This is a genomic window from Acidobacteriota bacterium, assembly GCA_016712445.1.
Lineage (GTDB): Bacteria > Pseudomonadota > Alphaproteobacteria > Caulobacterales > Hyphomonadaceae > Hyphomonas.
On record JADJRB010000002.1, the window covers coordinates 1 to 55,571 of the forward strand.

Consider the following 55,571-nt stretch of genomic DNA (forward strand, 5'->3'; position numbering starts at 1 on the left):
CGTGCCGGTAGGTGACAGGACTAGCTGGAGCCCTGTCGCATGCCCGAATTTCTGCGCCTACTGAACTAGCCGGGCCATGTCCCGGAGCAGCTGTTGCCACCGTCTTGTCGGCCTCAATCATAACGGCGACCCCGCGATGGTCGTCTGCGCGACCATTACGACAGCGAATCATCTGCCTGTCTCGCTGCTGCTCCTGTCCACAGGTGCTGCTCATGGTTGATCCGGACGAGCGCGAAACCGCCGCCCTGAGCGCCGGGCTGAAGGCCATGGCCGAGATCATGGCGGAGATCGGCTGGGAACACCGGCTGTGTGACGTCACCGGTCTCCAGGCCAGGAACATGGCTCAGGTCGCCGTCGGGGCCTTCCTGCAGTCTATGCGGGATAGCGCCCCGGAGGTGCCGTTCTGATGACCGGACCTCTGACTTCAATCACCGCGAAAGCCGCCGGCTTCGCCGACGAGGTCAACGCGCGCATCGATGCCGTGCTCACCGCGGAGAACGGCGCCCGCGAACCACGCCAGTACCTGGGCGGGAGCCGCCTTGGCGAAGGCTGCTCGCGGCTACTGCAGTATGAGTTCCTGCAGGTTCCTCGCGACCCGGCGGCGGCGAGTTCACCGGCAAGACCCTGCGCATCTTTGCGGCGGGCCACTGCTTTGAGGACCTGGCCGTCGACTGGATCACCAAGGCGGGATTTGATCTGCGCACCCGCAACGCGTCCGGCGACCAGTTCGGTTTCCGGTGGCTGGCGGGCGTGTCCGTGGACACATAGACGGCGTCATCGTCGCTGCGCCCGATGGGCTGGCAGTCCCGGCCTTGTGGGAATGCAATCCGCCAACGCCAAGAACTGGCGCGATATCGTCAAGCGCGGCGTCACGGTCTGAAGCCGGTTTATGCGGCCCAGATCGCGCTCTACCAAGCCTATCTGGGCCTGACCGAGCATCCGGCGGTCTTCACGGCCGTGAACAAGGACACCTGCGAGCTCTGGCACGAGCTGGTGCCGTTCAACGGCGCTCTGGCGCAGGTGGCCAGCGACAAGGCCGTTCGCATTCTTCAGGCCTGCGACGCCGGCGAATGGCTGCCGCGCGTCTCCGCCGATCCCGAACATTTCGAATGCGCCTGGTGCGCCTGGAGGCAGAGGTGCTGGGCATGACTGCGGCTGACAGCCAGGGCGCGGCCGATCGCGTAAAACCCAATCCCGAGATGATCGCGGCCTTCACCCAGATGGTGTTCGGCTATTGCGACCACCTCGTCCCGGTTCGCGCGCTCGCGGAAAAAGGCGGCGGCGATCAGATGCCGCACACGCCCTTCATGGAGTGTGACGCGGCGCTGGCGGACAAGCTGGTTATCCAGGCGGGATGGGCTACCGACAACGGCATGGCGCTGTTCGTGGTGCCCGGCACCGTTGCGGCATCTGGTGACCCGGGCCGAACACATCGTGCAGACCCAGGTCGTGCTGGTCGATCTCGACCACGGCGACATTGCCGCCAAGCAGGAACACCTGGCCCGTCATCTGGGTGACCCCAGTCTGGTGGTCGCGTCGGGCGGAGTCACTCCTGAAGGCCAGCGAAAGCTGCACCTCTATTGGCGGCTGAGTGAACCGGCCGAGGGCGATGATATCGCCACGGTCTGCCGAGCCCGTCACATGATCGCCAGCAAGGTCGGTGGCGACCCGTCGTTCCGGTCGCCGCATCAGCCCATCCGCGTGGCAGGCTCTGTTCACGGTAAATCCGGCACGGCGCGACTGGTCGAAATCCTCAGCCAGCACGACCGCGACCACGACCTCAGCGATCTGGTCGAAGCGGTTCTGGCCATGCCCCTGCTCGAGGGCGAGGCGAGTTCAGAGTTTGACTACAACGACGCTGGCACCGGCACTGGAACCGTGACCGAGCTGTTCGGCCGCGCAGTGCGCGAAGGGGGTGTCGACGGCACAACCCGATTTGATGCCTTGTCGCGGATCATTGGCTACTGGATCAGGCGCTGCCGCGAGGGCCACGTCACCACCACCCAGGCCTGGCAGGAGATCGTCGACTACAACAACGCCCGCATCGACCCGCCGTGGAGCGGACCCGGCTCACGTCGGAAGCCGAAAAGATCTGGAAGCTCGACAGCGCCCGCTACGGCGAGGACTACCTCGACGACACTGGCAATCGCGGTCCGACAGGCGGCGGCGGTGACAGCGGCGACGATGCGGCCCCGGTCCAACTGACTGAGGATGCCCTCGCTGAGGTCTTTACCGGCCAGCACGCGCAGGACTGGCGATACGTCGCGGCCTGGGGCCAGTGGCTGACCTGGACCGGCACGGTCTGGGTGCGCGAAGACACGCTGAAGGCCTACGATCTGTCCCGCAAGGTCTGCCGGTCGGCCGCGCGCAAGGCGTCCAGCGCCAAGCTGAAGGCCAAGCTGTCGTCGGCCTCGACGATTGCGGCGGTCGAGCGCATCGCGCGGGCCGATCGGCGGCATGCGGAGACGACCGAGGTCTGGGACCGCGATCCCTGGGCGCTGAACACGCCCGCAGGCGTGGTGGATCTGCACACAGCCATTGGCGGGTCGCACGATCGGCCCTCCTACATGACCAAGATCACCAGCGCTTCGCCGCAGGGCGACTGTCCGGTCTGGCGTGAGTTCCTGGTCACCGTCACCGGCGGCGATACCGAGCTCCAGCTCTATCTGCAGCGCATGGCCGGCTACTGCCTGACCGGCGTGACCAGCGAACACGCGCTGTTCTTCCTCTATGGCACCGGCGCCAACGGCAAATCGGTCTTCGCCAACACCCTGACCGCGATGATGGGCGACTACGCCACGGTCGCGGCGATGGACATGTTCATGGCCAGCCATGGAGATCGCCACCCGACCGATATGGCCAGCCTGCGCGGCGCGCGCGTCGTGACCGCCATCGAGACCGAACAGGGCAGCCGCTGGGCCGAGAGCAAGCTGAAAGCCCTGACCGGCGGCGACAAGATCACCGCCCGGTTCATGCGCCAGGACTTCTTCGAGTTCATCCCCAGTTCAAGCTGCTGGTAGTCGGCAACCACAAGCCGTCGATCCGCAATGTCGACGAGGCCATGCGCCGTCGTCTGCACATGATCCCGTTCACAGTCACCATCCCGGCCGCCAAGCGTGACAAGCGCCTGCCTGACCGATTGCTGGCCGAGCGCGATGGCATCCTGCGCTGGGCGCTCGAGGGCTGTCTGGAGTGGCAGCGCATCGGGCTGCAGCCGCCGGCGTCGGTGCTGGCTGCGACCGAGGAGTATTTCGACGCCGAGGATGCGGTCGGCCGGTGGCTCGATGAGCGCTGCAACCTCGGCCCGAACTGCAAGGCGACGTCGGGTGCGCTCTACGCCAGTTGGAAGAGCTGGGCCGATGCCAATGGCGAATATGCCGGCTCCAACAAGCGCTTCTCCGAAACCCTCACCGCTCGCGGATTTACGCGCGCCAACACCAACTCGGCCAGGGGTTTCCGGGGCCTGGAGTTGCGCGATGCCCCAGCCAATTCAACCGCCATGGAGTTCTGAACAATGTCGACCAATTCGCCATCGGTGACGGTTGTGACGGGTCTCCCCCTTATAGGCGTTACACGCGCGTACACGCGCGCCTCTAAGGCCGATAATGGAGATGCCGTCACAACCGTCACGACCCGTCACCCCGACCTGACGGTCCTCGCCCTCGACCTCGGCACCACGACCGGCTGGGCCCTGCGGTCGATGGGCATGATCACCAGCGGCTGCCTGTCCCTCAAGTCCTCCCGGTTCGACGGCGGCGGCATGCGCTATCTGCGCTTCAGGCGTTGGCTTGAGCAGCTGCAGAGCGATGCCGGCCCCATAGGCGCGGTCTATTTCGAGGAGGTCCGCCGCCATGTCGGCACCGACGCCGCGCACGTCTATGGCGGCCTGCTGGGCCAGCTGACCGCCTGGTGCGAGGAACACGGCGTCGCCTATCAGGGCGTACCCGTCGGCACCATCAAGGCCTCCGCCACCGGCCGCGGCAATGCCGACAAGGCCGCGATGATCGCCGCGGTACAGTCGCGCGGTTTCTCGCCGGCCGACGACAACGAAGCCGATGCCATCGCCATCCTGCTCTGGGCCATCGAGACCGGCGGAGGTGTGCGATGAACTGGTGTCCGCGCGGCTATGGCGGCGAGCGCCGCGACCCAGAACAGGTCAAACGCGACGGCTGGCGCGAGATGGGCGTTCTGGCCGTCTGCGCCTCCGACCATCGACTGAACTGGGTCGAGAAAGAGTTCATCCGCCAGATCGGTGAGAAGCTCTATGGCGGCTCTCCCAAGGTCGAGGGCTGAGCCCATGGCCAAGGGACGCAAACGAAAATCCGGCAAACGCCACCCCTGCGGAAAACTGGTCAGGCCCTTCACCGGCGAGACCCCAAGCTGACGTCCTCGCCACGGTGGTGGAAGCCCGGCGTCGGCAATATGGGGTCACAGCCAGGCAGGCCCGTGATGAGCGGCTGGGATCTGCGCTGGGACGGCTGGCCTTCTGCGGCCTTGATCACCGCCGACCAGTATTCGGCCGGCCAGGTCTATGCCACCACCATGGGCCGCTATGGGGCGATCATGGGGCTGCCCACCGATCAACCACGCTCGATGATGGCCCTGCTGATCAACGAGGGCATCTTTGCCAGTGGTGACGTTGTCCACGCTCCTGACCTGATCGAGAAGGTGCGCAGGCAGGCGGCCAGCGTGCAGCTGATGCTGCGGTACTGTGGTTGCGCGCCCGGCTGCGACGGGGGTCGTGCGGCCATCGATCTCGTTCACCGGGTTGTCATTGCCGACGAGGACGCCTCGGGCTGGCCGGCTGCGGACATCGGCAATCTGGTTCAGGGTCTTGAAGCCCTGCGGAAGCTGTTCCACATCAGAACCGATGGTTCGTGATCAGTTTAACTCGCTAGGCAAGGCTCGTAACAAACTGATATTATTGCGCTTTCTGTGTTTTCAACATTGACGACACTAGGCGAACACTCTAAACCTTCCGAAATAGAGACTTGAGAACTGCGCCCGGAGCCAATGGCTTTCGGGCGTTGTTCGTTTCGGGCCCTACTTTAGGAGCTCATCGAGAAGCTCATCCACCTTCCGGATCAATGCTTCTTTTTGGGGCATTAGTCCGCCTTGAGCAGCCCACCCATTCACTAAGGCCGAGGCAGCCTCTCGATCTGCAATTTCATTGATACGGGCACTCAGTCGTCCAATTTGATCCATGATCTTGTCGAAGTCGTCTGGCATCACGGCAATCCCTTTGAGTTGCTATGGTCGAGAGACTACGCGGTAGACGGGCAGTCGCCAAACGGTTGCTCCGCCTAAGAGCTGAACCTCTCTGTCGCGATTGCTCCTCCGCAGGGATCGTTCGGGAAGCCACAGTGCCCGACCACATCGTGCCGCTTACCCAGGGCGGCAGCGACGACGACAGCAACATCCGCTGCCTCTGCGCCGACTGCCACCAGGCACGCACGGCTGAGCAGTTCGGTCATCGCAGGATCGTTCCGACCGGCTCGGACGGCTGGCCCATCGGCTGAGCCCCCGGGGGGTGGGTCGAAACTCGGGGCCCTGCGGGGTGGAAACCGCGCATGGTCCAAACTTTTCACGACCGCGAGTTAGCGACCGGGGGTCAAATGACACAATGGCCAGCCGATCAGGTCGAGCGCAGGAGCGTCTCGGCGCTCGTTCCCTATGCCCGAAACGCCCGCACCCACAGCGACGAACAGGTGGCCCAGATCGCCGCCTCGATCCGCGAATGGGGCTGGACGGTGCCGGTTCTGATCGACGAGGACGGCGGCCTTATCGCCGGCCACGGACGGGTGTTGGCGGCCCGCAAACTTGGCCTGGCCGAGATCCCGGTGATGGTCGCGACCGGCTGGAGCGAGGCGCAAAAGCGCGCCTATGTGCTGGCCGACAACAAGCTGGCGCTGAACGCCGGCTGGGACGTCGACCTGCTCCGCGTCGAGCTTGCCGATCTGCAGGCCTTCGACTTCGACCTTGGCCTGACCGGCTTTTCCGACGAGGAGCTGGCCGGACTTCTGGCGCAAAGCAGCGAGGGTCTGACCGACCCGGACACGGTGCCTGATGTGCCGCTGGTTCCGGTCTCGGTACCGGGCGACGTGTGGGTGATGGGCGACCATCGCCTCTGCTGCGGCGACAGCACCGTTCAGACCGACGTCGACAAACTGATGCAGGGCGAGCGCGGGGACCTTCTGTTCACCGACCCGCCCTGGAATGTGAACTACGGCGCTGTCAAAGCCGGCAACGCACAGGGCTACAAGCCCCGCAAGATTCTCAACGACCATATGGATGAGGCCGACTGGGCCCAGTTCGTGGCCGGTTTCTGCGCCTCGTTCTACGCCGTCACCAAGCCCGGTGCGCTGGCCTATGTGGTGATGAGCGCCCAGGAGTGGCCCTCGATCGACAAGGGTCTGCGCGAGGCCAAGTTCCACTGGTCCTCGACCATCATCTGGGTGAAGGACGCGCTCGTCCTCTCCCGCAAAGACTATCACACCCAATACGAGCCCCTCTGGTACGGCTGGAACGAGGACGGCCCGCGCATCATGCAGGTGCCGGATCGCAAGCAGTCGGACATCTGGAACATCGCCCGGCCACGGGTCTCCGATCTTCACCCCACCACCAAGCCGACACTCCTGATCGAGCGCGCCTTGCTGAACTCCTCGGCCCGCGGCGCCCTGGTGGTTGATCTCTTCGGCGGCTCTGGCTCGACCCTGATCGCCTGCGAGCAGCAGGGCCGGCGCTGCCGGTTGATGGAGCTCGATCCCAAATACGCCGACGTCATCGTCCAGCGCTGGCAGGACTTCACCGGCAAAGCCGCCACGCTTGAGGGCGATGGGCGCGGGTTTGCCGAGATTGCCGCTGGACGAGGCCAGGACATGACCGATGAAACCCGGGACCAAACCCAAGCCGACCCATCTGAAATTGATCGAGGGCAACCGCGGCAAGCGGCCGCTTAATCGCAAAGAGGCAAAGACCATTCCGGCTCTGCCAGATCCGCCGCCGCACCTGACCGCCGATGCGCTGGAGGAATGGCACCGGGTGGCCAGCTGGCTGCACAAGATCGGGCTTCTCTCGGAGGTCGATCGCGCTGCGCTCGCCGCTTACGCCCAGGCCTATGGCCGCTGGGTCCAGGCCGAGCGGGCGATCGCGAGGATGGCCGAGAAGGACCAGCTGACCGGAGGCCTGATGATCAAGACCTCCAACGGCAACGCCATCCAGAACCCGCTCGTGGGCACAGCCAACAAGGCCGCCTCCGACATGATGCGCTACGCCGCCGAGTTCGGGATGACGCCCAGTGCCAGAACCCGCATCGAAACCAAGGCGTGCGAGCAAAACGCCGACCCCGCCGACCGCTTCTTCGGCTGACCGCACCAGCGCCTATGCCAGGGCCGTGGTCGCTGGCGAGATCATCGCTGGACCCCATGTCCGCAACGCCTGCCGCCGACACCTGGACGACCTGAAACGATCCGACGGCATCTGGTTTGATCCAGACGCCGCGGCCCATGCCTTCGGCTTCTTCGAGGAGGTGCTCAAACTCTCCGAGGGCCAGTTCGAGGGCCAGCCGTTCCATCTGGAACCCAGCCAGGCCTTCATCATCGGCTCGCTGTTCGGCTGGAAACGCGCCGACGGACGACGCCGGTTTCGCCGGGCCTACATCGAGCAGGGCAAAGGCAACGGCAAATCCCCGGTCGCCGGCGGCATCGGCCTTTTCGGCATGACGGCCGCGGGCGAAGCCGGGGCCCAGATCTATGCTGCTGCCGCCAAGCGCGAACAGGCGGGCATCCTCTTTTCCGACGCGGTGAAGATGGTGCGTCAGTCTCCGGCGCTCGCCAAACGGCTGGAGTTCTCCGGCGGTCCCGGGCGCGAGTTCAACATCGCCCACCATGGGTCGGGCTCGTTCTTCCGGCCGGTGTCGCGCGATACCGGCAAGACCGGCTCGGGCCCTCGGCCTTACTTCGTTCTGGCCGACGAGATCCACGAGCTGCCCGACCGCTCGATCATCGAGATGCTGGAGCGCGGCTTCAAGTTCCGGCGCGAGCCGCTGCTGTTCATGATCACCAACTCCGGCTCGGACCGGAACTCGGTCGCCTGGGAGGAACACGAACACGCGGTAAAGGTGGCCGCCGGCAATATCGACGCCCTGACCGACCCCACCTATCTGGGCGAGGTCCTGGACGACACTACCTTTTCCTACGTCTGCGCCCTCGACGACGGCGATGATCCGCTGAACGACCCAGGCTGCTGGATAAAGGCCAACCCACTGCTGGGCGTGACCATCACGGCCGAATACCTCTCCGAGGTGGTCGCCCAGGCCCGGTCTATTCCGGGCCAGCTGAACGGCATCCTGCGGCTTCACTTCTGCGTCTGGACCGACGCCGAGACCGCCTGGATGACGCGGGCGACGCTGGAGCCGCTGCTCTGCGAGATCACGCCCACGCCGGGCGCAAAAGTCTGGCTGGGGCTCGACCTTAGCCAGAACCGCGACATCACCGCGCTCGCCGCCGTTCAAAGGACCGGCGAGCGCGACGGCAAACCCTGTTTTGACGCCTGGATCGAAGCCTGGACGCCCGGCGACACACTGGCGGCCAGGGCACTGCGCGACAAGCAGCCCTATCCGGTCTGGGTGCGGGACGGTTTCCTGCACGCCCCGCAGGGCGAGAACATCAACTTCAGGCACGTTGCCCAGGCACTGGCCGAATACGACCGCGACTATGACGTCCAGATGGTCGCCTACGACCGCTACGCCTTTCGCCGGTTCGAAGAAGACATCGCCGAGGTCGGGCTCAATCTTGAGTTCGTCGAGCACCCCCAGGGCGGCACCAAGCGTGGCAAGCCGACCGAGGCCATGAAACTGGCCGCCAAGAGCGCCGACCGCGAGCCGCAGGGCCTGTGGATGCCAGGCTCGGTGCGCCAGCTCGAAGAGATGATGCTCGAGGGCCGTATCCGGCTGCAGAAGAGCCCGGTTCTGATCTCGGCGATCATGTCGGCGGTCATCGAGACCGACCGCTGGGACAATTATTGGCTCTCCAAACAGAGGGCCACCAACAAGATCGACGCAGCCGTGGCGCTTTGCATGGCGATTGGAGCAGCCATGGCCAGCGACACGGGCGCGACGATCGACGACTGGCTCAAGAGCCTGGCCGCGTGAACCTTCTTCAAAAGGCCGTCAGTTATCTGGCGCGCTCCATCGGCCTTACCGACCCGCGTCTTTACCGGGCGCTGGGCAGCGTCCCCACTTCCAGCGGCGAGACGGTCAATACCGCCTCGGTGCTGGGGCTGGCGGCGGCCTGGGCCTGCGTCAATCTGCTGGCCGGTACGATCGCGTCACTGCCGCTGATGGTCTACCGCACCCGCGGCGGCGCTCGCACGGTGGCGAGTGATCATCCGCTCTACCGTATCCTTCACGACAGCCCCAATGCCGACCAGACGGCGCTGGATTTCTGGGAGTTCGTCTGCGCCTCGCTGGAGCTGCACGGCAATGCCTATGCCGAGGTGGTGCGGGCCCGTAATGGCCGGATCATCGCTCTGGGCGTGCCGATCACGCCAGAACTGGTCACCGTCCGCCGCCTCGATACCGGCGCTCTGGAATATGAGTGGGTCGATCAGGGCCGGCGCATCATCGCCGGCCAGGACCGGGTGCTGCACATCCGCGGCTTTGGCGGCAATCCGCTGGGCGGGCTCTCCACCTTGAGCGCCGGTCGCCAGAGTTTTGGTCTGGCCCAGGCCATCGAGCGGGCCTCGGGCGACACCTTCCGCAACGGGGTGCGTCCATCGGGGCTTTTGAAGACCGCCGACACCCTGACCATCGACCAGAGGAAACAGGCCGAGGAGCTGCTGCAGGAGAAGTTCGCAGGCGCGATCAACGCCGGGAGGCCCATGCTGCTCGATCGCGGCATGGACTGGGTCCAGCTCTCGATCAGCCCCGAAGACGCCCAGATGCTGCAAAGCCGGGCCTTCTCGGTGGAGGAAGTCTGCCGCTTCTTCGGCGTGCCGCCATTCATGGTCGGCCATACCGAAAAGACCACCAGCTGGGGCACCGGGCTCGAACAACAGACCCTGGGCTTCCAGAAATTCACCCTGCGCCGACGGCTAAAACGCATCGAACAGGCGCTGGAAAAGCAGCTCCTGTCGGTCGCTGACCGGCTGGCCGGCATCACCATCGAGTTCAATCTCGAAGGCCTGCTGCGCGCTGATAGCGCCGCCCGGGCCAGCTTCTACCAGCTGATGCTGACCAACGGCGTCATGACCATCAACGAGGTGCGCAGCCTCGAGAACCTGCCCCCCGTCGAGGGCGGCGATGAGCCCCGCATGCAGATGCAGAACGTGCCGATCACGCAGGCCGGCCAGCAGCAGCAAGCCACACCTTCAGGAGGTCCCCAATGAGCGAGCTGGACTTCATTCTGGACGCCAAGGCCCTGGCCGATGACGGCGAGATCGAAGGTCTGGCCGCCGGCTATGGCAATCTCGACTTCGGCGGCGACGTGATCCTGCCCGGGGCCATCGCCGCATCGATTGCCGGCCGAAAGTCGGTGCCGATGCTGATGTACCACGACCAGAAACGCCCCGCCGGCGTCTGGACCGGGTTCGAGGAGACCAGCGATGGCCTGCTCGTGAAGGGCCGGTTCTCCATGTCGACCCGCACCGGCCGCGAGGCCCACGGCCTGGTCAAGGACGGCGCCATTGGCGGCCTTTCGATCGGCTACCGCGCCATTCGCGAGCGGCTGGTGGGCAAGGCCCGCCACCTTATCGAGGTCGCCCTGCACGAGGTCAGCCTCGTCACCATTCCAATGAATGAGAAGGCGCTGATCACCTCGGTCAAATCCATCATCGAGGCCGGCCAGCTGCCGAGCCTCTCCCAGTTTGAGGACTTCCTGCGCGAGGCAGGGTTCTCGAAGTCTCAGGCCGCCGCGATCGCCGGCAAAGGCCTGAGCTCTCTGCTCCGGGGCGAGCCCGGCAGTCCCTCCAACGACTTCCTTTCGGCGCTCGCCAGATCCGTCCGCGCCTGACCCCCAACATCCGGAGACATCCATGACAGATACCAAAACCGCCGAGCAGCTTGCCGGCGAAGTGAAGGCTGCGTTCGACGCCAAGCACGACCAGGTCAAAGCCCTCGCTGAAGAAGCGCTGGGCAAGGCCCAGAAGGGCGAGGACCTCTCGGCCGCCACCAAGCAACTGGCCGATGAGGCCCTTGTCGGCATGAACGAGGCCAAGGCCCGGCTCGACGAGCTGGAGCAGAAGATCGCCCGCAAGGGCGCCGATGATGAGACCCGCCCCCGCTCGATCGGCGAGCAGGTTCTGGCCGCCGACGAGATGAAGGCCTTCCTGGCGTCCCGGGCTTCACGCGGCCGGGCCAGTGTCGAGGTCAAGGCGATCATCACCTCCCTGACCACGGACGCGATGGGCTCTGCCGGCGATCTGATCGTGCCGGACCGTCTGCCCGGCATTCTGGCCCCCGGCCAGCGCCGCCTGACGGTGCGCGACCTGCTCACCCCGGGCCGGACCTCCAGCACCTCGGTGCAGTATGTGAAGGAGACCGGGTTCACCAACGCCGCAGCTACCGTTTCAGAAACGACCGGCGCGCTGAAGCCTCAGTCGGACATCAAGTTCGACATCGCCACCTCCAGCGTCACCACCATCGCCCACTGGGTCCTGGCCACCCGCCAGATTCTCGATGATGCGCCGATGCTGCAGTCCTATATCGACGGACGTCTGCGTTACGGCCTGGCCCTGGTCGAGGAAAACCAGCTGCTCAACGGCGGCGGCACCGGCACGGACCTCAACGGCATCTACACCCAGGCCTCGGCCTTCACCGCGCCTATCACCATCCCAGCGCCCGTGACCCGCATCGATGTCCTGCGCCTGGCCGTCCTCAAATCGGCTCTGGCGGAACTTCCGACCACGGGCGCGGTCCTGCACCCGGCCGACTGGGCGAGCATCGAGCTCCTGAAGGAGACGACCGGCGCCTATCTGATCGGCAATCCGCAGGGCGCGCTTGCGCCCACCCTGTGGAGCCTGCCGATCGTCGCCACCCAGGCGATCTCCCAGGGCAACTTCCTGACCGGCGCTTTCCGGCTCGGGGCCCAGATCTTTGATCGCTGGGATGCCCGCGTCGAGGTCTCCACCGAGGACGACCAGAACTTCCGCAAGAACCTCGTGACGATCCTGGCCGAAGAGCGTCTGGCGCTCGCGGTGTATCGCCCCGAGGCCTTCGTGAAGGGCGCCTTCGCTGCTGCCGCCACCGCGGCGACCGCTCCGTAATCCTGCAAGGAGAGCACCATGCTGATGAAGGCGATTGGTACGCTTCATGTGAGCGCGGTCGGGCCGGACAATATCCAGCCCGGCCAGACCTTCGAGATCAACGACGGCGATGGCGCCATCCTGCACGAACGCGGCCTGGCCGTGCCTGTGGATGGTGGAATTGGAGAAGATGGGCCGGCTGATGCCGAGCCCGCGCCAACCCCAAAGGCCCGCGCCAAATGATCACCACGCTCACCGCTCCGGCCTGCCGCGCGGTGAGCCTGGAGGAAGCCCGCCAGCAGCTGCGCCTCGACGGCGACGACGAGGATCTGCTGCTGACCGCCAAGCTCGATGCGGCCCAGGCCGAACTGGAGCTGCTGACCGGCCTTCGCCTCTGCCCCCAGACCTTGAGCCTTGAGCTTGAGGCCTGGGAGGAGGAGATCGCGGTCCCGGTCCGGCCCTGTGCCGTGACCCAGATCCAGTATGTGGGGCCGTCGGGAGCGGTCGTGACCTTGGCGGCCGGCGACTACGTCGTGCGCCGTCGGCACGGCCTGACCCGTATCCGCCCGGCGACGGGCAAGGTCTGGCCGACGCTCGGCAGTGACGGGCTGATCACCATCACGCTTGCGGCGGGTTTCGCCGAGACTGACCCGGACTTCCTGATCGCTCGGGCCGCCATCCTCGTGAAAGCAGCCTCCGAGTTCCAGAACCGGGAGGGCGGCGCATGTCTGGCGTTCAACACCCTGGCAAGCCAGCTGGCCGCCCGATGGATCTAGCCTCAATGCTCGACACCCGCGTGCGGATCGAGCGCAAGACCGTCACCCTCGATCCGGCCTACGGCACTCAAGAAGCCTCCTGGTCTCTGTTCGCCAATGTCTGGGGCGAGGTGCGCGATGTGCTGCCAAGCCGTGCCGAACGGCTGGCCGAGACCATCACGATCGCCAATCGGCCGGCCCGGGTCCGGGTCCGCTACCTACCGGGGCTGTCCGCCGACATGCGGCTGATCATCGGTGGACGGATCATGCAGATCATCTCGGGGCCGGCGATGCTCGGCCGACGCGAGGCGATGGAACTGATCGTGGAAGACCACTCCACCGAAGGAGACGCGCCATGACCATCAGACTGTCAGGCGGTCCTGAGCTCTTGGCCCTGCTGGACCAGCTGCCCAAAAACCTTGAGCGCAACATCATCCGCGGCGGTCTTCGCGCCGGGGCCAAGGTCATTCAGCAGCAGGCCCGGGCCAATGTGCCAGTGGAATCCGGCCAGCTTCGCCGGGCCATCGGCATTGGCACGCGGACCGAGGGCGCGCGCCTGAGTTCCTACGTCAAACTGCGCGGTCCAGGCTCCTACATCGGCCCCTTCATCGAATACGGCGTCTCGCCCCACCTGATCAAAGTGGCCGAGGAGGCCCGTCCGATCCGCAACACCCGGCGCGGTCCTCGGCGTTTGAGCATGGGCACGATCAACAAGATGGTCGCCCGTGGCAGCCTGGTGATCGGCGGCAATTTCGTCGGGCCCATGGTCCATCACCCGGGCCATGCCCCCAAACCCTTCCTGCGCCCGGCGCTCGATCAGAAGGCGCAAGAAGCGGTCGCGGCCATGGGCGCCTATATCGCCCAGCGCTTCCAGATCGGCGATCTGCGCGCGCCGACGCTCAGCGTGGACACCGAGGAATGAACGGGGTCGTCGCGGTCCGCTCCCTGCTGACCGGGAACGCCTCACTCACCGCCCTGGTGCCCGAGAGCCGCATCACTGCCGGCGTCCTGCCGCAAGGCTCGAACCTTCCCGCCATCGCCCTGATGAGTATCAGCGGCATCGACCGCAATATCCTCAAACCCGGCAGCCGCCGGCAGGTGACCGAGCGGGTCCAGATCAGCGTTCTGGCCGCCACCTATCCGGCCGCCAAGGCGCTGATGAGGGCAGCTCGCGCCGCCACAGCAGACCAGATGCCCACGGTCACGGGCATCGAGAACGTGGTCGTCCACACCGACGCCGCCGGCCCTGATTTCACCGATCCTGAGACCGGCATCTTCATCCAGACCCAGGACCTGCGCGTCTCGTTCCTCGAGACCGTCTGAACAACCCCCGACCCTAGAAGGATACTCCCATGACGGTTCGCACCTCCGCGGGCACGACGCTGAAAGTGTCGGCTGCCACGCCCGCTACCTTTGACTCCACCGGCTACAACGCCTTGACGATGACGCTCATTGGCGAGGTCACTGATCTGGGCGAGTTTGGCCGGGAATATGCCCTGGTGACTTTCAATCCCGTCGGTAGCCGCGGCGTGGTCAAGAAGAAGGGCAGCTTCAACCAGGGGACCATGACCATCGGTCTGGGCCTCGATACCGACGATGCCGGCCAGATCCTGCTCAAGGCCGCATCGCTGGCGGACGCTGACTACAGCTTCCTCGTCACCACCCAGAACGGCGACAAGTACTATTTCCAGGCCCAGGTGATGAGCTTCAAGGTCAACATCGGCTCGGTCGATCAGATCACGACTGCCAGCGTCACCCTGGAACTGACCACCAATTCCGCCGGTATCGGCGTGGTCGAGGTCCTCGCCCCCTGATGAGCGCTGATCACCGCAGGATTTGCGGTGATTGGCTGCTTGATTCCCCGCATCCCCCCATTCGAAGGACACCAGATGTTCGACATCACCCAACTCTCCGCCAATGAGACCTCCACGGTCGAACTGGTCGGCGGCGACGACGAGCCCCTCTATGACGACAAGGGTGCTCGCCTCTCGATCACGGTCTATGGCCCCGGCACCAAGGTCTATCAGCGCGCCCAGGCCCGTCAGCAGAACCTGATCATGGACAAGCTGAAGAAGCGCGGGCGCATGGACCAGTCGGCCGAGGAAAAGGCTCTGGAACAGGCCGAGTTCCTTGCCGCCTGCACGGTCAGCTTCAACGGCTTTGCCTATCCGCCCGCCAAGGGGATGGAGGGCGCAGCCTATTTCCGCAAAGCCTATGAGGACCCGACCATCGGCTTCATCGCTGCCCAGGTCGGGGCCCATATCGGCGACTGGGCAAATTTTACGAAGAGCTCGGCCGCGAGCTGATCCTCTACGTCCGCCAGCTTGCCTGGCTGGGCGCAGCGCCAACCACCAAGGCGCACAAACACCTCAAATCAGGACCGGACCCTGCGCCCCAGACCCGTCTCCAGCGGCTTGCCGCCGACGGGCTGGAGCCAGACATGCCGCCCGTCTCCTGCCCATGGGTGGTCGACTATCTGATGGAGGTCGGGCCAACCGAGGCCGGCGCCATGGGGCCTGTTCCGGTGTCCTGGCGCGAGATCGACCACTGGCAACAATGCCTCGGCATCGCGCTCGACCCGTGGGTCACACGCCTGCTGCGGCGTCTGTCGCTGGAGTTTGTCGCTGAGAGCCACAGAGCCCGGGAGGCGGATTGTCCCGCGCCCTGGAACAGTCCGTCTACCGACTTTGATCGTGAAGCCCTGTCGCGAAAGGTCGCCCAGACCTTCCGCGCCATTGCCATGTCCACATCGAACTGAAGGGAGCCCAGACCATGAAAGCGGGCACCCTTGAGATCGAGATGATCACCAACATCGCCCGGCTCCAGAAGGAGATGGGCGACATGCGCCGCGCGGTAGGCGGGGCCATGGGCGATATCGAGGCCTCGGCGGGCCGCGCCGACCGTGCCCTCAACGGTGTCGGCACGGGCGGTATGACCCGCATGGGCGGCTCGGCCCGGCTCGCGGGCCACCAGGTCCAGAACCTCGTCTACCAGCTCAACGACATGGTGGTCGGGCTCTTCTCTGGCCAAAAGCCGATGACAGTCTTCATGCAGCAGGGCTCGCAGATCGGCCAGATCGCCATGCAGGCCGGCCTTGGCATCGGCGGCATGGCGCGGGCTTTGGTGGGCCTTGCTGCAACGGCGGCCATGGTGGTCCTCACCAACCCCTATCTACTGGCCGCCGCCGCTGCCGCCGCCCTGGCCTTCGGCGCCTTCAAGATGTTCCAGTCGAGCGTCAAACAAACAGGCGAGCTTGACCGCTATGCCGCCAGCCTTGGCCTGACCGCCAAGGAGATGAAGGAACTGGGCCCTGTCGGCATCACCGTGGGCGATGTGTTCAAGGGCCTGTGGAAGACCATCAGCGATGGCCTGAACCTCGGCCCGGTGTTCACCTCGATCAAGGAGTGGGCGGTCGCCGCCTTCGGCAAGGTGCTGGAGGTCGGCAAGATCGCTCTGGCGGTCATCTATGCCTCTTGGGTCGGCGGCTTTAACGCCATCCGCGTGGTCTGGAACGGTCTGCCGGGCGTGATCGGCGAAGCGGCGATCGGTGCGGCCAATCTGCTGATCGCGGCGGTCGAGACCATGGCCAACCGCGCCATCGCCTCCATCAACGCCCTGGTCGCTGGAACCAACGCCGTCCTTGAAGTGGTCGGCCTGCCGCTGCTGTCCCAGATGGACCAGGTCGTGCTGCCCCGCCTTGAGAACCGGTTTGCCGGCAGCACGGGCCGGATGGCCGATGCGGTCCGGGGCGAGTTCACCACAGCCTTTGCCGATGCCGAGGGGATGCTGGACGCCTTCTCTGAACGCTGGCGTCAGAACACCCTCGATGCCGCCCGCACGCGCATCGCCGCACGCGCCGCCGAGATCCGCGGCGACCGGCCAGATCGCGCCGGCAGCCGGGGGCGTGACAGCGCATCCGACGAGGCCGAGCGCGCCCTGCAGGCAGCCCGTGACTATGCGGCGGCCCTCGTCATGGAGACCGCCAAGATCGGTCGCACCGCCATCGAGATCAAACGTCTGGAGGTCGCCATGGCGGCCCTGCGCGCGCCGACCGATGAGAGCCGGATTGCGATCATTCAGGCGGGGCAAGCTTGGGAGGCCGCGACCCGCGCCCAGAACGCCGTCGAGTTCGTGCGCAATACCGTCACCCCTCTGGAACTTCAGATCTTGCTTCTGGGCCAGTCGGCCAAGTCTCAGGCTTTGGCGACGCTTGAAGCTGAGCGCGAGCAGATCGTGCTCGAGCGCGGAGTGGAGGCCTGGAACCGCTATCACGCCGCCCGCGCGGCCCTGATCGAGCACGACTTTGGTCTGGCCCAGCAGCAGCAATATCTTGAAAGCCTGCAGGAGATGGCCAGCCTCACCCAGCAGGCTGCCCAAGGCATGTCCGACGCCTTCGGAACCGTCGGTGCGGCGATCGGTGGAGTGGCGGCCGAGTTTGCCCGCTACGCCGCGCAGCAGACCGCTGCGGCCCAGCGCGTCGCAGACGCGCAAGCCGAATACGGCAAGACCTCGTTCCAATATGCCGCTGCCCGAAACGCCATGACGGCCTCGGAGATCAACCACTATGGCAACCTCGCCGGGGCGGCGAAGGGGTTCTTCAAGGAGGGCTCCAAGGGCTACAAAGCGCTCGAAGCGGCCGAGAAGGCCTTCCGCGCCTTTGAGCTGGCCATCGCCATCAAGAATGCCGCGGTCCGCATTGGCCTCATCGGCGGTGTGACCGCCGCCAAGGTCGGCAGCGATACCGCCCAGGCCGCCTCCGACACCGCCCGCGCCGGGATCGAACAGGGCAACAGCCTGATCACGACGGGCATCAAGGCGGTCGAGGCGGTGATCAACGCCATTCGCTCCATGCCGTTTCCGCTCAATATCGCTGCGGGCGCGGCAACCGCTGCCGTGGTCGCCTCGCTCGGCGTCGCCATCGGCGGGGCCTTTGGCGGCGGCGGCAAGGCCGCGGCTCCCACCAATACCGGGACCGGCACCGTCTTTGGCGATGCCGATGCCCAGTCCAAGAGCATCTCCAACGCACTGGAGCGCCTGCGCGAAGTCGACACCCTGACCATGCGCTATTCGTCGGCCATGCTGGCCTCGCTGCGCAACATCGAGGCCAATCTCGGCGGGCTGACCAATCTGATCGTGCGCACCAATGGCGCGGAAAGCTCCGCCGCCGGTGTCGTCACCGGGTTCAAGTCTGATCCGATCGCGGGCTCGATCTCCAAGGCCATGCAGGGCGTGGGCAATGTGCTGGCCAAGATCCCGCTGATCGGCGGCCTCCTAGGCGGGATCACCGGCCTGCTTGGCAAGCTGATCGGCTCACTGTTTGGAACCAAGACCTCGATCACCGGCCAGGGCATCTTCGGACGCGCCCAGTCGCTGGGCGATGTGCTGGGCGGCGGGTTCGACGCCAGCTATTTCAGCGACATCAAGAAGACCAAGAAGTTCCTCGGGATCAGTGTCGGCAGCTCGACCAGCACCCAGTTCTCAAACGCCAGCCCCGAGCTTGAGCGCCAGTTCTCACTGATCTTCTCGGGCTTCTATGACGCCATCTCGGCTGCCGCCGGGCCGCTCGGCCTTTCGCTCGACGAGGTGCAGAACCGTCTGAAGTCCTTCGTCATCGACATCGGCAAGATTGATCTCAAGGGCCTGACCGCCGAGCAGATCCAGGAGAAGCTGGCCGCGGTGTTTGGGGCGGCCGCTGACCGCATGGCGCAGTACGCCATTGGCGGGCTCGAGCAGTTCCAGAAGGTCGGAGAGGGCTATTTCGAGACCCTGGTGCGGGTGGCCTCCAGCGTCGAGGCGGTCAGCCAGGCTCTGCAGCTTCTGGGCCATCAGGCGAGCGCGCTTGGCGTCGCCGCCTCGCTGGACCTGGTCGATCTCTTCGGCACGGCCCAGGACATGGTATCGGCCACCAACGACTATTTCTCCCTCTACTATACCAGCGCGCAGCAGGCCTCGGCCCGCACTGCCCAGATGAGCGCAGCGCTTGAGGCGCTGGGCCTATCCATGCCCGGCAGCATCGAGGCCTTCCGCGCCCTCGTCGAAGCCCAGGACCTGACCACTGAGGCCGGGCGCGCGGCCTATGCGGCGCTGCTGCAACTGGCCCCAGCCTTTGCCGACCTGATCGGGGCGGCCCAGGACGCCGCCAGTGCCGCGGCCATTGCTGACGAGCGGCTTGGCCTTGAACGCCGGCTGATGGAATTGCGCGGCGATACCGCTGCGCTTCGGGCTCTGGAACTGGCCACGCTGGACGCGTCCAACCGCGCCCTGCAGACCCAGATCTGGGCGCTCGAAGATGAGGCCAAGGCCGCAAGCGAGGCCGCTGCCGCAGCCGAGAAACTGCGCAGCGCCTGGACCCAGATCACCGAAAGTCTCATCGCCGAGGTCAAACGCATCCGCGGCGTTATGGGCGGCGGCTCGGTCAGCTACAGCGATGCCCTGGCACAGTTCAATGCCGCCACCGCCGCGGCTCGGGCCGGCGACCAGGAGGCCGCCCAGTCCCTGCCGCGCCTGTCGCAGGCCCTGCTCACGGCCGCTGGCAATATGGCGACCAGCGCCGAGGGTCTGGCGCGCATTCAGGGCCAGACCGCCGGCAGCCTCGAAGAGACGCTGGCAATCATCGCCGCCATGGCCGGGACTGGGGGGACGACGACCGACGCCGTCTCGCAGCCCGGCTGGTGGGACCAGTTCGCGGCCGGCCAGACGCCCGGCGTCACGACCGCAGCCAATGACAGCGGGCTCGCCATCATCGATGAGCTTCAAGGCCTGCGTCAGGAGCTGAGCGACCTGCGCGCCGAACAGATGACCGCGTCGGCGGCCATCGCCTCTGGCACTGGCAAGACCGCCCGTATCCTCGAGCGGGTCACGCCGGACGGTGATGCGATCGCGGTGAGGACGGCGGCATGAGACTGATCCGACCCACAACCCTGACCGACGCCATGCTGACCAGCAGCACCGCGCCCGAGACCGACTATCCCGCCTGGTCGTCAGTCACCGCCTATACGGTCGGCGCCCGGGTGATCCTTACCGCTACCCATCGCCGCTATGAGGCGCTGGCGGCCTCGACCAATGTCAGCCCATCCACCGATCCGACCAAATGGCTGGATCTGGGTCCCACCAACCGCTGGGCCATGTTCGACGCCCGCGTCGGCACCGCCACCAGCAGGGCCGCCTCGCTGCAGGTGGGTCTGGCCCCGGGCGCGATCGACGCCCTGGCTCTGATCGACACTGAGGCGGAAAGCGCCACCGTGACCCTGACGGCAGGCGGCGTGCAGGTCTATTCGCGCAGCCAGACCTTCAATGTCGGCGGCGTTGCCATCGACAACTGGTTCTCCTGGTTCTTCGAGCCGCTGGGCCAAAAGACCTCGATGCTGTTTCTGGACCTGCCGGTCTATGCGGCGGGCCAGCTCAGCGTGACCCTGACCCGGGATAACCCAGCTGACAGCGTCTCCTGCGGCACGCTGCTCGTCGGTCGCCAGCTGTCTCTCGGCGACACCGAGCACGGGGCCGACATCGGCATCATCGACTACAGCCGCAAAGAGACCGACCAGTTCGGGGTGACTTCCGTGGTCGAGCGGGCCTTCGCCAAACGCATGACCGCCAAGGTGGTCCTGGCCACCGACGCCATCGACGACATCCACCGGAGTCTCGCCGCCCTTCGCGCCACGCCCGTTCTGTGGATCGGTTCGGAGAGCTTCGAGAGCCTCACCGTCTACGGCTTCTACAAAGAGTTCTCGATCGACATCGCCTATCCGACGGTCAGCTACTGCAGCCTGACCATCGAGGGCCTGACCTGAGTTTTCAGGAGACCCCATGCCCATCACATCCCTGCCAACGCCCCCGTCCCGGACGGATGCGGCGAACTTCAACGCGCGCGCCGACGCCTTCCTGGGCGCGCTGCCGACCTTTGCGACCGAGGCCAATTCGCTCGCCACCGAGGTCAACGGCTATGTGGTCAGCGCCTCATCCAGCGCAGCCACCGCCGTCAATGCGCCGGGAACCAGCGCGACCAGCACCACGAGCCTTGCGATCGGCACCGGCTCCAAGTCGCTCACCGTCCAGACCGGCAAGGCCTTCGTCATCGGCCAGTGGGTGACGATCACCAGCACAGCCACACCCGCCAACTGGATGCACGGCCAGATCACCTCCTATACGAGCGGCACCGGGGCTCTGGTGGTCAATGTCGGCCTGACCAGCGGCAGCGGCACGATCGCGGCCTGGACTGTTGCCCTGAGCGCCCCGAGCCAGGGCGGCAACTCGGTGCTGACCTCGGGCAGTTATGCCGACCCGGCCTGGATTACATCTCTGGCCGCCGCCAAGCTCACCGGCCAGGCGGCCATCGCCAATGGCGGCACCGGTGCTGCAACCGCCGTCGATGCTCGCACCAATCTTGGCCTCGTGATCGGCTCCCAGGTCCAGGCCTATAACGCCGCCCTCGATCAATGGGCGGCCAAGGCGGTCCCGGCGGGGGCGGCTGTCGGCACCACCGATACCCAGACCCTGACTAACAAGACCCTGACCGCCATGGCGTCGGCCTCCACGGTCAGGGACAGCGCCGGTACGAGCTATGCCATCGGCTACCGCGAAGTGCCGCAGAACGCCCAGAACGGCGCCTATACGCTCAGCCTCGCTGACGTCGGCAAACACATCTTCAGCGCCAACGCTGGCGTCCAGACCATCACCCTGCCGACCAATGCGGCGGCGGCCTTCGCGATCGGCACAGCTATTACCATCGTCAATGCTGGCACATCGCCAATTACCCTCTCAGCGGCCGGCGTCACCCTCTATCAGGCCGGCAGCAGCAACACCGGCAACCGCACGATTGCGGTCCGGGGCGTCGCAACCCTGCTCAAAGTCGGGACCGATGTCTGGTTCATCTCTGGCGCCGGGATCAGCTGATGAGCGGGATCATGGGCATGCTGCTGGGCGCGGGTGGCGCAAGCCTCACGGTGACCCGCGGCAGCTATGCCGAGATTGGCAAACTGAGCACCTACTACTGCGGCTACGACGCCTCGGTCGGGCTCTATGTCAACTTCGGGTCCATCGCGCCGGTCCCGGCCCTGTTCAACGGGGCGACCGTCAAGGCGGTCTATTCCTACGGCTTCGCCCCCAATGAGGCGCTGGCCTACACGATGATCTTCTCGGGCAATCAGGCCGCCGGTTTCGTCACGGGCCTGACCATCAACGGCACCAGCGTCGATGGGTCGGTTGGCGCTCCGAGCTTCGATGCCACCAACAACGAAACCACATTTTCGCTCTTTGCCAACGTCACGGGCCCGACCCTGTTTGGTCTCTCTGACGGCCTGACCTCGAGCGTCTCCCTGAACTGAAGGGTTCCTCCATGACCGATGAAACTACCCCCACGCCTGCGGACCCGCAGGCGCAAGACCCCATGCTTGAAACCCCCATTGAGCCCCGTCCGCCGCGCCGGCGGATCGGCGAGATCGACGGCGTCCGGGTCGAGCTGGAACTGCACGATCAGCCGGAGGAACTCTGATGAAGAACGTCAGCTACCGCTACAGCGTCTGCCATGCCGACCGGGTGACGCTCGATGTCGGCGAGACGCTCACCTTTCCCCGAGGCTCAGCGGCCCGCTCGCTCGGCGTCCTGGTGCTGCAGGGCCGGCTGGAAAGCACCGAGATCGAGACCGGCGATGTGCTGCTGCGCGAGCCCGAGCCGATCGGGTTCATGAAGCGGTTCTCAGGGACCTCACCCATCAGTGTGTTTGCACCCGATGGCGCGGAGTGGTTCTGCCTGTCTCGCAACGATTCCGGCGACCGGGAGGTGGCCTGCCAGACCATTGACGGCGAGTTCACGCTGGCGGCTGGCTGGGGGCTGATCGTCGCGCAAGGTCAGGTCGTCATCGACGGGGTCGAGGTCGCACAGGACCGGTATTTCAAGCCGCGGCTGACAGACCTCACTGGCGCCGGCGCAGGGATCATTCTCCTTGTCCGCTGATCTGACGCCGACGGCCGTGGCCGCTTCGCGCCTTGAGACCGATCATGCCGAGATGAAGCGCGAGCTGGCCGAAGTCCGGTCCGATATCCAGGCGCTGCGGACCGATGTGCAGGACCTGGTCTCGGCCTGGAAGACCGCCACTGGCGTGGTCAAGTTCGTCAAATGGCTGTCGACCCTGATGGCTGCGATGGCGGTGATCTACGCCACCCTCAAGGGCCTGGCTGGCCGCTAACTCCCGGAGACATCGATGCCCCAGCTTCCTCCAGCCTATCGCTGGATCGACGAGGTGCGCCCGCTGCCCAGGATGGTGGCTGAGGCTCGCCGTCTCTTCGGCACGGTCGAGACGTCGGGCCCCGCCGACAACCCGGTCATTCTGGACTGGGCGAAAGAGGCCGGGCTCTCCAACGCCTATTCATCCGACGCCGTGCCCTGGTGCGGCCTCTTCATGGCTCTGATCGCCAAACGCGCCGGCAAGGCTGCGCCGGCCAAGCCGCTATGGGCCCGAAGCTGGAGCCGGTTTGGCATCGGCTCACCGCAAGCAGCGCTGGGGGACGTGCTGGTGTTTTCCCGCGCCAAAGGTGGCGGCCATGTCGGCCTCTATGTCGGCGAGGACGAGACCGCCTTCCATGTGCTGGGCGGCAATCAGTCTGACGCCGTCAGCATCACCCGCATCGCCAAGACCCGATGCATCGCCATCCGCCGGCCGATCTACCGGGTCCAGCCCGCCAGCGTGGCGACCGTTCATCTGGCGGCCACCGGCGAGATATCGACCAACGAAGCCTGATCTCACCCTTCATCAACGTCACCAACCGCCCGCGCTCCTGCGGGCATTTTTTATGGAGAAACGACATGGACGATCTCAAACCCTGGTGGACCTCCAAGGCCATCTGGACCGGCCTGATCGGCAGCGCCTGGGGCGTGGCCGGCACGCTTGGCCTGCTGCCTGAGGGCCTCAGCCAGGCCGACGTGCTGACCGTGGTCCTGGCCATCACGGGAATTGGCGGGGTGGTTTTCCGCAAGACCGCTCGCGCTCGCATCGGCTGATCCCGCTGGCGCAGGCAATGCTGTCTGCGCCAGCCCTCATTTCCGAAAAGGTGCAGGCATGACCAGGCTGACGATCCGCCGCGGCGGCACCAAGCGCCTGCGCGCGACCTATTTTACCGATCAGCCGGCGGGGATCGTCCGGAACCTCTCCGGCCTGTCGCTGATCATCATCGACCAGAGCGCCAATATCGCCGCGCCTACGGTCTCGATCCTGACGCCGGCCAGCCTCGGCCAAATCCAGATCCTCTGGACCGACGAGCAGACCGCCGCTCTCAACCGCGGGCTTGGCCGGGTCTGGCTGACGCTTGGGCTGGAGAACTCCAGCGGGGAGCGTGAGGTCCTGCCGACCCTCACGTTTGATGTCGAATGACGGCCGCGCTCCAGATCCTGGAGACGGTCCAGTCCCTCGTCGTTGAAACCGAAGATGGCGCCCTGAGCCTCCTCATCGAAGGACAGGGCATCGCAGGGCCCGCGGGACCCACAGGGCCCCAAGGGCCGGCGGGGCCGCAAGGGCCTGCAACGCCGGCCACCACGCTCACCCAACTTGGCGATGTCACCGTCTCGGCCCCCGCGGCCGGCGACGTGCTGATGTTCACCGCCCCCCAGAACCGATGGACCAACTCAAACGCGACCGGGCTGGTCGACGGAGGAAATTTCTAAATGGCCAACACACTTCGCATCAAACGCCGCGCTGCGGGTGGCTCCGCCGGAGCGCCCGCTTCGCTGGCCAATGCCGAGCTTGCCTTCAACGAGCAGGACAACACCCTCTACTACGGCACCGGCACTGGCGGCGCAGGCGGCACGGCGACGTCCGTCATTGCGATTGGCGGCCCGGGGGCATTTGTCGGGTTGGCGGGCGATCAGACGGTCGCCGGCATCAAGACCTTCTCCAGCACCATTGGTGGCTCGATCACCGGCAATGCGGCCACTGCCACCAAGCTGGTGACGGCCCGGTCCCTGGCCCTTTCGGGGGATGTCTCAGGTTCGGCCAGTTTCGATGGATCGGCCAACGCCACCATCACGGCGACCCTCGCCAATAGCGGCGCGACCGCCGGGACCTATGGTTCGGCCACGCAGGTCTCCCAGATCACCGTCGATGCCAAGGGCCGGGTTACCCTGGCAGCCGGCGTCGCCATCAGCTTCCCGGTGGCCTCCGTGGCCGGCCGCACCGGCGCCATCACCCTGACCACCGCCGATGTGGCCGAAGGCGCAAACCTCTATTTCACCGACGCCCGGGTGCGCGCCAATCGGCTCGATCAACTGGCAGCGCCCACCGCCGCTGTGGCTATGAACGCCCAGCGGCTGACCGGCCTTGCCGAACCGACGGCCGCCCAGGACGCGGCCACCAAGAACTATGTCGACCTGACGGTTCAGGGGCTCGATCCCAAGGCCTCGGTCAGGGCGGCCTCGACCGGCAACATCGCAGCGCTGACGGGCACGATGACCATCGACGGCGTGGCGCTCATCGCGGGCAACCGGGTATTGGTGAAGGACCAGACCACGCCAGCCCAGAACGGCGTCTATATTGTCGCTGCCAGCACCTGGGCCCGGGCAGATGATCTGTCGACCTGGGACGAACATGTGTCGGCCTATCTGTTCGTCGAGCAGGGCACGATCAACGCTGACGTCGGCTTCCTCTGCACGGTCGACAGCGGCGGCACGCTGGGGACCACAGCCATCGCCTTCGTCCAGTTCAATGGCGCAGGTCAGGTGGTGGCCGGCGCGGGCCTCACCAAGACAGGCAACAGCATCGATGTGGGCGCTGGCACGGGGATAGCGGTAAGCGCCGACAGTATCGCCCTGAGCGGCCAGGCTCTGGCGCTGCACAACCTCGCCACCAGCGGCCTGGTCGCGCGCACCGCGGCCGATACGGTCACCGGGCGCACGCTTACCGCCGGTTCGGCCAAGCTGACCGTCACCAATGGCGACGGCATCGCGGGCAACCCGACCCTCGATGTGAACGAGGCCAATCTCACCCATAACAACATCGGCGGCACGCTGGGCGTCACCAAGGGCGGCACCGGGGCCACGACCCTGACCGGCTACATCAAGGGCGCGGGCACAGCGGCGTTCACGGCCTCGGCCACCATCCCCAGCTCTGACATCACCGGGCTGGGCACCATCGCCAGCCAGGCGGCCAGCAATGTCACAATCACCGGCGGCACGATCGACAACATCACTCTGGATGGCGGCACCTTCTGATGCCCAACACCCTGCGCCACAAACGATCGACATCTGCGGGCGTGGTTCCGACGACGGCTGCCCTGTCGCTCGGCGAGCTCGCCATCAACACCTATGACGGCAAGTTGTACCTGAAGAAGAACGTCTCGGGGTCTGAGACCGTGGTTGAGGTGGGCGCGATCACCTCGGGCGGTGTCACCGCCGCGCTCGGCTACACTCCGGCCAACAAAGCGGGTGAGAGCTTCACAGGCGCGATCTCGGTGGCCGGGTCGATCACGGCGACCGGCGATGTGACGGCCTATTCCGATGCCAGCCTGAAAACCGATGTGGCGACAATCGCGGGTGCGCTGGATCTGGTCCGGCAGATGCGCGGCGTCCGCTATCAGCGCCTGGACACGGGCGCGGCAGGCATCGGGGTCATCGCCCAGGAACTGCGCGCGGTGACGCCAGAGCTGGTCGCGGAGAACCCGGAAGGCCTGCTCTCGGTCGCTTATGGCAATCTGGTCGGGGTGCTGATCGAGGCGGTGAAGGAGCTGGCCGCCAGGGTCGAGACGCTCGAGCCGCGCCAATGACCCTGCAGTCGTCCGGCGCGATCTCGCTGTCGAATGTATCCGTGGAGCTGGGGCGCAGCGCGTCTGCGACCACATCCCTTGGCGAGGCCGCGGTCCGCGGTCTGGCCGGCGTCGCTTCCGGTCCGATCTCGCTGTCGAACCTCTATGGCAAGTCGGCTACCAGCTACTGGTATGTCGCCTGTGGCTCGCTCGAGACCATCCAGTCGTTCGGGACCGACAGCGCCGGCAACATCTATGCGTTCGGTTATTCGCTGGTCGCCAAGTTCAACGCCGACGGCGTCCTGCAATGGCAACGGACCATCAACCGGACGATCATGGCCGGCAAGGCGATGGACGATGGCACCGTCCATCTGGCCGGCTACTGGATCGTGTCGGGCTCAAACTATGGCTCCTACGTCGCGCGCCTGGACACCAACGGCAATCTCGTCTGGACCCGCAGCCTCGATGCCACCGGCAATGCCGAGTACGGCTACGACGTCGATGCAACCGCGACCGACGTCTACATGGTCGGCCAGACCCTCAGCCAGGGCGCGGGCGCTGGCGACGCCCTGATCGCCAAATGGAACAGCGCCGGCACGTTCCAGTGGCAGCGATCGCTCGGTGGATCTGGCGCGGACTCAGCAATCCGCGGCGTGGTCGACGCCAGCGGCAATATCTATTTCGTCGGGACCACGGCCAGCGCCGGTGGCATGGGCGGTCAGGACATCCTGATCGCCAAATACAACTCGGCGGGAACCCTTGCCTGGCAGCGGTCGCTCGGGACCTCCGCGGCCGACAGCGGCATCTCGATCACCTTCAACGCCGCCGGCAATCCGGTGATTCTGGGCTACGGCACGGCCACAGGAAACGCAGTCGTCGCTACCTACGACACCAACGGCAACCTGCTCTGGCAGGTGCAACTGCCTGCCAATTTCTACCCGCGGGACATCACGGCCGACACGGGTGGCAATGTCTATCTGGTCGGAAACAACTATGCGGACTCGACTGGCTTCGTGGCCAAGATCGATAGCTCCGGCAATCTGGTCTGGAGCCTGCAGATCTCCACCCTGGCCGGGTTCTGGGTCGAGATCACCGGGGCCAAGGTCGCCGGCGGCGGGCTGGTGTTCAACGCCCAGGAATGGATAATGATCAAGAACGGGTCGATCGTCCTGGCCAGCAGCATATTCAAGCTGCCGCTCGATGGATCGAAGACCGGGGCCTGGGGTGAATTCACAGGCGCAGCCGGGTCAGTGACCCTGTCGGCTGGGACGTTGACCGGGCTCACGCGCGCCTTGACCAGTGCGACGCGCACGCTGACGGCGGGATCGGTGGCGGCGACGGTCGCGGCGGGGAGCACGACGTTTACGAAGACCGCGATTTAGAGGTTCTTTGAGGTCCTATCCGAAGAGCATCTGTGGCTGTCTTGGCAGTTCAAACCATTCGACGATGTTTCCTGTTCGGATTGAAAAGCCTCTAGCTCGCAGCGCGTCAGCATCAGCGTCATTCAGTCGGCATTTGGTCCCATGGCTCGAGCTACCGTCTAGATTCACCACGCCGATCTTCTCGCGATTTCGACCGTACACGTGTGCATGAGGCTGCCCAACCCCGTGGGTTGGCTGATCAATCCGGATATTGTCGTCAAATCTGCCTCGGACCCATTTACCTTCGTCAAGTCGCTCGAATGTGGATTGGTCTGACGAAATCAGGACCTCCTGAAGGACCGGCAGAGATACGAAATCTCTAAATCCTAGCATGCGACACTCCTTCACTAGCCGAACACTGCCTCATGCCGGCTGTCCCGCCGACGCTGACCGGCTTAAACCAACGACCTCCATCAGCTTTCCGTAGTCCGTGACGACGTCATACCGAACCGGGTCGGCGGATGCGCGCTGCCCGATTTCATCGAAAAACTTCCGCGCGCAGGCGATCTTGGTGGACTCGATCTCGCGCAGCTTGAGCGAAGACATTGTCCCCTTGGTCTCGGCAACGAAATAGACGTGCTTGACGCTGCCGACCTTGAACGAGATCGCCCAGTCCGGGTTGTAGTCGCCGACAGGGGTCGGGATCAGGAACCCGCGGGGGAGCTTCGCGTAGACGACGACCTCGTCGCTCGTATCAAGCTCCTCGACGAACCGCCGCTCGATATCCGAGTCCGTGACGACGTAGTCATAGACATGGTTTTTCAGTTTCGAGCCGACCTTGGAGAAGTCCTGGCCTGACTGGTTGGCCGTGAATATGTCGACCTCGTATCGGTCCTCGACACCGTCATAGGCCAGGCGCTCAATGACCATTGTCGCCTTCTGCTCGGAGATGATCCGGGACGCCTCGGCAATGAAGTGTTCGGGGTTCTGGCGAAACTGAGCAAAGACGCTTGGCGCCATCCCGGTCAGGATTTCCGCAACGGTCTGGCGGGTGAGATGGGCGTTTTCGGAGACCTTGCCCAGCAGGTCGTACTTCACCTGCGAATAGACGGACCCGCCGATCTCAGTGGTCGTATTGGTCACCTTGAACCCGTCGCCAGCCTTGAGCTGATCGTCGGTGATCTCGTCGCTCTGAATGCCAGTTTGGACGGTGTACTGCAGTGGCGTGACCCGAAGCTGGCTATCGAGCGCACCGACGCATTTGCGAACGAGCTCGTCGGAATCAAACTCCACCCGATAAACGGCTTTGCGGTTGATCCGGCCCCAGAGCTCCTGGAATTCCTTCTTGTCGAAGTTGGCGTTCAGCGGATTGGTCTTCGGCTTCCGGCCGTCTTCAACCTTCGGCAATTGGGCGTCGCTGAACACGCTGTCGATCAGCTGGAAGACCTGATCGGCATAGGGCTTCAGATCGTCCGGAAGCGCCGCCAGCGTGCCTGCGGTCTTGGCCTCATGGTAGCCGGCCGCGATCTGGTCAGTGTCATCGGTGTAGTCGTTCTTCACCAGATACCGGTAGATCTGCTTAGCCAGGGCCGGGGTGATCTGGACGGGACCATTCTCAGTCGTGACCGTCTTGCCGCTGAAGTAGGCCTCCGTCGCCTTCCTCGGTCGGGAGGACAGGGTATCGGCAATCTCCTTCTGGAGCCCCCCGACGAAGTCCTTGTAGCTCTCGCTGGCCACCACAGTCAGGACGTTGATGTCGTGAACCACCGCAGGGTGGTCCATGCGATCGCCATCCTGGTTGACCGACAGTCGAAGCCCACGGCCGACTTCCTGCCGCCGCGAGATCATGTTGTCGCTGTGCTTCAGCATGCACATCACGAACACGTTTGGATTGTCCCACCCTTCGCGGAGCGCGGAGTGGGAAAAGATGAACCGGGTTGCCTCGGCGAAGGACAGCAGCCGTTCCTTGTCTTTCAGGATCAGGTCATAGGCATCCGTGTCGTCGGAATCGGAAGACTTCGCCCCGACATCAGGATTCTTCAGCCGCTTGGTCTTCTTGTCGATTGAGAAGTAGCCGTTGTGGGTCTTGGTGGCGTCGATGCCGGCCAGATGCTTGCGATAGGCCTCATTGTCGATCGCCAGCTCCGACAGGTATTCCGTCTTCAGGAGCTCATACTCCGCCATCGCCCCTCGCCACAAATCTCTCTGTGGGCCGGGCGGTGTCAGAAAATCCCGTTGTATTACAGGGTTTCCCCGAACTGGCTCCGCACTGGGTTTCCAGGAAACTGGCGGATTTTCTCTCCGAAAGCCCAGAGAGTCTCCAGACCTCCGCACCGTGGCGATTTGGTGCGGAGCCAAAAACCACAAGTCTTTTCAGTTAGATAAAAGGCTGCCGAGCTGGTGGGATTTTTTGGAGCACCTCGGCAACCGGGGCCAACCCATAGCGAACTGGCGACCGGCAACACCCAGTCAGCCTAACGGTCCTGACCGGTCAGGACATCAACCTGACGCAGCTTGGCGACGATCTCTTCAGGCTTGTGGCGCTTCCTTGCCATCGTTCCATCCATCCAAAATGGTCCTCGGACCAACATAAGAGATGGATCACTTCAAGGGGGTCAGGCCAATCGCGCCCGGCAGTCCTTGGGAGAACGGCTACTGCGAGAGCTTCAACAGCAAGCTGCGCGACGAACTGCTCGACGGCGAGATCTTCTACAGCCTGGCTGAGGCTCAGATCCTGATCGAGGCTTGGCGGCGTCACTACAACGGCGTGCGCCCACATAGCTCGCTCAACTACCGACCGCCGGCGCCTGAATCCTACGTCCCACGAAGCGGCGGCATCGTGCCATGGGCAAGCGCGCCAGCCGTTGAGGGCGCGCGCTCGCCCACCCCAAAACATGGCGTTAGAGACCGCCGTGCACTAACATTGAAACTGGATCACCCCGAAGGGGCAGGCCAAGCTGCCGAATATCCAAACGAGCGCTACAACCGATATCCATGGCCATGGTGTGGCCCATGGTGATCGCGACTTCACTGACTGCAGCTGGGCAATCGCCATCTGAACGCTAGCCTGCTGAAAGTGCAGATCCTTGATGGCGGTCTTCATAACATCAGCCCCGACGAGGGTCGTGGCGTCATCTGCAAGCAGTTCGACATCCTCGAGCAACCTGAGCACCTCGTGCAGTCTAGGCAGTGCGTTCCGATCAGGCGTGCCCAATAGCGCGATGGCCTCTTGATGCTTGCTCTTGGCCAGCGTCAGCATCTGGCTGACATGTTGCACAGCAGCTTCAGGTAACTCTTGATCGGCGGCGTCCATAAACTGGTATTACCCCATCTTCGCTGAAGGGATATCCCCCCAGCGTGTCGTGAAACTGGGCGACAGGTTCTACTCATAGCTGGTAGAAACCTCGGGCTCAGACCAAAAACATTGCCAATAGGATACCGTTCGAAACAAGCTGGTCGGGGTTGGTTCTCGCATCAGCCTTGCAGTTTCCGTTCGCAACCTGATTGTTTTCAGGGATGATTGGGCTACTTCTCAATAATTGGAGAGGCTGGGAGCAGAAGCTCCAGCCGCGCTTGAAAGTCTAACTTTGTGAGTGTCTTGTTCGTTAGGCATTCTAGCAGAAAGCCGCGCATCAGATTGACCAGACTGCGAGCGAGTTCATCAGGCTGCTCATACCCACCGTGGTGCAATGCGAGTGACAAATTTTGACATCCTATACGCATCCAATTGTCGAACAGCTCGGCTAAAGTCGGCTTTCTGGCACCGTAGAGGCTTAACTCAAGATCGATCTTGATTGAGCGGGCGTCTGCAAGTTCTTCTGCCACCAGCCGTGTCAGTAACTTCGAGAGATGCGCTCGGGTCAATCGCTGATCTGTCCGCAAACCTAGCGCTGACACGTAATTCTCGGCTGAACCAAGATGGAACTCAAAAGCCTTCTGGATGAGCACATCGCGAGTCGGGAAATGATAGCTGACGACGCCGTGAGATTGCTCCGCTTCACTGCCGACGCGGCGATGCGTGATAGCGTCAACACCTTCCTTTTCTATAACCGCCAAGGCTCCCCTCAAAATTTGTTGTCGGGTCTTTTCTCCAGCGCTGATTTGCATAGTTGAGGTTCCGATCTTCTAAACTGAATTCGAACACCATTCGCAAAACCTCTTGACATATGTCAAAGATTGTATAATTTGACATATGCCCAATCACATTCCGAATAAAGGTGTTAATGATGGCTGATAGGAATATTTCGCCGACGATCTTCGATTTAGGTTACAAAGCAGTAATTGTCTTCCTAATCACTGCCGTAATCTCACTCGCCCTTCCACTTGATGCTCCGGTTCCCACTCAGAGTGCGGCAGAATTATGGTTGAATACCGAAGTCGGGGGCTATCTTTTCGGCTGGCTCAATCAGGTCATCTTGATGTTTTCCTCTTCTCTGATCCTCTTGGCAGCCGGTCTTTCGATCTATTCATCGGCCCCTCTTCGCGCCGGAGCGGTTTGGGTGTTTACGCTGATGTCAACCCTTGCGTTCCTGATATCAAAATTCCTGTCTCTCTGGTCGGTTCCGCTAACCGCAAAAGCGATCGCGGCGGAAAACGCGGTGGCTGGTTCCGCTCAATCCATCCTTGTCACGCTGGGCCCGAACGAGGCATTTGGCCTTGTGCCATCAATTGATTACCTTGGCTTCTGGCTCTATGGACTCATTGGTTTGTTATTGTTCAGGCCGCTTTTTCGTCAGTCGCTCAGTGCCAAAATTGCCGCGATTGCGTTGCTGATGTATGGAATTCTGTTCCATCTCGTCTATGTTGCTGTCATGATCGACTTGTTGGGTCAGAGTGATGTAGGGGATGCCATCTCCGCGATCGGTTATTTGGTGCTGATTTCCGCAATCGCGCTTCTGTTCCGCTTTCGCGGCTGCCGCGTCGATACCATCCAGCCAACATCAGACTCGGTAGCGTCATGACGATCAAAAACTCGATCAGTCGGCGGGATTTTCTCGACGGCGTTGCCCTGACCGTCGTTTCAGCAGCGTTGCCGCCACTTGCCTTTGCACAAACCAACAATTCCCTATCCACAAACCAACAATCCCCCATCCGGAGTGACTACCCTCCAGAACTCACTGGAATGAGAGGAAATCATCCTGGCGCTTTCGATGATGCGCATGCACTCGCTAGGGATGGAGAATCGCCGACCGAATTTCATGAAACGGGCGAAGAGTATGATCTGGTCGTCGTTGGTGGGGGAATTAGCGGACTAGCGGCAGCCTTGTTCTTCCAGCAAGCCCGCGGAGTTGGCCAACGCATTCTCATTCTCGACAATCATGACGATTTTGGAGGACACGCAAAACGCAATGAGTTTCATACCGGCGGAAAAATGCTGCTTGGTGTCGGCGGCAGCATAAATCTGGAGAATCCAAGCAAGTATAGCGATGTCGCAAAAGACCTTTTGAGCGAACTTGGGGTAGATTTCAAGCAGCTCAAAAGAGCAAAAGACCCGGATTATTTCTTCGGCGGCGGCACGCGCGAAACCGGTATGTTCGTTAAATCGCAAACCGGCGAATCTGCGCTCATTGTTGGACGTTGGTTCGGTGCCTTTTACGGGGACGCTGATGCCAAACCGCTTGTCGATCAATTGCCGTATCCTCGCAGTGAGAAAGAGAAGCTTCTCAAATTTCTTGGGGGCAACTGGGATTATCTTACCGGGCGGTCAATGTTCGAGCGCAGTGAATATATGTCATCGACCTCTTACAGAGAGTTCCTGACCAGCAGAGTCGGTCTTGCGCCAGATACTGCTGCGCTTTTTGATCCTCCATTGCTGGCCAATTACAGCGTTGGTGGTGAGGGACTATCCGTAAATGAAGCGATTAACTCCGGCGCGCCCGGTTTAAGTGGTGTTGGTTGGCCCTGGGGCCTGGCGGAACGGCTGCTGGTAGATGGGGACAACTTGTTTGAAGCGCCTCTGTTTCCAGATGGAAATGCGTCTGTTGCTCGGCTGATGGTGCGGCGGCTGATCCCCGGCGTGGCCGAAGGCAATAGCATGGACGACATTGCCGCTGCTCGCTTCGATTATTCTAAGCTCGATACAGCCGCCTCTCCAGTTCGCATCCGTCTCAATAGCACTGCTGTTCGAGTCCGAGAGGAGGGTGAAACAGTCGCGGTCTCTTACATCCAGAACGGCAAACCCGCACGCGTTCGAGCGAAGCACTGTGTGTTGGCTTGTTTCAATATGATCATTCCACATTTATGTCCCGAAATGAAGGACGAGCAGAAGGATGGCCTGAGGTATGGATCGAAAGCTCCCTTTATCTGGACCAACGTCTTACTGCGCGACGGGGCTGCGATACGACGCGCCGCCGCCGAAACAATCCTTTGTCCGCAGGGCTACTATAGCATCGTTACCAAGGCTCCGCCCGTGACACTGCCGGATTTTTCTCCGCCTAGCGAACAGACTGATCCGATAGTCGTGTTCATGGTGCGCGCACCTGTCAGGCATAAAATCCCGGATATGACCATTCGTGACCATTACAGGGCCGGTCGCTATCAACTTCTGGAGACACCTTTTTCAGAAATCGAGACTGCAACCAAAGCTCAACTCATGGACTTGTATGGGAGATACGGGTTCGAAGCTGAGCGAGATATTGAAGCAATAACGGTGAACCGATGGTCGCATGGTTATGCTTATACCTACAGAGAGCTTGACGATCCAGATTTTGAGAAGGGCGCTTTTCCGCATGAAATCGGACGCCGGAAATTCGGACGAATCTCAATTGCAAACTCGGACTCTGAAGCGCGAGCCTATCTGGATGCCGCAATCGATGCGGCCTGGCGGGCCGTGACAGAGCAACTCGCCTAAACTGCATGAATACCCTTATGTCCACAAGCCTGACCCTGCTCGATTGGAGGCCAACACGCCGACAGAAGCGTCTCCGTTCAAGGGTCGCGTCTTGCTGCTGACAGACCATAACTGCGCGAGCGCTTGTCTGGACTTCACCGACATTGATCTGCCCCCTTCTGGGTGGTCCAAAATATATGTTGTTTTGGACACGGAAGGAAAAGACAAATGCCATTTAAGAAACACACGCCGGAGGAGATTATCGGCAAGCTGCGTGAGGCGGAGATTGTGCTGGCGCAGGGAGGGACGACAACGGACGCTTGCCGCCGGCTATCGATCAGCGAGCAGACCTATTACCGCTGGCGCAAGGAATATGGCGGTCTGAAGACCGATCAGGCTCGCCGGATGAAAGACCTTGAGAAAGAGAATGCGCGGCTGCGCCGTGAGATCTCAGATCTCACTCTCGACAAGCTGATCCTGCAAGAGGCTGCTCGGGGAAACTACTGAGCCCCGCGCGACGGCGGCGCTGTATTGATCATATCCGCAAGGAACTGCCTGTCTCTGAACGCCGCATCTGCCGCGTTCTGGGCCAGCACCGATCGACGCAGCGTAAAGTTCCGCGCGGGGCCGATGATGAGGAAGCCCTGACTGCAGACATTATCGAGCTGGCGCGCCAATATGGTCGTTATGGCTATAGGCGTGTGACAGCGCTCCTGCGCAACGCAGGCTGGCATGTGAACCGCAAGCGGGTGGAGCGCATCTGGCGGCGTGAAGGGCTGAAGGTACCGCAGAGGCAACCTAAGCGCGGACGGCTGTGGCTGAACGACGGTTCGTGTATCCGGCTGCGCCCTGAATATCCGGGGCATGTCTGGGCTTATGACTTTGTCGAGGGCCGAACCCATGACGGTCGCAAGTTCCGGATCCTTGCAATCATTGATGAAGCGAGCCGGGAGTGTATGGCCTTGTTGGTTGCACGCCGGATCAGAAGCGCTAACGTTCTGGCTATCTTAGCTGATCTGTTCGTCATCCACGGCCCGCCAGCGCACATACGGTCTGACAATGGCCCCGAGTTCGTTGCCACCGCCGTGAAAGGCTGGTTGGCACAGATCGGAGTGCAGGCGCTTTACATAACACCAGGCAGCCCGTGGGAGAACGGCTATTGTGAATCGTTCAACGGCAGCTTGCGTGACGAGTTGCTTAATGGCGAAATCTTCTACGGCCTTGCCGAAGCCCAAATCCTGATCGAAGCATGGCGGCGGCATTACAATACTGTCAGACCACATAGCTCGCTTGGTTATCGCCCACCCGCACCACAGACCGTCCCTTGGCCAGTGCCGTCCTCCGGTTCCGCTTCGCTCCACCTGCGACCAGCACTGGCCAAGGAGGCAATCATGCACTAACAATCAAACCGGACCACTCAATGGGGGCCGGTCAAAATGGGCGTCGACCGGGGTTGGGGTCTTCCAAAAAACGGGGAGCACACAGCAGGTTGATCCTGACGAGTTACGAAAGAGGGTCGACTTTCATTGGTCGAATTTTTTCGCCCCATACGCAAACGACCCAGCGACCGCTTGGTCTCAAAAAACCCTGGCCTACGAGGGATCGCGTCGATCGTCCTAGGTGGATAGAGAGAGTTTGTTCGCAGACTCCCTCCCACCGCCAGATACTTCGTTTACAGGCTAGTCGGGATCGGGCAGGCGCCCTTGTGGCGCTGGCCGGGGCCAGCACGTTGCGGAGTGACGACGACACATGAAAACGACAGCTTCAAAGGCGCATGACGCGTTTCGGGAGGGCATCCGTAGCCTTTGCGCGCAGTTTCCGGCGGCCTACCACAGGGGGCACGGCGCGGCGGAGACCTACCCGGAAGAGTTCATCGAGGCGCTGACAAAAGGCGGGTGGCTGGCGGCGATGATCCCTGAGGCCTTCGGCGGCGCAGGGCTCGGGCTGACCGAAGCATCGATTGTGATGGAAGAGATCAACCGAGCGGGCGGCAATGCAGGCCATTGCCACGGCCAGATGTACAACATGAGCACGCTGCTGCGGCACGGCTCGGACGAGCAGAAGCGGATCTACCTGCCGAAGATCGCCTCCGGCGAGCTGCGCTTGCAATCGATGGCGGTCACCGAGCCGACCACGGGTACCGATACGACCAAGCTGAAGACGCGCGCCGTGCGCAAAGGCGACCGGTATGTTGTCAACGGCCAGAAGGTGTGGATCAGCCGCATCCAGCATTCGGACCTGATGATCCTCCTTGCACGGACGACGCCGCTGGCGGACGTGAGCCGCAAGACAGAGGGCCTTTCGGTGTTCCTCGTCGACCTGAAGATGGCGCTTCAATCGGGCATGAGCATCCGGCCGATTGCCAACATGGTGGGGCATGAAACCAATGAAGTGTTCTTCGATAATCTGGAGATACCGGCCGACTGCCTGATCGGGGAAGAGGGCAAGGGGTTCCGGTATATCCTCGACGGTTTGAACGCCGAACGCACGCTGATTGCCGCCGAATGTATCGGCGACGGCTACTGGTTCGTTGAAAAGGCTGCCGCATATGCCCGTGAACGGCAGGTTTTTGACCGGCCGATCGGCCAGAACCAGGGCGTGCAGTTCCCGCTGGCGCGGGCATTCGTGGATATCGAAGCGGCTGACCTGATGCGCTTCGAATCGTGCCGGCGCTTCGATGCCCATGAAGAGTGCGGCGCCCAAGCCAACATGGCAAAGCTGCTGGCCGCAGACGCGAGCTGGAAAGCGGCGAACGAGTGCCTGCAGATACACGGCGGTTTCGGGTTTGCGCGCGAATATGATGTTGAGCGCAAGTTCCGCGAGACGAGGCTGTACCAGGTCGCGCCGATCTCGACCAACCTGATCCTTTCCTACGTTGCCGAGCACGTGCTGGGCTTGCCGCGGTCTTTCTGAGTGAAAGACATGGGCCCGCGCCGCCACCCGTGCGACTTCGGCTTCAATGAGAGGGCTGGATCTGTTCGGAAATCTGCGAGATCAGCTCACCGGCAACCAGCGGCTTGAGAAGCACGCCCGCATAGCCAGCGGCCAATGCCCGGGCCTTGAGGGTGGTTGAGGCGAAGCCGGTGATCATCAGCGCCGGGCAGTTGAGACCTTTGGCGCGGATTCGGGCGAGCAACTCGAATCCGTCGACGGACGGAAGCTTGTAGTCGATCACGAGGCAGTCGGCAGACGGGAGGGCGCGGCTGCTCAGAAGTTCGATACCGCTGGCATAGGCATCAACAGCAAAGCCGCTTGATCGAAGCACAAGCACCAGGGACCGGCGCACTTCCTCGTGGTCTTCGATCACGAGGATTCGGGCGGCACTTGCTATAGGCGGTTCGGCCTGCATGCCGGCTCCATCTCGTTCTGTTCGTTCAGGTACCCGGCTGAGTCAGCGGTGCCCGAACGAAGGAGCTTGCATGGACTGCCGCCGTATGTCGCTACGGATTCCTACCTAGTCCGCAGTGGAGCCGAGCTTGGCATTGAATGCGATACGCAGCGCCGCTGACAGGCTGTCGGCCTCCAGTTTCTCCATGACGTGTCCCCGGTGGATTTCGACAGTCCGCGAGGAGATCGACAGATCTTCGGCAATCGCCTTGTTCGTCATTCCTTCGACCAGCCGCTCCAGAACTTCGCGTTCGCGTTTGGTCAGAGAGGCGATCTTGGCGCGGGCGTTGACTTCGTTGGTGCGTGAGGCGTCACGGTCTTCCTGATTGTGGAAGGTGGCATTGATGGCGGCGAGCAGGGACTGCTTCTCATAGGGTTTCTCGATGAAATCCTTCGCGCCGGCCTTCATGGCTTCGACGGCAACCGAAACATCGCCGTGTCCGGTGAGGACGATCACCGGCATTGAGATCCCGTGCTGGTCCAGCGCGCGAAGTACCGCAATTCCATCCATGCCCGGCATGCGCACATCCAGCAGCACGCAGCCCTGGCTGGTGCGGTCAACCGTCTGCAGGAAATGCAGACCATCCTTGTAGGTGCGGACGTTGAAACCGGCATGGCGCAGCATGAAACTGGCCGAGTGGCGAATGGCCTCGTCGTCGTCGACGAGATGGATGTCTCGATGGTCAGTCATCGTTGGTGTCAGCGTCCGGATCTTCAATCTTGAGCGTGAAACTGAATAGTGCGCCGCCCGACTTTACAGATTCTGCCCAGATTTTTCCACCATGGGCATCGATGATCGTCTGACAAATTGAAAGGCCGAGCCCCATGCCCTTTGGCTTCGAACTGAAGAAGGGGTCGAACAGCGACCTTCCTGACTGATCGGGCAGTCCGGGGCCATTGTCTCGCACCTGCACGAGCAGCATGGAGTCATCACGCTTCGTAGCGCTGACCCAAATCATCGCCGAAGGCACATCGGCGGTCGCTTCGATCGCATTCTTGATCAGGTTGACGACGACTTGCCGGATCTGCAGCCGGTCGGCGTGAGCGGGGGGCAGGTCGTCGTCAATCTTCAGTACGATCCGGGCGAGCGGGCCTTCTATGCCGATTTTCGACAGCGACGCCGCGTCGCGGATCAGCGAGCCCAGGTCGACGGCGCGTGCGTCTATTTCGCCGCGTGAAACATAGTCGCGCAGACGCCTCACAATCTGACCGGCACGGACGGACTGAATGGAAGCCGCGTCGAGCGCCTCCTTAACCAGAAGGATGGTCTCCTCGGTCGGCGTATCCAGGAGGTCACGGGCGGCTTCGAGGTAGTTGGAAACGGCGGTCAGCGGCTGGTTGAGCTCGTGCGCCATGGCCGACGACATAGTACCCACAGCGCTCAGGCGCGCGAAGGCGACCAGTTCAGCCTGCATGCTGCTGATTCGGTGAGCTGTGGCCTGTCGCTCGGTTACGTCCCGGATGTAGCCGGTGAAAAGGCGGTGCTCTCCGAGCCGTGCTTCGCCGATCTTGAGATCGACGGGGATGCGCGTGCCATTCGCGAGCCGGGCTTCCACAATGCGCCCGATGCCGATGATCTGCTTCTCGCCGGTTGAAAGGTAGTTGTGAATGTAGCGGTCATGATGAGGGCGGTCGTTTTCGCTCATCAGCACGCTCACGTTCTTTCCCGTGATGTCATGCGCTGTGTAGCCGAACAGTTTCTCGGCTGCCGCACTGAATGCGACGATCGTTCCGTGTTCATCGATGACAATCATGGCGTCAGGGACCGAAGCCAGCACGGTCTGCAGCAGAGACCTGACCGTCTCGTCGTCCTGGGATTCGAATGGCGACGTCATCAGACCAGTGTTGGGCCTTTCCCTGCGCCCGGGTCAGCCCGGTTTCCGGCAAACCTTTGATTCGCGATCGATAGCACTATCATCGCGGCGCCTGCCAGCGCGACATAGCAGCCCCAGCAATGGCCGATCGCGGGATGCGCGTTCGACAGCGGGATCATGTAAGTTGAGCCGAGGCAGCCCGGCACCTGCAACATCTCTGGCGAGTTCAGGTGCACGAACGTCTTTGCGAGGCCGATGGCGAGCACACCCAGGCCGGTGATCATCAAGTAAAGGTTCCGCATGATCGATCTCCTTCGAATGGCGGACTAGGTGCCTTCGGAACAAGTCGTCGCACATACGTAGGGTCCCCTATACTGGCCCCGATCGCTCAACGGTAATCCACCCGGAAACCGGAGACGAGAGCGAATCCCATGACCCCGACACTCGCACACATGCGCCGTGACAATAGCACCCTGTTCGCCGTGGGCGGACTGTTGGGAATCTTCATCCTGCTCGGCCTGATCATTGCGGGCCACGCAGCAGACCGGGCGATGGCAATTCAGGCCTGGACCTTCGTCGCGCTGACAGGGGCCTTCTTCGTCGGCCTTGGCATGTGGGCCGGCAACCTGCTCGATCGCAACCCCTTCGACGAACGCGAGTACGAGGATACGATCGTCAAATGGGGCGTCTTCGCCTCAACGTTCTGGGGCGTTGCCGGCATGCTCGTCGGCGTCATCATCGCGCTGCAGCTGACATTCCCGAATTACTTCTACTTCCCTGAGTTGGGTTGGACGAACTTCGGCCGCCTGCGCCCGCTTCACACATCCGCGGTGATCTTTGCTTTCGGCGGCAACGTGCTGATCGCCACGAGTTTCTACGTCGTGCAGCGCACCTGCCGGACCCGACTTGCCGGCGGCATGTGGCCCTGGTTCGTCTTCTGGGGCTACCAGATCTTCATCGTGCTGGCCGCAACCGGATATCTGGCGGGCGTCACGCAGTCCAAGGAATACGCAGAGCCGGAATGGTACACCGACTGGTGGCTCACGCTGATCTGGGTGACCTACCTGCTGGTCTTCCTCGGCACGATCTGGAAGCGCAAGGAACCGCATATCTACGTCGCGAACTGGTTCTATCTCTCGTTCATCGTGACCATCGCGATGTTGCACATCGTCAATAACCTGTCCGTCCCGGTGAGCTTCACGGGTTCGAAATCGGTGCAGCTTTTCTCCGGCGTGCAGGATGCCATGACGCAGTGGTGGTATGGCCACAACGCGGTCGGCTTCTTCCTGACCACGGGCTTCCTCGCCATCATGTATTATTTCGTTCCGAAGCGGGTCAACCGCCCGGTTTATTCCTACCGGCTCTCGATCGTGCACTTCTGGTCGCTGATCTTCATCTACATCTGGGCCGGTCCACACCACCTCCACTACACCGCGCTGCCGCAGTGGGCCCAGACGCTGGGCATGACGTTCTCGATCATGTTGTGGATGCCGAGCTGGGGCGGGATGATCAATGGCGTGATGACGCTGTCGGGCGCCTGGGACAAGCTGCGCACGGATCCGGTGGTGCGGATGATGGTTGTGTCGCTCGCCTTCTACGGCATGTCGACTTTTGAAGGACCGCTGATGAGCGTGCGGGCCGTCAATGCGCTCTCTCACTATACAGAGTGGGGCATCGGCCACGTTCACTCCGGCGCGTTGGGCTGGGTCGGCTACATCTCGTTCGGCGCGCTCTACTGCCTTGTGCCGTGGCTCTGGAAGCGCAAGGCGCTGTTCTCGAAGAGCCTGGTTGAATGGCACTTCTGGATCTCGACCATCGGCATCCTATTCTACATGATTTCGATGTGGTTCGCGGGCATCACCGAAGGCCTGATGTGGCGCGCCTACAACGAGTTCGGCTTCCTCGAATACAGCTTCGTGGAGACGGTCGAAGCCAAGCACATCAGCTACATGATCCGTGCACTGGGCGGCCTGCTTTACCTGACCGGCACGCTGATCATGGCCTACAACCTGACGCGTACCGCGCTGGGTCATGGCGAAGCTGTCGATGCCGTCGACCTCACACCCGAAGAACGGGCGATCCGCCCTCTCCTCCAGCCTGCAGAATAGGTCATCTGAACATGGCACTGATCAACAAGCACGGGCTTCTAGAACGCCACTCACTCCTGCTGACGGTCGGCATCCTTGTCGTCGTCTCGATCGGCGGGATCATCCAGATGGCTCCGCTCATGTACATGGAAAATACGATCGAGAAGGTGGACGGCATGCGTCCTTACACGCCGCTCGAACTGAAGGGGCGGGACATCTACGTCCGCGAAGGCTGCTATGTCTGCCATAGCCAGATGGTCCGCCCGCTGAGGGACGAGGTGGAGCGCTACGGGCATTACTCGCTTGCCGCCGAAAGCATGTACGACCATCCCTTCCAGTGGGGTTCCAAGCGGACCGGTCCAGACCTTGCCCGGGTGGGCGGGAAGTATTCATCGGAATGGCAGGTCGATCACCTGAAGGACCCCCGGTCGGTCGTGCCGGAGTCGGTGATGCCACCCTACGCCTTCCTCGCGGACAAGACGTTGCAGTACGATGATATCGAGCAGCGCCTGCGCACCGAGCGTCTGGTCGGCGTGCCGTACACGGACGAGATGATCTCGAACAGCCGCAGCCACCTCACGGCCCAGGCGAACCCGGGGGTGGACTATGACGCAGAGGACGCGCTGACTGCGGCCTACAATGCGGCGTCCGGCCGGGAAGGCACGGTCGAAGTGCGGGACTTTGATGGTGACCCGGCGCGTCTGACCGAAATGGATGCGCTTGTCGCCTACCTGCAAATGACTGGCACGTTGGTCGACTTCTCGACCTACGAAGCCAGCGATCTCAGCAACCGGCGGTGATGGGAGCCCTCAATGTATGAAGCACTTTCAAAATTCGCACAGACCGGGGGCATGATCTATTTCGTGCTGATGTTTGCGGCTGCGTTTGCCTACGCCGTCTGGCCGTCGAACCAGTCGCGCTTCGATGAAGCCGCCCGTTCTCCGCTTTCCGACAAAGGACCTGCAGATGAGCAGTGAAAAAGACAATGTGGACCCGCACAGCGGTGTCGAGACCACCGGGCATTCCTGGGACGGCATCCAGGAGCTGAACAATCCGCTGCCGCGCTGGTGGCTTTATGTCTGGTACATCACGATCGTGATTTCGATCGTTTATATGGTCCTGATGCCGGCCATCCCGGCGCTGCCGGGCATGGGCACGAACACGACCGGACTACGCAACCAGTCTGACCGCGACAATGTGGCGATCGAGATGGGCAAGCTGGATGCTGCCCGGCAGGTGAAAGCAGAAGATTTGCTGAAAGCATCGTTGCAGGACATCGAACAGGACCGCGACTTGCAGCAATTTTCGCTGGCCATGGGCGAGAGCCTGTTCGAGAGCAACTGCGCTACCTGCCACGGTACCGGAGGACGCGGGGCGAAAGGGTATCCCGTGCTCGCGGACGACATCTGGCTCTGGGACGGCACGCTCAGTGGAATCGAGACGACGCTTCATCACGGCATCCGCCACACCAGTGATGAGTTGACGCGGAACTCTGCGATGCCGCGCTTCGGCCGCGACAAGTTGCTCAGTTCTGCGGAGATCGACGACCTCGTGCAGTATGTGCTGAACTTCTCTGGCCGTTCGGATAGCCAGGCTGCTGTTCAACGTGGGCAATCCCTGTTCGCGTCGCAATGCGCGGTCTGTCACGGGGACGGCGGTAAAGGCAATCGCACGATCGGCGCGCCAAACCTTACCGACGAAGACTGGCTGTATGGCGGCGAGGAAGCCGACATCTACACAACGATCTTCAACGCGCGCAATTCGCACATGCCCGCTTGGACCGACCGGTTGGATGACGCTTCGATCAAGGCGCTGGCTGTGTACGTCCACTCGCTTGGCGGGGGCGAATGAGAGGCGGCGATGACCCGGATCACACTCGACACGAGCCATAAGCCGGGCGCCTCGCCGCCGCCGCATCCGGATCTTTATGCCAAACGCCGGCAGATCTATCCGAAGCTTGCGCATGGCAAGTTCCGGACCGTCAAATGGGCGGTGATGGCTGTAACCCTTGCGGTCTATTACATCGTGCCCTGGATACGGTGGAATCGGGGGCCGGGCATTCCGAACCAGGCGGTGCTGGCAGATTTCGAGAGCGAGAAATTATATTTCTTCTTCATCGAGATCTGGCCGCAGGAAGCGTACTATCTGGCCGGGCTCCTGATCCTGGCAGCGCTCAGCCTTTTCCTCGTCACATCTCTGCTTGGCCGGGTGTGGTGCGGGTATGCTTGTCCGCAAACGGTGTGGACCGACCTCTATGTGTGGGTCGAGCGCGCGTTCGAAGGCGACCGTGCGGCGCGAATGCGGCTGGACCATGCGCCCATGAGTTTCAACAAGCTCTGGCGCAAGGCCGGCAAGCATATCGTCTGGCTTGTCATCGCGTTCTGGACCGGTGGCGCGTTCGTACTTTACTGGCATGACGCGCCAACAGTCGCGAAAGGCTGGTTCACGGGCGAAGCGCCGCTGTCGGCCTACTGGTTCGCAGGTATACTGACTTTCACGACCTACTTCCTCGCCGGCACGATGCGCGAACAGGTCTGCACCTATATGTGCCCTTGGCCTCGGATACAGGCCGCACTAACCGACGAGCATGCGCTCAACGTCACCTACCGGTACGATCGCGGCGAGCCGCGTGGGCCAAAACGCAAGTCCGAAGGATGGGAAGGGCGCGGCGATTGCGTCGACTGCAACCAATGTGTTCAGGTTTGCCCGGTCGGGATCGATATCCGGAACGGATCGCAGCTCGAGTGCATCCACTGCGCGCTCTGTATCGATGCGTGTGACGAGATGATGCTTCGCGTGGAGCGCCCGACGGGCTTGATTGCCTATGACACGGACGTAGCCGTCGCCGCGCGCGCCAAAGGCGTGCCCGTGCCGAAATACAGGCTGATCCGTAGCCGGACCGTGCTGTATGCCGTGCTGATTGCGCTGATCGGATCGCTGATGATCTTCGGACTCCTCACAAAATCGACACTCGAGATGAACGTGATCAAGGACCGTTCGCCGCCGTTTGTTCGTCTTTCTGGCGGCGATATCCAGAATGGTTACACCCTGAAGCTGGTCAACAAATCCACCGAAGCGCGCCGAATGACGATCAGTATCGAAGGTGCGCCCGACGCCGAAATGAAGATCATCGGACTGGAGAGCGGTTCGCGCAAACAGTTCGAAGTGCCGGTGGCGGCGTACGGTGTGGATCGGTACCGGGTTCTCGTCGTCGTTCCAAAGACGGAAGATATCCAGCAAATCACGTTCAGGGTAACCGACAACGCAACCGGGGAATCGGATTCCAACCGGGTGGCTTTCAGGAGTGGAAACTGATGACGAGCGCAATTGCAGAGCTGCAAGACCGTAAGGGCCCGTTGAAAGGCTGGCACGTTCTGCTCTGGATGATCGGGTTCTTCGGTCTGATGTTTGTCGTGAACGGCTTCTTCCTCTTCTACGCCATCACGACGTTTCCAGGCGAAGATGTGAAGAAGTCCTATGCGCAAGGACTTGAGTACAACCACACGCTCGCCGAGCGTGCGCAGCAGGCACAGCTTGGCTGGCAGGCCGAGATGGGACTGATTGGTTCGCAGCTCGAAATCCGACTCCTGGATGGATCCGGCGCGGGCGTCTCAGGATATGATGTGGAAGTCCAGGTGCGCCGCCTCGCAACGACGAGCGCCGACACTGTGCTTCCGGCCGGCGCTCAAGGCGGCGGAATCTACCTGGCGGATGTCGCGCAGCTTGCGGCCGGTCAGTGGGACGTTACCGCGAAAGTGAAACATCCGAACCAGGACGGAACGGTGTTCGAAGCTCACAAGCGGATAAACATCCGATGACGTTCGCCGACGCGGCCTTCGATAAGGGGTGTCCTTCCAATCTGGCGCCGCCCGCGCACGGAACGAATGTGCAGGGTGCGGATGCCTTCGTGCAGAAGGTGGCAGGGCGCTACATCCTCGACCTCAATGTGCGCGGCGCCAAATGTGGCGCATGTCTCGCGCGGATTGAAGGTGCGGTGCAAGGCTTGCCAGGTGTTTCGGTCGCGCGTCTCAATCTTTCAAACGGAAAGATGCGCGTCGAATGGAGCGGCGCGCTGACCGGCACCGAAGTCGCCGACGCCATTTCGGATCTCGGGTACGGCGTGTCACCCTTCTCGGCAAGCGACTCGGTCGACAATCGCAAGTCCGAAGAACGCAGCCTGCTGATCGCGATGGGTGTTGCCGGTTTTGCGGCCGCAAACATCATGCTGCTGTCTGTGTCTGTCTGGGGCGGTGCGAACGAGATGGGCGGTGCGACCCGTCAGACATTCCACGCCATTTCCGGCCTGATCGCCCTTCCGGTCATCGTGTTTTCAGGGCGGCATTTCTTCCGCTCCGCCTGGAACGTGCTGAAGCGCGGACATGCCAACATGGATGTGCCGATATCGCTCGCCATCCTGCTCGCGTTCTCGACGAGTGTCTGGGAAACCGTCGTCGGCGGGCCGCACGCCTATTTCGACGCCTGCACGATGTTGCTCTTCTTCCTGCTGATCGGCCGGTTTCTTGACGCCCGGTTGCGGCGGCAGGCCTGGAGTGCTGCGCACGACCTTGCCGCCCTGCAAGGGCGCAGCGTTACCCGGATCCTGCCGGACGGCACGTCGAAAGCGGTTCGGGCATCGGATATCCAGGCTGGAGACGAACTGCTCCTCGCGCCCGGCGAGCGCAGTGTCATAGACATGACCCTCACGGCCGGCGAAAGCGAAGTGGACGAAAGCCTGGTAACCGGCGAGAGCCAACCCCGCACAGCGGTCGCCGGGAGCCTTCTCTATGCAGGCTCGGTCAATCTTGGGGCGGTTCTTCGAGGCCGCGCGACCGCGCCAGCCGCGAACTCGCTGCTGTCGGACATTGCATCAATGCTTGAGGCCGGCGAGCAGCGCCGCTCGTCCTATCGCAAACTCGCCGACCGCGCTGTCGGGCTCTACGTACCGTTTGTGCATTCCACCGCGGCGCTGACATTTGTGGGCTGGCTGGTTGCCGGTGCCAGCGTCCGCGAAGCGATCCTGGTCGCCGTCGCCACGCTGATCATCACCTGTCCATGTGCGCTGGCGCTGGCTGCGCCGGTTGCGCAGGTCGTGGCGTCGGGCAAACTGTTCCGGCTGGGGATTTTCCTGAAATCGGGTGACGCGCTCGAAAGGCTGGCCGAGGTCGACCATATCGTGCTCGACAAGACGGGCACGCTCACGCTCGGCGAGCCTGTGCTCATGCGCGATGCCGCGGCGCAGGAAAGCTTGTCCGCTGCAGCGATGCTGGCGCGTGCCAGCCGCCATCCCTTGTCACGGGCACTCGTTGCTGCCGCTGGCCCCGGACCAGTTGCAGCGAATGTGATCGAGCGGCCGGGCCTTGGCATCGAAGCAGAAATTGACGGCGAAACGTGCAGGCTCGGTGCGCCGGATTGGGTGGGCGCGAAACCTGCGGCGAAGTCGACCGGACCGGAGATCTGGTTTTCGCGCGGCCGCAGTGAGCCGGTGTGTTTCCGCTTCGAGGAACGGCTGCGCGAAGACGCCATTCGATCGGTGCAGGGGTTGCGGGATGCGGGCTTGTCGCTGGAGGTGTTGTCCGGGGACCGCTCGGGCGCCGTGGCCCGCCTGTCGGAGACGTTGGGTATCGCCGACTGGAGGGCGGGTGCGCTTCCGCAGGATAAAGCGGCGCGCCTTGAAGCGCTTCAGTGCGAGGGGCGGCGTGTCCTGATGGTGGGCGACGGGCTCAACGATGCAGGGGCGCTGGCATTGGCGCATGCTTCAATGGCGCCCGGCGGCGCAATGGACATCAGCCAGTCGGCCAGCGACGCGGTCTTTGCGGGTGGCCTGGCGAGCATCGGGCAGGTGCTGGCCATTTCGAAGTCCGCGCGGGCGGTTATGCGGCAGAACTTTGCGCTGGCTGCAGGCTACAACCTGATCGCCGTTCCGATTGCCGTAACCGGGCATGTCACGCCCCTGATCGCAGCTTTGGCCATGTCGCTGTCGTCCCTGGTTGTAACGCTGAATGCCCTGCGCATCGGTTCCGGCACGGGGGGTAAAGCATGACCATCCTGATCTATCTCATTCCGGTTGCGCTCGCCTTGGGAGGGCTGGGGCTCGGCGCATTTCTCTGGGCGGCGGGGAGTGGCCAATTCGACGATCCGTTGGGCGCCGCGCATCGCATCCTGCGGGACGAAGACGACCGCCCCCTTTAGACGCGTCGCAGATCGCGCAGATTGTCGCCCCGTGTGCGCCCGCGAATGCCTAATATTTCGGCAGAATGCTCGGCCGCCGAGGTAGGCTCGATATCAGTTTGGCCGGATTTGGCCGGAATCAGGCGCCGGTCGCAGTTCAGGTGCGACTCAACGCCGAATGCAACCAATTCCGGCCACAATCATTGTCTAGCCCGGGCCGGTTGCTGCGCTGCAGCAAGACGATAACCGGGCTCGACCTGGGGTGATGGACTGAGGAGTGCGGTTTTGCGGATAGGTCGCAATGCCAGGAGTGCGAAACTGTGCGCGGCGGCCGCTGCGCTGATTTGGCTATGCGGGTGTTCTGCGCCGGAAGGGGCGGATTCGGTCGAAATTACAGATACGGCGCCGCCGGAAACGGCCGAAACTGTCTCGCCCGAAGAGGTTGGTACGGTCGTGGTTGAGCCTGCGACGCAGCCTGCCAAGCCATCCGAGCTGTGCGCTCAATCCGGGGCGGCCGACTGCGGAGGGTTGGCGGATGGCCAGGCCAAACTGGATGAAGCCGAGGGTTTCGGCCTGGACGATGTCCGCGCGTCCGCGCAGCTGCTTGCCAGCAAACAATTCGTTCCACCGGCAGGCCTGGCGAAGAGCGCAGCTGACCTCAATTACGACCAGTATCGGCGCATCGAGACCAAGCAATCCTCGACGATCTGGCCGGACAGTATCGAAGGGTTCAAGGCGCTACTTGATCCACGCGGGTACCTGTTTGCGACAGAAGTAAAATTCAACGTCATCGAAAATGGCGTTGTGGTTGCGCACCCGTACAAGGCGCGTGATTTCAATTTCCACGACCTGCCGCTCAAGGACGATGTGAAGACATCGCTGGGGTTTGCCGGCTTCCGCGTGCTGAACGTCCTCAACAAGGCCGGCAAGTATGACGAGTTGGTCAGCTTCAAGGGAGCAAGCTTTTTTCGTGCCCTAGGTGCCGGCACAGTTTACGGCGCTTCCGCACGCGGTCTTTCCATCGGAACCGCTTCGGCGGAGGGCGAGCAATTTCCGTTCTTCACGGAATTCTGGCTGGAGACGCCGACACCAGCGTCGCCGGCAATAACCGTATATGCGTTGATGGACGGTGACAGCGTCACCGGTGCGTTCCGGTTCGACATCACGCCGGGCCCTGAAACAGGAATCAAGGTCAACGCAACCTTCTATCCGCGCAAGACAATTGCAGGTGTCGGCATTTCGCCGATCACATCGATGTATTTCTTCTCGCCTCACGACCTCAAAAAGCAGGCAGACGATTTTCGACCTGCCGTGCATGACTCCGAAGGCCTGCTGATCTGGCTTGCGAACGGGGAGTGGGTCTGGCGTCCGCTGATCAATCCGCAATCGCTTCAGATTTCCGTACTGTCCACCACAATGCCGCGCGGTTTTGGATTGATCCAGCGCAAGCGCAATCTGGACGACTATGCCGATGTCGAGGCCGACTACCATCACAGGCCGAACGTATGGATCGAGCCGCGGTCGGACTGGGGCGCAGGAAATCTCTCTCTGGTCGAGATCCCGACCGTGAACGAATACAACGACAATGTAGTCGTGTTCTGGAAGCCTTCCGAAGCCTGGCAGCAGGGCAAGTCATACAACATTTCCTACGACATGCGATGGAGCCTGCTGGCGCCAGCGATGCCGGCGGTCGTGAAGGTTCACGAGACGCGCACCGGCAAGACTCCTGACAAGAAACGCCAGATGTTCGTGATCGACTACGAACCTGCAGACGAAAGCCTCCTGACCGATATTGAAGCGAAGATTTCAACGTCGTCCGGGACAATCCTTCATCCGACGATCAAGAGACAACCCGAGACCGGGAAAACCCGGCTCACGTTCGAGCTCAGCCCTGCGAATGCAGAAGTAGCGGAGCTCAGGGCATTGCTGACCAAGGGGGGGAAACCCGTATCTGAAACATGGCTCTACCGCTGGAGGCCAGAATGATCGATTCCCGAGCTCGCCCGATCGAATTTCCAGTCGAAATGCCCGACCAGGATTTCCTGGCGTCCGCGGCGCGACGTGACCGGCACCGGCCGAAGTCGCTGGCATGGCGAAAGCTGTTCGTCCTGCTTTCGTCGCTGCTGCTGACGGCGTGGGCGACGCGCGAGATGTATGAAGTGCTGAAAGTGTCGAGTCTCACAGTGTTTGAGTGGGCACTGTTGTTTGTATTCGCGATCAACATCAGCTGGGTTTGCTATGCGTTCGTCAACGCTCTGGTCGGCCTTGGTGCGGCGCTGAGAAGCCTGAAGGAAGATGACCGGGCAATCTGCGTAAGGTCTGTGTCGTCGGCGAAGACTGTGATTGCGTTTCCCATCTACAATGAGGATGTGGAGCAGATTTTCGCAACCGTGCTTGCGACGGCGCAGAGCATGTCTGGCGCGCCCGGGCATTTCGAGTGTTTCATCCTCAGCGATACCAACGATCCGGATGTGGCACTGCGCGAAGAGGCGGCCTTCGAGCGCCTGCAGATGCTGCGGCCTGCCGATGTAAAGGTCCGATATCGTCGCCGCACGCTGAACCTGCACCGTAAGGCGGGCAACATCCGCGATTTCGTCACGCGCTGGGGCGGGCGTTACGACTACATGATCGTGTACGACGCGGACAGCTATATGGAACGCGACGCGATCCTGAGGCTGGTCGACGAAATGCAGGTGTCGCCGAAGACGGGCTTGATCCAGACTATTCCGCAGCTGGTTGGCGGTGAGACATTGTTTGCACGATGCCAGCAATTTGCGGCAGCGCTTTACGGTCCCGTGCTCGGGCACGGCATCGCCTGGTGGTCGCAGAAGGAGGGCAACTTCTGGGGCCACAATGCGATCATCCGTGTGCGCGCGCTCGCCGAGGCTGCCGGCCTCCCCGTGATCCCGGGGCGTGCGCCGTTCGGCGGCAGTATCATGAGCCACGATTTCGTCGAGGCGGCCCTGCTGCGACGCGCGGGCTGGAATGTCGAAGTTCGTCCGGAGATCGGGGGCTCCTATGAACAAGGCCCGCCGACCATCATTGACATGGTGACCCGCGACCGGCGCTGGTGCCAGGGCAATATGCAGCATATGGCCGTGTTGCTGAAAGCCCGCGGGCTCGCCTGGACGAGCCGCTTTCACCTCATCACCGGTATCTTTTCCTATCTCTCGTCGCCGCTGTGGTTGTTGTTCATCACGGTGGGTATGTTGCTGTCTTTGCAGAACAGCTTCCTTGAGCCGAGCTATTTCGGTGAAGGCGCAGCCTTGTTTCCGACCTGGCCGGTGATCGACTCCGAGCGCGCCCTGAACCTATTCATCGCAACCATGATCATCCTGTTCACGCCAAAGATCTGCGGCCTGGTCTACGGACTCTGCAGCCGGGACTGGCGCCGCGAAGTGGGTGTCTGGCGAACGGTCAAAGGCACCCTCGCCGAGACACTTCTGTCGATCCTGACTGCGCCTATCCTCATGGTGACGCAAACCAGCGCCGTTTTCAGCGTATTGTCCGGCCGCGATTCCGGTTGGTCGCCGCAGAAGCGGGATGAGTTCGGCTACTCGTTCGCAACGACTTTCCGGCACAACTTGCTAGCCACGATACTCGGCTGTGTGCTGACGATTTCAGCGATCCTGATTTCGCCAGTGTACGCTGCCTGGCTGGCGCCGGCGACGATTGGTATGATCCTGAGCGCGCCGGTGTCCTACTTCGCGGCCAAGCGGCGGGCGGGCGAAAAGGCGACAAAGGCTGGAATGCTGATATCGCCGCACGACAGCCTGCCGCCGGAGTCACGGCGAGCGTCTCTGGATGCGCGCAAGTCGTTTGCGGAGTTGCGGTCGCGAAGCCTCGAGTCGCTTTTGATCGATCCGTATGAGCAGCATTTGCGCGCCTATCTTGTCGATCCGCTGTGGCCCCTCGCGAACGGTGAAATCCACACCCCGCTCGCGCTGGCGAGAGCGAGGGCGGAGAAGTCGGGTTCGGTATCTGAGTTCGTCGCCGCCCTGCAGCCCAAGGAGAAAATAGCCCTGTTGAACTCGTGTCACGACCTGCGCGCCGTGAGCTTCCAGTTCTCGGCCATCAGGACTGTTGATAACCGCAGCAAAGGCTGGTCACAGATGCACTTGTCTGGTGCGCATAAGCGTCCCATTCACGGCTCCAAGACGAGCCAGGGGCGCGTTGCCGCAAAATCGCGTGTTCCCTGATCTGGGCGCCCGCGACGTGTTTCAGCTGCCGCTGGGCGGCGGCAAGTCGTTCAACTGGCCGATATCGAGCACGGGCGACGCGTCGATTGTACCGGCGCCGAGCAGCGCGACGAGCCGGGCCAGCGCCGCATTGATGTACGCCTGTTCCCATTCCGGAAGTTGACCGAAGCGCTCGCCGAATTCCGCTTGCAGCAGGTCCGGTGCGCCGGCGAGAACGCGGCGGCCTGCTGATGTTATTTCGACGTGCACCGTGCGCCGGTCCGCCTCGCCGCGCGCCCGGCTGACGAAACCGCGCTCCTGCAATCGATCAAGCAGGATCGAGATGGTCGCCTGTTTTAGACTGGCGATGCGGGCCAATTCGCCCGGTTGTGCCGATCCGGCGTCCGCGAGTTCCTTCAGAACCAGCATCTGTGAAGGCGTCAGATGTGTATGGCGCGCCAGTTCGCGGGCGTGGGCATCGACTACTTTGACGATGCGCCGAAGCGATACGAGCGCCTGGTCGGCCGGCTGCGGTGATGATTCGGAGCGGTGGGGCGGGTTGGACATGACGGAGATGTAGCGCGACTGTGTTTTCCAAGAAATAATTAGATATCGGAATTAATCCAGCAATTACCGGCAGTTCCCGAACTCCGTGTGGTCGCGTGGTGCGTCAATTTGACGAGCTCGGGGTTGACCCTCCTGTGTGATTACCATTTAGACGGTCAAAGTAAAAAACAGAGGGAGCCGTCATGCCAAATGAGGCCACCATCACGTCCGGTACAGAATCGGGCACAGACCGAAGTAACAGGGCCCGCGCTCAAGAGGTCGTGATCAAAGCGCCAACCGCCGACGACGCCGCTGATGTGCATGCACTCATCGCTGCTTGTCCGCCGCTGGACACAAATTCGCGCTATGCCAATCTGATCCAGTGCACCCACTTCGCCGATACGTGCGCAGTCGCGCGCCTTGACGGAAAGGTTGCCGGATGGGTTTCCGGCCATCACCCGCCGGGTAGGGGCGACACCTACTTTCTATGGCAAGTCGCAGTCAGCCCTGCGGCTCGCGGCAGCGGATTGCCGCTCCGTATGATCCGCCAGATTCTGTCGCGCGCCGGGCAATCGCGCGTGCGCTTCATTGAAACGTCGATAACCAGCGCGAACGAAGCGTCCTGGGCCTTGTTTCGCAGCGTGGCTGACAAACTGGCTGCGCCGATTGCCGACAGGCCCTGGTTTGAGAAAAGCCGCCACTTTGCTGGGCAGCACGATACCGAGCACCTTGTCACGATTGGTCCATTCGAGCGCGTCAAAGCGACGACCTGACCACTCCGTATACAGATAAAACACTTTATTGATCCGAAGGAGCCCTCGATGGCCTATGAACACGCTTTTGCGGCTGAGAATATATTCGAACGACGCGAGTCGCGCGTGCGCAGTTATTGCCGCAACTTTCCCGCCACGTTTAGGTCCGCTTTGGGGTCCCACCTCGTTGATTCCGACGGACGAAAGTATCTCGACTTCCTCTCCGGGTGTTCGACGCTGAATTATGGACACAATCATCCGGCCCTCAAGCGGGCGCTGCTGGACTATATCGAACGCGACGGTCTCGCCCACGGCCTTGACCTGCATACGGACGCGAAGGCCGGATTCCTCTCCGCGCTTGAGAGGTTGATCCTCAAGCCGCGGGGGCTTGATTACCGCGCGATGTTTCCGGGGCCGACCGGGGCGAATGCGGTTGAGGCAGCAATCAAACTCGCGCGCAAGATCACGGGCCGAACGAACGTAATCGCCTTCACAAACGGCTTTCATGGCATGACGCTCGGCGCGCTTTCCCTTACCGGCAATGCTGCGAAACGGGGCGGGGCGGGCGTTGAGCTGACCGGTGTGAGCCATGAGCCCTATGACGGATACTTCGGCGCAGGCACCGACACGGCCGATCAGCTGGACCAGCGCCTGTCGGATCCTTCGTCCGGTGTCGACAGCCCCGCAGCGATCATTGTCGAAACGGTGCAAGGCGAAGGCGGTCTCAATGCTGCGTCGGATGAATGGCTTCGGAAGATCGAGCACATTGCCCGCAAGCATGGCGCTCTGCTAATCGTCGATGACATCCAGGCCGGCATCGGCCGGACATCCGGATTCTTCAGCTTCGAATCGGCGGGCATCCGACCGGATATCGTGACGCTGGCGAAATCGCTTTCCGGGTTCGGACTTCCATTCTCGCTGACTTTGATCCGTCCCGAGATTGATCAGTGGGACCCGGGCGAACACAACGGCACATTCCGGGGTAACAACCACGCATTTGTGACGGCAACCCGGGCGCTTGAGCTGTTCTGGTCGGACGACGCTTTTGAAGAAAGCGTCAACCGTAAGGCCGCCCGCCTCCGGACGGCGCTCAAGCAGATTGCGGACCGCGCAGAGTTTGCAATCAAGGTGAAGGGGCGAGGCATGATGTCGGGCATCGAGATGACGAGCGGCGAGATCGCTGCCGAAGTCTGTGCCGAGTGTTTCCGCAAGGGCCTGATTATTGAAACCAGCGGCGGCGAAGACGAAGTCGTCAAGGTGCTTGCACCTCTGACGATTTCCGATGCCGAGCTTGATACCGGCCTGAAAATCCTCTCGGGCGCGGTCGATCTTGTCGCCGCGCGCCGCAAACAATCCGCAGCATAAGGAGCCAGATCCATGATCGTACGAGACCTTGCCAAGGAAATCCTGACCGAGCGCCGAGTTGACAGCGACGGCTGGTCGTCAGTGCGTCTCTTGTTGAAGAACGACGGGATGGGATTTTCTTTCCATATCACGACCATTCATGCTGGCGCTGAACTGCGCATGCATTACCGAAATCACCTCGAAAGCGTCTTCTGCATGGAAGGCACCGGTTCGATCGAAGATCTCGCAACGGGCCAGATCCACCAGATCCGCCCGGGCGTCATGTATGCACTCAACCTGAATGACGATCACATTCTGCGCGCCGATGCCGGCGGTCCCATGCTCATGGCGTGCGTGTTCAATCCTCCGGTGACGGGAAAGGA

General features: G+C 62.6%; 59 protein-coding genes and 4 pseudogenes (1 of these 63 running past the window's edge). 54 read left to right on the top strand and 9 right to left on the bottom strand.

Annotation, left to right across the window (positions count from 1 at the left end; translation table 11 throughout):
- Positions 1-212 precede the first annotated feature (212 nt).
- From IPK75_12940 to IPK75_12970, 7 genes and pseudogenes are all read left to right on the top strand, one after another.
- Positions 213-407, top strand: a complete 195-nt coding sequence (locus IPK75_12940; protein MBK8199259.1) for a hypothetical protein — start codon at positions 213-215, stop codon at positions 405-407.
- Positions 382-1,149, top strand: a pseudogene (locus tag IPK75_12945) (hypothetical protein). The gene IPK75_12940 and the pseudogene IPK75_12945 overlap by 26 nt, the downstream one beginning before the upstream one ends.
- Complete coding sequence (locus IPK75_12950) at positions 1,146-1,517, top strand: hypothetical protein (protein ID MBK8199260.1); 372 nt, start codon at positions 1,146-1,148, stop codon at positions 1,515-1,517. Before IPK75_12945 ends, IPK75_12950 begins: the two are co-directional and overlap by 4 nt.
- Positions 1,518-1,964: 447 nt before the next feature.
- Positions 1,965-3,511: pseudogene (locus IPK75_12955) on the top strand (hypothetical protein).
- A 135-nt stretch (positions 3,512-3,646) separates the two neighbouring features.
- Positions 3,647-4,108 carry a hypothetical protein gene (locus tag IPK75_12960; protein MBK8199261.1) on the top strand — a complete coding sequence of 154 codons (462 nt, stop codon included), beginning with the start codon at positions 3,647-3,649 and terminating at the stop codon, positions 4,106-4,108.
- Positions 4,105-4,293: a hypothetical protein gene (locus IPK75_12965; GenBank protein MBK8199262.1), complete on the top strand. Its 189-nt coding sequence runs from the start codon at positions 4,105-4,107 to the stop codon at positions 4,291-4,293. Before IPK75_12960 ends, IPK75_12965 begins: the two co-directional genes overlap by 4 nt.
- Before the next feature lie 156 nt (positions 4,294-4,449).
- On the top strand, positions 4,450-4,881 hold the full coding sequence (locus IPK75_12970; protein MBK8199263.1) for a hypothetical protein: 432 nt from the start codon (positions 4,450-4,452) through the stop codon (positions 4,879-4,881).
- A gap of 162 nt (positions 4,882-5,043) precedes the next feature.
- Here the strand turns inward: IPK75_12970 and IPK75_12975 are convergent, their stop codons facing one another.
- On the bottom strand, positions 5,044-5,229 hold the full coding sequence (locus IPK75_12975) for a hypothetical protein (GenBank protein MBK8199264.1): 186 nt from the start codon (positions 5,227-5,229) through the stop codon (positions 5,044-5,046).
- A gap of 23 nt (positions 5,230-5,252) precedes the next feature.
- Here IPK75_12975 and IPK75_12980 point away from each other — a divergent pair, with 23 nt between their 5' ends.
- The 29 genes from IPK75_12980 to IPK75_13120 all read left to right on the top strand — a co-directional run bounded on the left by IPK75_12980 (position 5,253) and on the right by IPK75_13120 (position 28,104).
- A complete protein-coding gene (locus IPK75_12980) occupies positions 5,253-5,519 on the top strand; it encodes an HNH endonuclease (GenBank protein ID MBK8199265.1) in 267 nt (88 codons plus the stop codon).
- 96 nt (positions 5,520-5,615) lie between these two features.
- A complete protein-coding gene (locus IPK75_12985) occupies positions 5,616-6,959 on the top strand; it encodes a site-specific DNA-methyltransferase (protein ID MBK8199266.1) in 1,344 nt (447 codons plus the stop codon).
- A complete protein-coding gene (locus tag IPK75_12990; protein MBK8199267.1) occupies positions 6,886-7,368 on the top strand; it encodes a phage terminase small subunit P27 family in 483 nt (160 codons plus the stop codon). Before IPK75_12985 ends, IPK75_12990 begins: the two co-directional genes overlap by 74 nt.
- 25 nt (positions 7,369-7,393) lie before the next feature.
- Positions 7,394-9,151 (top strand): terminase large subunit, encoded by a 1,758-nt coding sequence (locus IPK75_12995; GenBank protein ID MBK8199268.1) that lies wholly within the window; start codon positions 7,394-7,396, stop codon positions 9,149-9,151.
- A complete protein-coding gene (locus IPK75_13000) occupies positions 9,148-10,386 on the top strand; it encodes a phage portal protein (protein ID MBK8199269.1) in 1,239 nt (412 codons plus the stop codon). The genes IPK75_12995 and IPK75_13000 overlap by 4 nt, the downstream gene beginning before the upstream one ends.
- Positions 10,383-11,009 carry an HK97 family phage prohead protease gene (locus IPK75_13005; GenBank protein MBK8199270.1) on the top strand — a complete coding sequence of 209 codons (627 nt, stop codon included), beginning with the start codon at positions 10,383-10,385 and terminating at the stop codon, positions 11,007-11,009. The genes IPK75_13000 and IPK75_13005 overlap by 4 nt, the downstream gene beginning before the upstream one ends.
- Before the next feature lie 22 nt (positions 11,010-11,031).
- Positions 11,032-12,261, top strand: a complete 1,230-nt coding sequence (locus tag IPK75_13010) for a phage major capsid protein (protein MBK8199271.1) — start codon at positions 11,032-11,034, stop codon at positions 12,259-12,261.
- An 18-nt stretch (positions 12,262-12,279) separates the two neighbouring features.
- On the top strand, positions 12,280-12,483 hold the full coding sequence (locus IPK75_13015; protein MBK8199272.1) for a hypothetical protein: 204 nt from the start codon (positions 12,280-12,282) through the stop codon (positions 12,481-12,483).
- Positions 12,480-13,016 (top strand): phage head-tail connector protein, encoded by a 537-nt coding sequence (locus IPK75_13020; GenBank protein ID MBK8199273.1) that lies wholly within the window; start codon positions 12,480-12,482, stop codon positions 13,014-13,016. Before IPK75_13015 ends, IPK75_13020 begins: the two co-directional genes overlap by 4 nt.
- Positions 13,007-13,354, top strand: a complete 348-nt coding sequence (locus IPK75_13025; protein MBK8199274.1) for a head-tail adaptor protein — start codon at positions 13,007-13,009, stop codon at positions 13,352-13,354. Before IPK75_13020 ends, IPK75_13025 begins: the two co-directional genes overlap by 10 nt.
- Positions 13,351-13,917, top strand: coding sequence for an HK97 gp10 family phage protein (locus tag IPK75_13030; GenBank protein MBK8199275.1), 567 nt, complete (start codon positions 13,351-13,353; stop codon positions 13,915-13,917). The genes IPK75_13025 and IPK75_13030 overlap by 4 nt, the downstream gene beginning before the upstream one ends.
- Positions 13,914-14,318, top strand: coding sequence for a DUF3168 domain-containing protein (locus IPK75_13035; GenBank protein MBK8199276.1), 405 nt, complete (start codon positions 13,914-13,916; stop codon positions 14,316-14,318). Before IPK75_13030 ends, IPK75_13035 begins: the two co-directional genes overlap by 4 nt.
- Positions 14,319-14,347: 29 nt before the next feature.
- Entirely contained in the window at positions 14,348-14,809 is a 462-nt protein-coding gene (locus IPK75_13040) for a hypothetical protein (GenBank protein MBK8199277.1), read from the top strand.
- Positions 14,810-14,884: 75 nt separating this feature from the next.
- Positions 14,885-15,301, top strand: a complete 417-nt coding sequence (locus tag IPK75_13045; protein ID MBK8199278.1) for a hypothetical protein — start codon at positions 14,885-14,887, stop codon at positions 15,299-15,301.
- Positions 15,302-15,435: 134 nt separating this feature from the next.
- Positions 15,436-15,753: a hypothetical protein gene (locus IPK75_13050; protein ID MBK8199279.1), complete on the top strand. Its 318-nt coding sequence runs from the start codon at positions 15,436-15,438 to the stop codon at positions 15,751-15,753.
- Between the two features lie 14 nt (positions 15,754-15,767).
- Entirely contained in the window at positions 15,768-19,895 is a 4,128-nt protein-coding gene (locus IPK75_13055) for a phage tail length tape measure family protein (GenBank protein MBK8199280.1), read from the top strand.
- A complete protein-coding gene (locus IPK75_13060) occupies positions 19,892-20,785 on the top strand; it encodes a carbohydrate-binding protein (protein ID MBK8199281.1) in 894 nt (297 codons plus the stop codon). Before IPK75_13055 ends, IPK75_13060 begins: the two co-directional genes overlap by 4 nt.
- 16 nt (positions 20,786-20,801) lie before the next feature.
- Entirely contained in the window at positions 20,802-21,887 is a 1,086-nt protein-coding gene (locus IPK75_13065; protein MBK8199282.1) for a hypothetical protein, read from the top strand.
- Positions 21,887-22,318, top strand: coding sequence for a hypothetical protein (locus tag IPK75_13070; protein MBK8199283.1), 432 nt, complete (start codon positions 21,887-21,889; stop codon positions 22,316-22,318). Before IPK75_13065 ends, IPK75_13070 begins: the two co-directional genes overlap by 1 nt.
- An 11-nt stretch (positions 22,319-22,329) precedes the next feature.
- A complete protein-coding gene (locus IPK75_13075) occupies positions 22,330-22,485 on the top strand; it encodes a hypothetical protein (GenBank protein ID MBK8199284.1) in 156 nt (51 codons plus the stop codon).
- Positions 22,485-22,946, top strand: coding sequence for a hypothetical protein (locus IPK75_13080; protein MBK8199285.1), 462 nt, complete (start codon positions 22,485-22,487; stop codon positions 22,944-22,946). The genes IPK75_13075 and IPK75_13080 overlap by 1 nt, the downstream gene beginning before the upstream one ends.
- Positions 22,936-23,178, top strand: coding sequence for a hypothetical protein (locus tag IPK75_13085; protein MBK8199286.1), 243 nt, complete (start codon positions 22,936-22,938; stop codon positions 23,176-23,178). The genes IPK75_13080 and IPK75_13085 overlap by 11 nt, the downstream gene beginning before the upstream one ends.
- 15 nt (positions 23,179-23,193) lie before the next feature.
- Positions 23,194-23,730, top strand: a complete 537-nt coding sequence (locus IPK75_13090; protein MBK8199287.1) for a TIGR02594 family protein — start codon at positions 23,194-23,196, stop codon at positions 23,728-23,730.
- Between the two features lie 65 nt (positions 23,731-23,795).
- Entirely contained in the window at positions 23,796-23,990 is a 195-nt protein-coding gene (locus IPK75_13095) for a hypothetical protein (protein ID MBK8199288.1), read from the top strand.
- A 58-nt stretch (positions 23,991-24,048) separates the two neighbouring features.
- Complete coding sequence (locus tag IPK75_13100; protein ID MBK8199289.1) at positions 24,049-24,360, top strand: hypothetical protein; 312 nt, start codon at positions 24,049-24,051, stop codon at positions 24,358-24,360.
- Positions 24,357-24,650 (top strand): hypothetical protein, encoded by a 294-nt coding sequence (locus tag IPK75_13105; GenBank protein MBK8199290.1) that lies wholly within the window; start codon positions 24,357-24,359, stop codon positions 24,648-24,650. The genes IPK75_13100 and IPK75_13105 overlap by 4 nt, the downstream gene beginning before the upstream one ends.
- Entirely contained in the window at positions 24,651-26,192 is a 1,542-nt protein-coding gene (locus tag IPK75_13110; protein ID MBK8199291.1) for a hypothetical protein, read from the top strand.
- A complete protein-coding gene (locus tag IPK75_13115; protein ID MBK8199292.1) occupies positions 26,192-26,743 on the top strand; it encodes a tail fiber domain-containing protein in 552 nt (183 codons plus the stop codon). The genes IPK75_13110 and IPK75_13115 overlap by 1 nt, the downstream gene beginning before the upstream one ends.
- Positions 26,740-28,104 (top strand): hypothetical protein, encoded by a 1,365-nt coding sequence (locus IPK75_13120; GenBank protein MBK8199293.1) that lies wholly within the window; start codon positions 26,740-26,742, stop codon positions 28,102-28,104. The genes IPK75_13115 and IPK75_13120 overlap by 4 nt, the downstream gene beginning before the upstream one ends.
- Before the next feature lie 402 nt (positions 28,105-28,506).
- Here IPK75_13120 and IPK75_13125 read toward each other — a convergent pair.
- A pseudogene (locus tag IPK75_13125) lies at positions 28,507-30,261 on the bottom strand (restriction endonuclease subunit R).
- A gap of 368 nt (positions 30,262-30,629) precedes the next feature.
- On the opposite strand from IPK75_13125, the pseudogene IPK75_13130 reads away from it, so the two are divergent.
- A pseudogene (locus tag IPK75_13130) lies at positions 30,630-30,907 on the top strand (transposase).
- Positions 30,908-31,000: 93 nt separating this feature from the next.
- Here IPK75_13130 and IPK75_13135 read toward each other — a convergent pair.
- Both IPK75_13135 and IPK75_13140 read right to left on the bottom strand, forming a co-directional pair.
- On the bottom strand, positions 31,001-31,396 hold the full coding sequence (locus IPK75_13135; GenBank protein ID MBK8199294.1) for a hypothetical protein: 396 nt from the start codon (positions 31,394-31,396) through the stop codon (positions 31,001-31,003).
- Positions 31,397-31,608: 212 nt separating this feature from the next.
- Positions 31,609-32,190: a TetR family transcriptional regulator gene (locus tag IPK75_13140; protein ID MBK8199295.1), complete on the bottom strand. Its 582-nt coding sequence runs from the start codon at positions 32,188-32,190 to the stop codon at positions 31,609-31,611.
- 119 nt (positions 32,191-32,309) lie between these two features.
- On the opposite strand from IPK75_13140, the gene IPK75_13145 reads away from it, so the two are divergent.
- The 4 genes from IPK75_13145 (at position 32,310) to IPK75_13160 (ending at position 37,825) form a co-directional block, all read left to right on the top strand.
- Positions 32,310-33,044 carry a hypothetical protein gene (locus tag IPK75_13145; GenBank protein MBK8199296.1) on the top strand — a complete coding sequence of 245 codons (735 nt, stop codon included), beginning with the start codon at positions 32,310-32,312 and terminating at the stop codon, positions 33,042-33,044.
- Positions 33,045-33,046: 2 nt separating this feature from the next.
- Entirely contained in the window at positions 33,047-34,933 is a 1,887-nt protein-coding gene (locus tag IPK75_13150; GenBank protein ID MBK8199297.1) for an NAD(P)/FAD-dependent oxidoreductase, read from the top strand.
- A 207-nt stretch (positions 34,934-35,140) separates the two neighbouring features.
- Positions 35,141-36,312, top strand: a protein-coding gene (locus tag IPK75_13155) for an IS3 family transposase (GenBank protein MBK8199298.1) whose coding sequence is annotated in 2 segments (ribosomal slippage) — positions 35,141-35,405 and positions 35,405-36,312 — 1,173 coding nt in all. Because the reading frame shifts where the segments join, the coding sequence is not laid out codon by codon here.
- A gap of 349 nt (positions 36,313-36,661) precedes the next feature.
- Positions 36,662-37,825 carry an acyl-CoA/acyl-ACP dehydrogenase gene (locus IPK75_13160; GenBank protein ID MBK8199299.1) on the top strand — a complete coding sequence of 388 codons (1,164 nt, stop codon included), beginning with the start codon at positions 36,662-36,664 and terminating at the stop codon, positions 37,823-37,825.
- A 43-nt stretch (positions 37,826-37,868) separates the two neighbouring features.
- Here IPK75_13160 and IPK75_13165 read toward each other — a convergent pair whose 3' ends face one another.
- The 4 genes from IPK75_13165 to IPK75_13180 form a co-directional block, all read right to left on the bottom strand.
- On the bottom strand, positions 37,869-38,261 hold the full coding sequence (locus IPK75_13165) for a response regulator (GenBank protein ID MBK8199300.1): 393 nt from the start codon (positions 38,259-38,261) through the stop codon (positions 37,869-37,871).
- Between the two features lie 105 nt (positions 38,262-38,366).
- Positions 38,367-38,990 carry a response regulator transcription factor gene (locus tag IPK75_13170; protein ID MBK8199301.1) on the bottom strand — a complete coding sequence of 208 codons (624 nt, stop codon included), beginning with the start codon at positions 38,988-38,990 and terminating at the stop codon, positions 38,367-38,369.
- On the bottom strand, positions 38,983-40,134 hold the full coding sequence (locus tag IPK75_13175; GenBank protein MBK8199302.1) for a PAS domain S-box protein: 1,152 nt from the start codon (positions 40,132-40,134) through the stop codon (positions 38,983-38,985). The genes IPK75_13170 and IPK75_13175 overlap by 8 nt, the downstream gene beginning before the upstream one ends.
- Entirely contained in the window at positions 40,134-40,415 is a 282-nt protein-coding gene (locus tag IPK75_13180; GenBank protein MBK8199303.1) for a hypothetical protein, read from the bottom strand. Before IPK75_13180 ends, IPK75_13175 begins: the two co-directional genes overlap by 1 nt.
- 129 nt (positions 40,416-40,544) lie before the next feature.
- Between IPK75_13180 and ccoN the strand changes: the two genes are divergently transcribed.
- From ccoN to mdoH, 10 genes are all read left to right on the top strand, one after another.
- Positions 40,545-42,221, top strand: coding sequence for a cytochrome-c oxidase, cbb3-type subunit I (ccoN, locus tag IPK75_13185; GenBank protein ID MBK8199304.1), 1,677 nt, complete (start codon positions 40,545-40,547; stop codon positions 42,219-42,221).
- Positions 42,222-42,232: 11 nt separating this feature from the next.
- Positions 42,233-43,000: a cytochrome-c oxidase, cbb3-type subunit II gene (gene ccoO, locus IPK75_13190; GenBank protein MBK8199305.1), complete on the top strand. Its 768-nt coding sequence runs from the start codon at positions 42,233-42,235 to the stop codon at positions 42,998-43,000.
- Between the two features lie 12 nt (positions 43,001-43,012).
- Positions 43,013-43,177, top strand: coding sequence for a cbb3-type cytochrome c oxidase subunit 3 (locus IPK75_13195; GenBank protein ID MBK8199306.1), 165 nt, complete (start codon positions 43,013-43,015; stop codon positions 43,175-43,177).
- Positions 43,167-44,051: a cytochrome-c oxidase, cbb3-type subunit III gene (gene ccoP / locus IPK75_13200; protein MBK8199307.1), complete on the top strand. Its 885-nt coding sequence runs from the start codon at positions 43,167-43,169 to the stop codon at positions 44,049-44,051. The genes IPK75_13195 and ccoP overlap by 11 nt, the downstream gene beginning before the upstream one ends.
- A 9-nt stretch (positions 44,052-44,060) precedes the next feature.
- Positions 44,061-45,515, top strand: a complete 1,455-nt coding sequence (gene ccoG, locus IPK75_13205) for a cytochrome c oxidase accessory protein CcoG (GenBank protein ID MBK8199308.1) — start codon at positions 44,061-44,063, stop codon at positions 45,513-45,515.
- Entirely contained in the window at positions 45,515-46,018 is a 504-nt protein-coding gene (locus IPK75_13210; GenBank protein ID MBK8199309.1) for a FixH family protein, read from the top strand. The genes ccoG and IPK75_13210 overlap by 1 nt, the downstream gene beginning before the upstream one ends.
- Entirely contained in the window at positions 46,015-48,240 is a 2,226-nt protein-coding gene (locus IPK75_13215; GenBank protein MBK8199310.1) for a heavy metal translocating P-type ATPase, read from the top strand. Before IPK75_13210 ends, IPK75_13215 begins: the two co-directional genes overlap by 4 nt.
- A complete protein-coding gene (ccoS, locus tag IPK75_13220; GenBank protein ID MBK8199311.1) occupies positions 48,237-48,389 on the top strand; it encodes a cbb3-type cytochrome oxidase assembly protein CcoS in 153 nt (50 codons plus the stop codon). The genes IPK75_13215 and ccoS overlap by 4 nt, the downstream gene beginning before the upstream one ends.
- A 507-nt stretch (positions 48,390-48,896) precedes the next feature.
- Positions 48,897-50,354, top strand: coding sequence for a glucan biosynthesis protein G (locus IPK75_13225; protein ID MBK8199312.1), 1,458 nt, complete (start codon positions 48,897-48,899; stop codon positions 50,352-50,354).
- Entirely contained in the window at positions 50,351-52,567 is a 2,217-nt protein-coding gene (gene mdoH, locus IPK75_13230; protein ID MBK8199313.1) for a glucans biosynthesis glucosyltransferase MdoH, read from the top strand. Before IPK75_13225 ends, mdoH begins: the two co-directional genes overlap by 4 nt.
- A gap of 21 nt (positions 52,568-52,588) precedes the next feature.
- Here the strand turns inward: mdoH and IPK75_13235 are convergent, their stop codons facing one another.
- Entirely contained in the window at positions 52,589-53,113 is a 525-nt protein-coding gene (locus tag IPK75_13235) for a MarR family transcriptional regulator (protein MBK8199314.1), read from the bottom strand.
- Positions 53,114-53,295: 182 nt separating this feature from the next.
- On the opposite strand from IPK75_13235, the gene ectA reads away from it, so the two are divergent.
- The 3 genes in view from ectA to IPK75_13250 are tightly spaced (at most 48 nt apart) and all read left to right on the top strand, a layout consistent with a single transcriptional unit that may run on beyond the window.
- Positions 53,296-53,865 carry a diaminobutyrate acetyltransferase gene (gene ectA / locus IPK75_13240; protein ID MBK8199315.1) on the top strand — a complete coding sequence of 190 codons (570 nt, stop codon included), beginning with the start codon at positions 53,296-53,298 and terminating at the stop codon, positions 53,863-53,865.
- A 48-nt stretch (positions 53,866-53,913) separates the two neighbouring features.
- Entirely contained in the window at positions 53,914-55,209 is a 1,296-nt protein-coding gene (gene ectB, locus IPK75_13245) for a diaminobutyrate--2-oxoglutarate transaminase (protein MBK8199316.1), read from the top strand.
- A gap of 12 nt (positions 55,210-55,221) precedes the next feature.
- Positions 55,222-55,571 carry the 5' portion of an ectoine synthase gene (locus IPK75_13250; protein ID MBK8199317.1) on the top strand. The gene runs 58 nt beyond the window's last position, so 350 of the gene's 408 nt are visible here — the first part of the coding sequence; it begins with the start codon at positions 55,222-55,224; its stop codon lies beyond the right edge, outside the window.

What these genes read in the sequence shown, in the direction of transcription:
- IPK75_12940 (MBK8199259.1), top strand. Translation starts at nt 213, where the DNA reads ATGGTTGATCCGGACGAGCGCGAAACCGCCGCCCTGAGCGCCGGGCTG.
- IPK75_12950 (MBK8199260.1), top strand. Translation starts at nt 1,146, where the DNA reads ATGACTGCGGCTGACAGCCAGGGCGCGGCCGATCGCGTAAAACCCAAT.
- IPK75_12965 (MBK8199262.1), top strand. Translation starts at nt 4,105, where the DNA reads ATGAACTGGTGTCCGCGCGGCTATGGCGGCGAGCGCCGCGACCCAGAA.
- IPK75_12970 (MBK8199263.1), top strand. Translation starts at nt 4,450, where the DNA reads ATGAGCGGCTGGGATCTGCGCTGGGACGGCTGGCCTTCTGCGGCCTTG.
- IPK75_12975 (MBK8199264.1), bottom strand. Translation starts at nt 5,229, where the DNA reads ATGCCAGACGACTTCGACAAGATCATGGATCAAATTGGACGACTGAGT.
- IPK75_12980 (MBK8199265.1), top strand. Translation starts at nt 5,253, where the DNA reads ATGGTCGAGAGACTACGCGGTAGACGGGCAGTCGCCAAACGGTTGCTC.
- IPK75_12985 (MBK8199266.1), top strand. Translation starts at nt 5,616, where the DNA reads ATGACACAATGGCCAGCCGATCAGGTCGAGCGCAGGAGCGTCTCGGCG.
- IPK75_12990 (MBK8199267.1), top strand. Translation starts at nt 6,886, where the DNA reads ATGAAACCCGGGACCAAACCCAAGCCGACCCATCTGAAATTGATCGAG.
- IPK75_13005 (MBK8199270.1), top strand. Translation starts at nt 10,383, where the DNA reads ATGAGCGAGCTGGACTTCATTCTGGACGCCAAGGCCCTGGCCGATGAC.
- IPK75_13010 (MBK8199271.1), top strand. Translation starts at nt 11,032, where the DNA reads ATGACAGATACCAAAACCGCCGAGCAGCTTGCCGGCGAAGTGAAGGCT.
- IPK75_13015 (MBK8199272.1), top strand. Translation starts at nt 12,280, where the DNA reads ATGCTGATGAAGGCGATTGGTACGCTTCATGTGAGCGCGGTCGGGCCG.
- IPK75_13020 (MBK8199273.1), top strand. Translation starts at nt 12,480, where the DNA reads ATGATCACCACGCTCACCGCTCCGGCCTGCCGCGCGGTGAGCCTGGAG.
- IPK75_13025 (MBK8199274.1), top strand. Translation starts at nt 13,007, where the DNA reads ATGGATCTAGCCTCAATGCTCGACACCCGCGTGCGGATCGAGCGCAAG.
- IPK75_13030 (MBK8199275.1), top strand. Translation starts at nt 13,351, where the DNA reads ATGACCATCAGACTGTCAGGCGGTCCTGAGCTCTTGGCCCTGCTGGAC.
- IPK75_13035 (MBK8199276.1), top strand. Translation starts at nt 13,914, where the DNA reads ATGAACGGGGTCGTCGCGGTCCGCTCCCTGCTGACCGGGAACGCCTCA.
- IPK75_13040 (MBK8199277.1), top strand. Translation starts at nt 14,348, where the DNA reads ATGACGGTTCGCACCTCCGCGGGCACGACGCTGAAAGTGTCGGCTGCC.
- IPK75_13045 (MBK8199278.1), top strand. Translation starts at nt 14,885, where the DNA reads ATGTTCGACATCACCCAACTCTCCGCCAATGAGACCTCCACGGTCGAA.
- IPK75_13050 (MBK8199279.1), top strand. Translation starts at nt 15,436, where the DNA reads ATGCCGCCCGTCTCCTGCCCATGGGTGGTCGACTATCTGATGGAGGTC.
- IPK75_13055 (MBK8199280.1), top strand. Translation starts at nt 15,768, where the DNA reads ATGAAAGCGGGCACCCTTGAGATCGAGATGATCACCAACATCGCCCGG.
- IPK75_13060 (MBK8199281.1), top strand. Translation starts at nt 19,892, where the DNA reads ATGAGACTGATCCGACCCACAACCCTGACCGACGCCATGCTGACCAGC.
- IPK75_13065 (MBK8199282.1), top strand. Translation starts at nt 20,802, where the DNA reads ATGCCCATCACATCCCTGCCAACGCCCCCGTCCCGGACGGATGCGGCG.
- IPK75_13070 (MBK8199283.1), top strand. Translation starts at nt 21,887, where the DNA reads ATGAGCGGGATCATGGGCATGCTGCTGGGCGCGGGTGGCGCAAGCCTC.
- IPK75_13075 (MBK8199284.1), top strand. Translation starts at nt 22,330, where the DNA reads ATGACCGATGAAACTACCCCCACGCCTGCGGACCCGCAGGCGCAAGAC.
- IPK75_13080 (MBK8199285.1), top strand. Translation starts at nt 22,485, where the DNA reads ATGAAGAACGTCAGCTACCGCTACAGCGTCTGCCATGCCGACCGGGTG.
- IPK75_13090 (MBK8199287.1), top strand. Translation starts at nt 23,194, where the DNA reads ATGCCCCAGCTTCCTCCAGCCTATCGCTGGATCGACGAGGTGCGCCCG.
- IPK75_13095 (MBK8199288.1), top strand. Translation starts at nt 23,796, where the DNA reads ATGGACGATCTCAAACCCTGGTGGACCTCCAAGGCCATCTGGACCGGC.
- IPK75_13100 (MBK8199289.1), top strand. Translation starts at nt 24,049, where the DNA reads ATGACCAGGCTGACGATCCGCCGCGGCGGCACCAAGCGCCTGCGCGCG.
- IPK75_13105 (MBK8199290.1), top strand. Translation starts at nt 24,357, where the DNA reads ATGACGGCCGCGCTCCAGATCCTGGAGACGGTCCAGTCCCTCGTCGTT.
- IPK75_13110 (MBK8199291.1), top strand. Translation starts at nt 24,651, where the DNA reads ATGGCCAACACACTTCGCATCAAACGCCGCGCTGCGGGTGGCTCCGCC.
- IPK75_13115 (MBK8199292.1), top strand. Translation starts at nt 26,192, where the DNA reads ATGCCCAACACCCTGCGCCACAAACGATCGACATCTGCGGGCGTGGTT.
- IPK75_13120 (MBK8199293.1), top strand. Translation starts at nt 26,740, where the DNA reads ATGACCCTGCAGTCGTCCGGCGCGATCTCGCTGTCGAATGTATCCGTG.
- IPK75_13135 (MBK8199294.1), bottom strand. Translation starts at nt 31,396, where the DNA reads ATGGACGCCGCCGATCAAGAGTTACCTGAAGCTGCTGTGCAACATGTC.
- IPK75_13140 (MBK8199295.1), bottom strand. Translation starts at nt 32,190, where the DNA reads ATGCAAATCAGCGCTGGAGAAAAGACCCGACAACAAATTTTGAGGGGA.
- IPK75_13145 (MBK8199296.1), top strand. Translation starts at nt 32,310, where the DNA reads ATGGCTGATAGGAATATTTCGCCGACGATCTTCGATTTAGGTTACAAA.
- IPK75_13160 (MBK8199299.1), top strand. Translation starts at nt 36,662, where the DNA reads ATGAAAACGACAGCTTCAAAGGCGCATGACGCGTTTCGGGAGGGCATC.
- IPK75_13165 (MBK8199300.1), bottom strand. Translation starts at nt 38,261, where the DNA reads ATGCAGGCCGAACCGCCTATAGCAAGTGCCGCCCGAATCCTCGTGATC.
- IPK75_13170 (MBK8199301.1), bottom strand. Translation starts at nt 38,990, where the DNA reads ATGACTGACCATCGAGACATCCATCTCGTCGACGACGACGAGGCCATT.
- IPK75_13175 (MBK8199302.1), bottom strand. Translation starts at nt 40,134, where the DNA reads ATGACGTCGCCATTCGAATCCCAGGACGACGAGACGGTCAGGTCTCTG.
- IPK75_13180 (MBK8199303.1), bottom strand. Translation starts at nt 40,415, where the DNA reads ATGCGGAACCTTTACTTGATGATCACCGGCCTGGGTGTGCTCGCCATC.
- ccoN (MBK8199304.1), top strand. Translation starts at nt 40,545, where the DNA reads ATGACCCCGACACTCGCACACATGCGCCGTGACAATAGCACCCTGTTC.
- ccoO (MBK8199305.1), top strand. Translation starts at nt 42,233, where the DNA reads ATGGCACTGATCAACAAGCACGGGCTTCTAGAACGCCACTCACTCCTG.
- IPK75_13195 (MBK8199306.1), top strand. Translation starts at nt 43,013, where the DNA reads ATGTATGAAGCACTTTCAAAATTCGCACAGACCGGGGGCATGATCTAT.
- ccoP (MBK8199307.1), top strand. Translation starts at nt 43,167, where the DNA reads ATGAGCAGTGAAAAAGACAATGTGGACCCGCACAGCGGTGTCGAGACC.
- ccoG (MBK8199308.1), top strand. Translation starts at nt 44,061, where the DNA reads ATGACCCGGATCACACTCGACACGAGCCATAAGCCGGGCGCCTCGCCG.
- IPK75_13210 (MBK8199309.1), top strand. Translation starts at nt 45,515, where the DNA reads ATGACGAGCGCAATTGCAGAGCTGCAAGACCGTAAGGGCCCGTTGAAA.
- IPK75_13215 (MBK8199310.1), top strand. Translation starts at nt 46,015, where the DNA reads ATGACGTTCGCCGACGCGGCCTTCGATAAGGGGTGTCCTTCCAATCTG.
- ccoS (MBK8199311.1), top strand. Translation starts at nt 48,237, where the DNA reads ATGACCATCCTGATCTATCTCATTCCGGTTGCGCTCGCCTTGGGAGGG.
- mdoH (MBK8199313.1), top strand. Translation starts at nt 50,351, where the DNA reads ATGATCGATTCCCGAGCTCGCCCGATCGAATTTCCAGTCGAAATGCCC.
- IPK75_13235 (MBK8199314.1), bottom strand. Translation starts at nt 53,113, where the DNA reads ATGTCCAACCCGCCCCACCGCTCCGAATCATCACCGCAGCCGGCCGAC.
- ectA (MBK8199315.1), top strand. Translation starts at nt 53,296, where the DNA reads ATGCCAAATGAGGCCACCATCACGTCCGGTACAGAATCGGGCACAGAC.
- ectB (MBK8199316.1), top strand. Translation starts at nt 53,914, where the DNA reads ATGGCCTATGAACACGCTTTTGCGGCTGAGAATATATTCGAACGACGC.